A 57,671-nucleotide genomic window follows, 5' to 3' on the forward strand; every position below is an offset into this window, starting at 1 on the left:
TCTCTGCCAGTTGCACGGCGGCAGCGATCTGGCCACACAACTCGCCAGGGGCAAAGTTGCGGTCCAGTTCGCCGGACTGCACCAGTTCGAGCAACATCAACGGGTCGCGGACGCTCTGTTCAATGACGAAGTCGCTGGCCGCGGTGACGCGGGCGAATGCCGCCCAGCGCTCAAGTGACCATGTGGACAAACCATGATCGTCGTCCAGTGCGGCAACAGCAGTACGCAGCGACTGCTCGGCGCGATTGACCAATGGCAGAAGAATGGCCGGCAGTTCGGCCAGCGTTGGCAGGCTCATGGTCTATCCTTGATCGGCGTATGAGAGGCGGGGTGTAGTGAATGCACGAAACACGCTACACAAAGGACTGTCGAACAAAGGTTAGAAATAGCTGGAAAAACAATTTTCTTGGCAGTCAACATCAACCTTCTACCTTTTGCTGTTCGATAAAGACCAACAATAGCGATTATTCTCACCAACCAGAAGGCGCTTATTGGTCGCTATTCTGTAGTTTTACTACTGGTATATACATTCGAAAGGCTGAAATGGCCGACGATTTGTAGTAAAACTACACGCCGCCGGAACAACCTCTGGCAATCCAAGAATTTATATCGTCTGCCCACAAGGCCAGTCGCAAACTCAGGCAACCGATTCTGGAAGCCTTTCCGCCCTGGAGCAAGCCATGCAAGACCTCGATCCCGTCGAAACCCAGGAATGGCTGGACGCCCTGGAATCGGTTCTCGACAAAGAAGGCGAAGACCGTGCTCACTATCTGATGACCCGTATGGGCGAACTCGCGACCCGCAGCGGCTCGCAACTGCCCTACGCCATCACCACGCCGTACCGCAACACGATCCCTGTTACCCACGAAGCACGCATGCCTGGCGACCTGTTCATGGAACGCCGCATTCGCTCGTTGGTACGCTGGAACGCGATGGCCATGGTCATGCGCACGAATTTGAAAGATTCTGACCTGGGCGGTCACATCTCCAGCTTCGCCTCCAGCGCAACCCTGTATGACATCGGCTTCAACTACTTCTTCCAGGCCCCGACCGACGAACATGGCGGCGACCTGATCTACTTCCAGGGCCACACCTCGCCAGGCGTTTACGCCCGTGCGTTCATGGAAGGTCGCATCACCGAAGAGCAAATGAACAACTTCCGCCAGGAAGTCGATGGCAAGGGCTTGTCGTCCTACCCGCACCCTTGGCTGATGCCGGACTTCTGGCAGTTCCCGACCGTATCCATGGGTCTGGGTCCGATCCAGGCGATCTACCAGGCGCGCTTCATGAAGTACCTGGAAGCCCGTGGTTTCATCCCTGAAGGCAAGCAAAAAGTCTGGTGTTTCCTGGGCGACGGCGAGTGTGATGAGCCGGAATCCTTGGGCGCCATCTCGTTGGCTGGCCGCGAAAAGCTGGACAACCTGATCTTCGTTATCAACTGCAACCTGCAGCGCCTCGATGGCCCGGTTCGCGGCAACGGCAAGATCATCCAGGAACTCGAAGGCGTGTTCCGCGGTGCGCAGTGGAACGTGACAAAAGTCATCTGGGGCCGTTTCTGGGACCCACTGCTGGCCAAAGACGTCGACGGTATCCTGCAACGTCGCATGGACGAAGTCATCGACGGCGAGTACCAGAACTACAAAGCCAAAGACGGCGCGTTCGTGCGTGAACAGTTCTTCAACTCGCCAGAACTCAAGGCGATGGTTGCTGATCTGTCCGACGACGAGATCTGGAAGCTCAACCGTGGTGGCCACGACCCGTACAAGGTTTACGCGGCGTATCACGAAGCGGTCAACCACAAAGAACAACCGACCGTCATCCTGGCCAAGACCATCAAGGGTTATGGCACCGGTGCCGGCGAAGCGAAGAACACCGCGCACAACACCAAGAAGGTCGATGTCGAGAGCCTGAAGCTATTCCGCGATCGTTTCGACATTCCGGTCAAAGACAGCGAGCTGGAAAACCTACCGTTCTTCAAACCGGAAGAAGGCAGCGCCGAAGCCCGTTACCTGAGCGAGCGTCGCACCGCACTGGGCGGCTTCGTCCCTCAGCGTCGCGCCAAGAGCTTCAGCCTTCCGACCCCGCCACTGGAAACCCTCAAGGCTATCCTGGATGGTTCCGGCGACCGCGAAATCTCCACCACCATGGCCTTCGTGCGGATTATTTCGCAGCTGGTCAAGGACAAGGACATCGGTCCGCGCATCGTCCCGATCATCCCCGACGAAGCCCGTACCTTCGGTATGGAAGGCATGTTCCGTCAGTTGGGCATCTACTCGTCCGTTGGCCAGCTCTACGAGCCAGTCGATAAAGACCAGGTGATGTTCTACAAAGAAGACAAGAAGGGCCAGATCCTCGAAGAAGGCATCAACGAAGCAGGCGCCATGAGCTCCTTCATCGCTGCCGGTACTTCGTACTCCAGCCACAACCAGCCAATGCTGCCGTTCTACATCTTCTACTCGATGTTCGGCTTCCAGCGTATCGGCGACCTCGCCTGGGCCGCTGGCGACAGCCGCACCCGTGGTTTCCTGATCGGTGGCACCGCCGGCCGTACCACGCTCAACGGCGAAGGCCTGCAACACGAAGACGGTCACAGCCACATGCTGGCAGCGACCATCCCGAACTGCCGCACCTTTGATCCAACCTACGGCTACGAGCTGGCGGTGATCATTCAGGACGGCATGAAGAAGATGACCGAAGAGCAGCAGGACGTCTTCTACTACATCACTGTGATGAACGAGTCTTACCAGCAGCCAGCCATGCCGGCCGGTGTCGAGGAAGGCATCATCAAGGGCATGTACCTGCTCGAGGAAGACACCCGCGAAGCGGCACACCACGTACAACTGATGGGCTCCGGCACCATCCTGCGTGAAGTCCGTGAAGCGGCGAAGATTCTGCGTGAAGAGTTCAACGTCGGCGCTGACGTGTGGAGCGTTACCAGCTTCAACGAACTGCGTCGCGATGGCCTTGCCGTGGAGCGCAGCAACCGTCTGCACCCAGGTCAGAAGCCTAAGCTGAGCTACGTCGAAGAGTGCCTGAACGGCCGTCAAGGTCCGGTCATCGCCTCTACCGACTACATGAAGCTGTTCGCTGAACAAATTCGTCAGTGGGTCCCGTCCAAGGAATTCAAAGTCCTGGGCACCGACGGTTTCGGCCGCAGTGACAGCCGTAAGAAGCTGCGTCACTTCTTCGAAGTCGACCGTCATTTCGTGGTGTTGGCAGCCCTGGAAGCCTTGGCTGACCGTGGCGATATCGAACCTAAAGTCGTGGCTGAAGCCATCGCCAAGTTCGGTATCAACCCGGAAAAACGCAACCCACTGGACTGCTGAGGAGATTTTCTGTGAGCGAACTCATTCGCGTACCTGACATCGGCAGCGGTGAAGGTGAAGTAATTGAACTGATGGTCAAGGTCGGCGATCGCATCGAAGCCGACCAGAGCATCCTGACGCTTGAGTCGGACAAGGCAAGCATGGAGATCCCTGCGCCAAAGGCCGGGATCGTCAAAAGCCTGAAAGTGAAGCTCGGCGATCGCCTGAAAGAAGGCGACGAGTTGCTGGAACTGGAAGTCGAGGGTGCCGCCGCGGCACCTGAGGCTCCGGCCGCAGCTCCAGTGGCGGCTGAAAAGCCTGCCGCAGCTCCCGCTCCTGCTGCCGAGGCCGCCCAGGCTCCGGCCGCCGCGCCAGCCGCTGCCACCGTTCAGGACATCCATGTTCCGGACATCGGCTCGTCGGGCAAAGCCAAGATCATCGAAGTACTGGTCAAGGTCGGCGACACCGTCGAGGCTGATCAATCCTTGATCACCCTCGAATCCGACAAAGCCAGCATGGAAATCCCGTCGCCGGCCGCCGGTGTGGTGGAAAGCCTTGTGGTCAAGCTGGACGACGAAGTCGGCACTGGCGACCTGATCCTCAAGCTGAAAGTTGTGGGCGCAGCTCCGGCTGCCGCTCCAGCGCAAGCTGCTGCGCCGGCCAAGGCTGAAGCGGCTCCTGCAGTTGCCGCCGCTGCCCCGGCACCGGCTGCAAAAGCTGAAGCCGTGCAGGCTCCAGCCGCTGCGCCTGCGCCAAGCGGTGCCAAGGTTCACGCCGGCCCGGCTGTGCGCCAACTGGCCCGTGAGTTCGGCGTCGAGTTGAACGCAGTGAGCCCAAGTGGCCCACACGGTCGTGTGCTGAAAGAAGACGTACAGGTTTACGTCAAAGCCATGATGCTCAAAGCCAAGGAAGCACCAGCTGCCGGCGTAAGTGGCGGCGCGGGCATTCCTCCGGTTCCGGTGGTCGACTTCAGCCGTTTCGGCGAAATCGAAGAAGTGCCGATGACTCGCCTGATGCAAATCGGCGCGTCGAGCCTGCATCGCAGCTGGCTGAACATTCCACACGTGACTCAGTTCGACCAGGCCGATATCACCGATCTGGAAGCGTTCCGTATCGCTCAGAAAGCCGTCGCAGAAAAGGCCGGCGTCAAGCTGACCGTACTGCCGCTGCTGCTCAAATCCTGCGCGCATCTGCTCAAGGAACTGCCGGACTTCAACAGTTCGCTGGCGCCAAGCGGCAAAGCGATCATCCGCAAGAAATACGTCAACATCGGCTTCGCCGTCGACACTCCAGATGGCCTGCTGGTACCGGTTATCAAGGACGTCGACAAGAAGAGCTTGCTGCAACTGGCTGCCGAAGCCGCCGTACTGGCGGAAAAAGCCCGGACCAAGAAGCTCTCGGCTGACGACATGCAGGGCGCTTGCTTCACCATCTCCAGCCTCGGGCACATTGGCGGTACCGGCTTCACGCCGATCGTCAACGCGCCGGAAGTGGCGATCCTCGGTGTATCCAAAGCAACCATCCAGCCAGTCTGGGACGGCAAAGCCTTCCAGCCGAAACTGATGCTGCCACTGTCGCTGTCCTACGATCACCGTGTGATCAACGGCGCCGCTGCTGCACGCTTCACCAAGCGTCTGAGCGATCTGCTGGCGGACATCCGTACCATCCTGCTGTAAGACCGGCCGGCCCTCCTTCACGGGAGGGCCTACCGCGCTCCATGTTTTCCGAGCGCCACGCTCGTACCTCAACCCCGCCAATTTGGCGGGGCTTTTTTTGCCTGCGTTGCGGTAAACCACACCTCGTTGTAGCAGCTGACGAGTAATGCGAGGCTGCGTTCGGCGGCGAAGCAGTCGTAAAACCTGCAACCGCGCTTTAACAAGCAGATCGCAGTGCATGGATTACGGCCGCTTCGCCGCCGAACGCAGCCTCGCGGGCTCGGCAGCTGCTACAGGGACCTATTCAACTGTGAGACCATCCATCGCCCAAGTTGCAGAACTGCCCTCGCCGGCCGATACATTCTTATAGCACTTAGCCTTCATCCTCACTTGTCAGTCAGTGCCGCATGATGCAACCTTGCCGCAGACAACAGTAAAGAGGGCGCGAGCCCGGCGCGATCAGCATTTTCGAAGCGAGTTTCCCCCATGAAAAGCCAACCCGATGCCGTCAGCCGTATGGCGGCCGAGGTAGTGACGCAGTTGCCTGTGCCCTCGCGGCTCGGCATGCTGCGTTTCGAACGGCTGAATGAGGCGAGCTGGGCGCTGTTGTTTCTTGATCCCAATTGCGAGCGTCAATTTGGTATAGCTGCCGTCGAACTCTGCGCACTGGTGGACTCGCCCTATGCCAGCCTGATGGAGCCTGAAGCGCGCCATCAACTGCATGACGCGATTCAGCAACAGTTGACCACAAGCCCGCATTACCTGATCCGCTACACGCTGCACACCGTCCTGGGGACTTTGAGCCTGCTCGAACTGGGCGAAGCCTACAAACAACACAATCGGCATCTGCTACGCGGCTACCTGCTGGTGGTCGACGGCCTGTTCAACGACGATCCGCAGCAGCCAGCGCTGGATCTGGAGACCCAGAACAACCGCCTGCAGATCGCCCTGGAACTCAACCAGCGAGCGCAGCAGGAACAACTCCAGCACCTTGAGCGGGTTCGTGCCCAGCAGGACTTGATTCTGCTCCTGGCCCGTCAGCGCTACAGCACCAACAATTCCCTGCAAGAAGCCGCCGAACTGATCACCCGCAGCGCCTGCGACATCTATGAGATCGACTGCGCAAGCCTCTGGAATCTCGTAGACCAGCAGCTCGTGCCGATTTCCGAATACCACCGCAGCTCCCGGGAATACCGGATGCCCGACGTCATCGACGCGAGCGGTTTCCCCGACTATCTGGAAGCCCTGCACACCAGCCGGGCGATCGACGCCCACAACGCGATACACGATCCACGCACCCGGGAAATGGCCGAGAGCCTGAAATCGCGCGACGTCAACGCCATGCTCGACGCCAGTATCCGCGTCGACGGCCAGGTGGTCGGCGTGCTGTGTCTGGAGCAGATCGGTGCGACCCGCGCCTGGCAGTCGGATGAGATTGCCTTCGCCGGCGAGTTAGCCGATCAGTTCGCCCAAGTCATCAACAACCACAACCGACGCACCGCCACCAGCGCCCTGCACCTGTTCCAGCGCGCGGTCGAGCAAAGCGCCAACGCCTTTCTGCTGGTCAATTGCGAAGGCGTTGTGGAGTACGTCAACCCGAGTTTTACCGCGATCACCCAATACAGCACCGAAGAAGTCCACGGCCACAAGCTGTCGGAACTGCCGGCGCTGGAAAACCTCAGCGAATTGCTGTTCGACGCACCGTCGAGCCTGGCCAAGAGCAACAGCTGGCAGGGCGAGTTCAAGAGCCGACGTAAAAATCTCGAACCCTACTGGGGTCAGCTGTCGATCTCCAAAGTCTACGGCGACAATCGAGAGCTGACCCATTACATCGGCATCTACGAAGACATCACCCAGACCAAACTCGCCCAGCAGCGCATCGAGCGTCTGGCCTACACCGATAACCTGACCAACCTGGGTAACCGCCCGGCGTTCATCCGCAATCTCGACGAACGATTCGCCCGTGACAGCGACAGCCCAATCAGCCTGCTGCTGGTGGACATCGACAACTTCAAGCGGATCAATGACAGCCTCGGCCACCAGACCGGCGACAAACTGCTGATCAGCCTGGCCCGGCGCCTGCGTAACAGCCTGAGCCCGAGCGGCAGCCTGGCGCGTTTCGCCAGTAACGAATTCGCAGTACTGCTCGAAGACACCGACCTTGAGACCGGCCAGCAAATCGCCAGCCAGTTACTGATGACACTGGACAAGCCAATGTTCGTCGATAACCAGTTGATCAGCGTCACCGGCTCCGTGGGCCTGGCCTGCGCACCGCTGCATGGCCGCGACCCGCAAACCCTGATGCGCAATGCCGGGCTCGCGTTGCACAAGGCCAAAGCCAACGGCAAGCATCAGGTTCAAGTGTTCACCGAAGCGCTGAACGCCGAAGCCAGCTACAAACTGTTCGTCGAAAACAACCTGCGCCGCGCCCTGACCCAGAACGAGCTGGACGTGTTCTATCAGCCCAAGCTTTGCCTGCGCAGCGGTCGCCTGCTGGGGATGGAAGCCTTGCTGCGCTGGAACCATCCGGAAAAAGGCATGATCCGCCCGGACCAGTTCATCAGCGTCGCCGAAGAGACCGGGCTGATCATCCCCATCGGTAAATGGATCGCCCGGCAGGCCTGCCGCATGAGCAAGCAACTGAGCGCCGCCGGCCTGGGTAATCTGCAAGTGGCGATCAACCTGTCACCCAAACAGTTTTCCGACCCGGACCTGGTGGCGTCCATCGCCGGCATCCTCAAGGAAGAACAGTTGCCCTCCTCCTTGCTGGAGCTGGAACTGACCGAAGGTCTGCTGCTGGAAGCCACCGAAGACACTCACTTGCAGCTCGACCAACTGAAACGCCTGGGCCTGACCCTGGCCATGGACGACTTCGGCACTGGTTATTCGTCCCTGAGTTACCTGAAGAAATTCCCGATCGACATCATCAAGATCGATCGCAGCTTCATTCATGAAATCCCGGACAACCAGGACGACATGGAAATCACCTCTGCGGTGATCGCCATGGCCCACAACCTGAAACTCAAAGTGGTCGCCGAGGGCATCGAGACCGCCGAGCAGTTGGCGTTCCTGCGCCGCCACCGGTGCGACGTCGGCCAGGGCTACCTGTTCGACCGGCCGATCCCCGGTTCCGAGCTGATCGAAAAGCTCAAACGCTACCCGCGTGGCCCAATCGCCTGACAGCGCTGTAACACTCGGGCAAACTGTCAGTCTGACTCCTTACCGTTAACTCAATCTGACTGAGAGGACTGATCATGGTCTTGCGCTCGGAAATTCTGGTGAACAAAAACGTGCTTCCAACCAAAGAACAAGCTCTGCCTGGCCGCGAAACCCCGATGACCGTGCCGGAAAAACACTTCGTCCACGACGCCCCGCTGCTGGGCCCGTTCGTCACCGACGTGGATTTCGCGATCTTCGGCCTGGGCTGCTTCTGGGGCGCTGAGCGCAAGTTCTGGCAGCGCAAAGGCGTGGTCAGTACGGCGGTGGGTTACGCCGGCGGTTTTACGCCGAACCCGACGTATGAAGAAGTCTGCTCCGGCCTGACCGGCCACAGCGAAGTGGTACTGGTGGTCTACGAGCCGGCAAAAGTCAGCTACGAAGAGCTGCTGAAGATGTTCTGGGAACTGCACAACCCGACCCAGGGCATGCGCCAGGGCAACGACATCGGTACCCAGTACCGCTCGGTGATCTACGCCACCAACCCGACTCAGTTGGCCGCCGCCAAGCACAGCGAGCAAGTGTTCCAGGCCGAACTGACCAAGGCTGGCAAAGGCACCATCACCACCGAAATCGAAGAAGCGCCAACGTTCTTCTTCGCCGAGGCTTATCACCAGCAGTACCTGGCCAAGAACCCTGAAGGGTATTGCGGGATTGGCGGTACGGGCGTGACTTGCCCGATTTAAAGGCATAAAAAATCGCAGCCCCGGCGCGCCCCTGTAGGAGCTGCCGAAGGCTGCGATCTTTTGATCTTGCTTGTTGGCTCGCCCTATTCGGCGATCAACCAATCCATCTGCCACCCACCCTGGGTCTGCCCAAGCTTCTTGGACAACCACGGCAGCAGCTCACGCAATTCCTCCTCCAGGCCCCACGGCGGATTGGCAATCGCCAGCCCCGAACCATTCAGGCTATTGGGTGTATCCAGCGGATGCACCAACAACTCCACCCGCAACAGCTTCGGCGCGCCAGTGCCAGCCAGGTCCTGGTAGAAGCGCCGCAACATCCGTTGATCCTTCACCGGGTACCAGATCGCCGCCACCGTCTGACGCATCCGGCCAATCGCCTCTTTCAACGACGCCGCACAGCGCTGCATCTCATCGAGCTGCTCAAACGGCGGATCGATCAACATCAACGCCCGCTTCTCCGCCACCGGCAGCAATGCCCGCGGCACGTGCCAGCCTTCACCGAGGTGCACCGCGACGCGGCGATCACCCTTCATGTTGTCCTTGAGCAAACGCCCGTCTTCCGGGTGCTTCTCGTTGAGCAAGACCCGATCCTGAGAACGAGTCAACCGCCGCGCCAGCTCCGGCGAACCCGGGTAATAGCGCAACTCGCCATCCGGGTTCATCTCATGCAGCACCTGCATGTAATCAGCCGTCAGCAACGGCAGATCCGGCTCACCCCACAACCGGGCGATACCTTCCAGATACTCGCCGGTGCGACTGGCCTCATCACCCTTGAGGTCATACAGACCAATGCCGGCGTGAGTATCGAGATAGGCAAACGGCTGCTCCTTGCGCGACATCAAGGCGATGAGGCGGGTCAAGGTCAGGTGTTTGAAGACGTCGGCGTGGTTGCCGGCGTGGAAGGCGTGGCGATAGTTCATGGTTGCTCCTGCGCAGGAGGCGAAGTTTACCTTGTACGGCGCGGGACGTCAGGGGTTCACAGCCAAGCGGGCAGACGACACTTACCCCTAGCAGCTGGCGAAGCCTGCGTCCGACCGCGCAGCGGTCGTCATCCAGAGAACTCAATCTCAATCCGAGACCGAGTTGTCCGTATTTACGACTGCTCCGTCCGAACGCGGCCCGAGCCGAACGTAGCCTTCGGCAACTGCTACAAGAACGCATTCCAATCGAAGCTGACCCTATTGATCGCAAGCCTTGCGCGGTCACCGTAGGAGCTGGCGAAGCCTGCGATCTTTTGATCTTTGGATCTCCGCCCGCTTACGGCACCTGCTTCTGCAACCGTCGCCCGATCACATCCAGCAAATCACACCCATCACGCAACGGAATGGCTCACAGCCGCGCAAAGTCGTGCAGGATCACCGCATCAGTATAAATTTCCTCGCGCATGGCCAGGTTCTCCATCACCTGAGTGACCGCCCAACGATTAACGATGAGAGCAAAGCTCCGCCAGTTCACGCTAACCGCCACAACCTGCGGGAAATCTCCGACGACTTCGCCCAGAAATATCGTCGTCTGACAGAACGCCTTCGCGGGCAAGCCCGGCTCCCACAAGAGAGCGCAATCTAATGTAGGAGCGAGGCTGGCCCGCGATCGAGCGCGCAGCGCTCGTAAATGTGCTATCCCATTCTGTCTGACTCAATTTGAACAACTGGCATGCAAACGCTCTGAAAACGGACCAAGTCGCTACCAAGTAGAAGGGGCTTCTTGACTCGCCTTGTAAAGCTCTTCAACCCAATCCTCAGTCGCCAATATGCATATATCTTCAAAAAACGCCCTAGGATTTTTCATCTCATCCCAGCCTGGGGGAAGAGATGAATGCGACTCAGGGTCATGTGCCAATACATCTGAAAAGTCATATTCTTCATCCTCAAGAGCATTAACCAACACACTCAAGAGGACGAATTTGTGTCGATAGCTTAAATTTCTATACCGATGAATCACGTATCGGCATATCAGGACAGCCCTATCGCCCGGGCAGTTCGGGTCGTACTTACACAACTCCTCCCCGAGACTTTCCTCACGATCATATATATCAAACCCACCTAAAAAATGGCCTAACCCTGGCGTATAGGGGGCGTTCAGAAACGGATGTTTTAGCATCACAACTCACCTATTGGATATGCTGCTATCGGAACTAGGTACTCGTAGTCAAATTTAACTTCAACGCCCTTCATACCACCATTAAATACTGGATTCTGAAAACTCTCCTTATTCGGCATATAACCTCTACCTGCACCTGGCATCTCCATCCGCACAACCAAATTTCCTTTTTTATCTTCACCCGTAAAGCGAGGCATATTTCGAGATTCTCGGGTCGTGGCCTCATTCAATGCATGAAGCTGCGCCCTCCAACTTGAAAACTGAGAACTGCAGTTAACTGCCCATTTTTTACCTGTTGTCGGAAGAGCGCCATCTATTGCACGCTGCTTTAGTGCGGCATCAGCCACCTCTGGTCCATGCTTATCACTACTACGCATTCCGTACCTCTCCCTTTCCTACACCCTCATCAAGCACATAGCAGTCGTAAATCCGCCGTATCAATTCGTTAGTTACGCAAAATACCCTGCTGCTTATTGCTCTTGCAGTGCTTCGGACTGATAACGCTTCAGACATTCAAGCAACACCTGCATAAATTTACGCTGATCCTTAACATCTTCGTCGAAGTATGCAGTCATTCTTGTGAAGATATAGTCGAAACTATCACCTTTAGCTAAAAAGTGTTCCAGCGTACTGATATACCACTCGCGAGCATCATTTGAATAAGACAAAAAATCTGGCCTTATTAAAATATCAAACAACTCCGCCAACTCTTCTTCTTCATTTACATTTTTGGAAACAATGATTGCCTCCCTTTCTTCATTATCGGTATAATCAATGTCAAATACAAAAAGCAGGCCGCGCAAAATAGACAAGTCAGGTGCGAATTTCATTTTAAAATTCCGTATAAGACGTAATTGGTTCACCACTATTATTTAATATAACCACCGCCTTGGTTTGCTCGCCATACTCAAGCGTTCCTCTTTTATACCCCTCACCCACTTTTCTCCCCATCTCTATCGGCTTTTGCGATGCAGCTATATTGCTTTGCTTGAAAATTAACTTCGCACGGTATATTGCATTTAACTGATCCCTATGACTGATAAAGCGAGTTGCGGCACTAGGTATCACAGGTTCTCCTTTTCTTCGTCCTTTTTTATAGACTTCAATTTCTCCCGTAGATGGATTTTTACCTGTTTTCACCCGTTCAAGTTGAGATTGCAAGGTAGTCTGGGCTCCGTGCCTCTGTAAAAAATGGGCATCGTCAATCGAGTCTTCCATTTCATCCAAATGTCGGTAAGCATTCGCCTCCGCCAACTCATCTATCCTAGCCCGCCGCTGCTCAGCATTCATCTTCGGCAGCGGCGGCTCACCCTCATCAACCCGCGCTTTTCTCGCTGGGTCTTCCACCCCCATCGACGGCTTGCACCCATCCGCTCCAGGGCAGGTACTCAACCCCAACGGATCCACCCACCCCGTCGGATTCGGGGTGTACTGGTAGGCGTTCAGCCCACCGGCCAGCTTGACCGGATCGGGCGTCAGGTAGCGGCCGATGTCCGGATTGTAGTAGCGATGGCGGTTGTAGTGCAGGCCGGTTTCCGCGTCGCAGTATTGGCCCTGGAAGCGCAGCGGTTGCTCGAGTGGTTCTTCGGTGTCCTGGCTGAGGTGGGTGAGTTTGCCGTAGGCGGTATATTGGGCGGACCAGACGATTTCGCCGCTGTAGTCGGTGAGTTCCTGCGGGGTACCGAGGTGGTCGAGTTGGTAGTAGAACGGGCAGGCGTTGCGTGGGCCTTCGCCGTCGAGCAGGGCCAGGGGCCGGAAGCTGCCGGGTTCGTAAACGTAGCTGCGGTAGTGGTGGCGGCCGCGTTCGGCGATCAGCTGCTCGCCTTGCCAGAAAAACTCGGTGGTCTGGTCGTCGACGGTTTTGCCGATGCGCCGACCGAAGGCGTCGTACTTGTAAGCCGCCCGGCTGCCGTCCGGCAGGGTCACGCCGATGAGTCGGTGCAAGCAGTCGTAGCGGTAGTCGGTGATCAGACACTGGGCTTTGCCGCGGCGTTCGCGGATCAGGTTGCCGAAGGCGTCGTAGTCGTAATGGCGATCGCCTTGCATCAACAGGCGGTTGCCTTTGACCCGGGCCGGGCCGGGGCGGTCCTGGATCAGCAGGTTGCCGGCCGGGTCGTGGCTGAAGTGTTCCGGGCGTGCGTCGTGCGGATGGCGGACGCTGGTCAGTCGGTCCAGCGGATCGTAGTGATAGTTGCGTTGGCCGTGGCGGCTGTCACTGATGAGGGCCAGGTTGCCGTTGGCGCTGTAGGCGTAGTCGCGGCGGTAAAGCCGGCGTTCCTGCTGACTCACGGCGTGAGTCTGCAACCGGCCCTGTTCGTCGTACTGGTACTGGCTGAGCAGCCGGCCTTGCTCGCGCTGCTGTTCACGACCGGCGCTGAACTGGTGAGTGGTCAGCCGGGCGCCGTTGAGGTCGATGGCGCTGAGGCTGCCGCCGGGGCCGTGGTGGTAGTCGAGTTTATTGTTGTCCGGCAGGCGCAGGTGATTGAGCCGGCCGCAGGCGTCGTAGCGATAGCGCAGGGTGCCCCAGCCCTGATGCTCGGTGATCAGCCGGTCGTGCAGGTCGTATTCATATTCCAGCGGCCAGTGACCGTCGTCGACGCCGACCAGCCGACCGAGGCCGTCGTAGCGGTAATGAATCTGGCTGCCGTCGGCCAGGGTCTTGAGCAGCAAGCGGCCCGCCGAGTCGCGCTGGTAGGCGGTGAGCAGTTCACTGCCATCCTCGCCAAACTCGGTTTTCTCCAGCAGCTGGCCGTTGAGGTCATAGGCGTACGCGGTGCGCCGCCCATCGAACCCGGTCTCTTGCCGGATCAGCCCGTTGGGACCGTACTCGAGCTGGTAGCGCTCACCGGCTGCGTTTTCGATTTCGCTGAGCAACAGCCGCGCGTTGTCGTAGCGATAGCGCAGCTGGGTACCGTCGGGGTTGATCCGGCGACTGACCAGGTGCAGGTCGTCGGCGTATTCGTAGCGGGTGATGCGCCCCAGTTCATCGCGCTCGGCGGTGACTTTGCCGTAGGCGTTGTAGCTGAAGGCGCGGGTGGCGCCACCGGGCAAGGTGGTGTGCAGCAACCGCCCCACGGCATCCCAGTGGTACTGGGTGAGCGCGCCGTGTTCGTCCTGTCGGCTGATCTGCCGGCCCAGCACATTGTAGGCATAACGGCGCTGACCGCCGTCGGGTAACACCTCTTCGATCAGTTGGCCAAGCGCGTTCCAGCCCAACGTGTGGAGGCTATGGTCGGGGTAGCGGATGCCGGTTAACTGGCCTTGGCCGTCGTAACTGTAGTGGGTGACGTGGCCGCCAGGATCGGTCTGCCGGGTGATGGCACCCTGCGCATTACGCTGGTAGGTCCACTGCGCCTGGCCGCGCTGGCGCCGGTGGACGTAACCGTTGCGGTACTCGAACGCCGTCGGCTGGTCCTCGGTGGGCAATACCGCGCTGAGGCGCCCGGCCTCGTCATACACATACTCGGTGACGGCGCCGAGCGGGTCCTGTTCGGCCGTCAGCCGCCCTTGGCCGTCGTAGGCCTTAAGGTGCTCGGCCCCGTCCGGTTCGACCTTGCGCACCAGGCGCGCCTGCTCGTCGTGGGTGTAAGTCTCCTCAGTGCCGTCGGCATGCCGGACGCTGACGCGGCCCTGGTCGTCCCAGACGTAACGCGCGTCCATCTGCGAAAAGCTCGCCCAGTGCCGGATGCAGCGCGCGGCTTTGCCCACGCGTTCCCACGCCCAGAAAAAACTCGCGCCACCGGCCAGTTGCCGCTGCAGGATGACCTGCTGATCGTCGTAGTCGTAACGCTCGCATTCACCGGCGGCGTTGCTCGCCTCGACCAGCCGCTGACGTTCGTCATAGCGGTAGCGGACCAGCGTCTGCTCGGTGTGCCAGGCCGCTTCGAGGGTGTCCGCCGGGTGCAAGCTCTGGTAGTCGACGGCGATGATGTGCGCGCGGTCATAGCGCAGGCGCAGGGCGCGGCCGGCGCCGTTGTCGAGACGAAGGATGCGTTCCTGGCGGTCGCGGGTAATGCGCAGCCGGTTGCCATAGGCATCGCTGATGGCGCTCAGCCGGCCCTCGCGAAAATGGTAGAACCGCGCCTCGTCACCGGCCTGGGCGAGGATCAGTTCCTCCGGATCGTCGCCCAGATAAATCGCCGCCCGCGACAGGCTGTTGTGGATCGCCGGGCGCTCGACACTGGGCAGCGGAAAGGGGGTGCGGCGGTTCTCATGATCGGTCCAGATCACCGAGTCGTCGCTGATCGCCAGCCGCTGCGCCAGCGCATGACTCCAGCCAAACCCGAGGCCGCAGTCGAGCTCCACGGCACTGCTGCGGTACAACCGGGTCCAGCTAAACGGCAACACCCCGTCCAGCTCACCGTCGCTGAGGGTTAGCAGTTCTTCGCCGGTGACCATGGATACCGGACAGCCGTGGGTGGCGGTGTTGCGGGCGGTGTCGGCACTGTCGCCGTTGGGGTTTTTCGCCTGGCTGGGGGCGTCGTCGTGGTGTTCCTGTTTCTTCAGTGTGGCGTTGCGGCGCGCGCCCCAGCGCATCTCCAATACGCCCTGTTTCTGGCCGCCGGTCAGCCCCCGGGCGGCGACCTTTTTGTAGCGGTCGACATAGCCGATAAAGCTGTCGATGATCTTGAATAGGGACTCGACGAAGCGCAGGCCGGCCTTGAGGATCTGCGTGCCATGGTCCGCCAGCCGCAGCGTCAGATAGGCGACGCCGATGCCGGCACTGGCAACACTCAGCACGAGGCCAATCAGCAGGTCGATCAGGATCTGCACCACGACCGTGGCAATCACCTCGGCCGTCTTTCCGGCGCTCAAGCTTGGCGGCAAGGAGTCCAGCCAGAGGCTCGCGGTGCGCAACAACAGGCACAGCGCCGCCTCGTCGCTGGCCAGCAGCATGGCTTTTTCCATCAAGTCCGGCGCGCGTTGCGCCAGGTCGGCCAGCTGCTGCGCGCTGCCGCCCAGACGTTCGAGGTGAGCCCCCGGGTTCTTGAGCATCTCACTGAGCAGGCTGATGCTGTCCCACACGCCCTCGATAGCCGCCCAACTGCCGGCCAGCATGCCGTTGCCCGCCGCCTGAGCCGACTGCTGCGACCACTGCGGTTTAAAGCCCTGCCACTCGCCGCGCAGCCAGCCTTCCAGATCCCGCGTCAGCCCGTCGTAGGCAGCGAACAGCTCATCGACTTGCGCCGGGGTCACTGCACTGTGAACCCGGACCCGATAGAACTTGCCGGCCTCGCCCTTGAACTGCGCCTTGCCCTGTTCATCCAGAGTGATAGGCAAAGCGGGGCCACCACCTGCCGGTATGACGTCGACCTGAATATTGCCAAGCGGAATGTCGTAAACCGACTCGAACTTGCTCTCGATTTCAAGAATCCCGCTGGCCGGGCATTGGGCGACGCTGGAGATGAAATCGTCGTCGCTCATGCTGACCGAGGTGCTGGTGGTCCCGAGCTTGATCACCCGTTCCATGCCCAACAGCGACGGCAGATCGGCGGCGCGACTGCCCTTGTCCAGCGTCCTGCCGAGCCAGCTGCTGACTTGTTTGCGATAGAGACCGAGGGTGTCTTTGAAGGTGTCGAGTTGCGCTTCGATATGAGCAATGTGATCCATCAACCTTGCTCCGAGATCAGGTAGTCAGCGAGTGCTTCTTTTGGCGTGCGAGGCAGGTCTGAACGGGCAACGAAGTCCGCCACCTTGTGTCTCAAAATGCTTTCTGAATAAGCACCGTAAAGCTCTGGGCGGGCCTCGCTCAGCCACGTCAGCAAGTTGTTGGTTTGGGTGATGGCGTCCTTCGCTGCGAGACGATCAAGCAGTGGCAGAGGAACTTCCCACCAAGGGCAGGCCTTGGCTGTGTTCACGGCACTGGCGCTGATCTCGAGGCTCTGACCATTGATCAGGCAACGCTTGAACAGAGGCAGCAGCTCGCTCGCATCAACCTCAGGACCCTGAAGAGTCGGCAGCAAATGGCGCCCGTCCCAGAAGCGGAAAAACACCTGTTTGCCATTGGGCAGCAGCACTTTGGTCAGGCTGCGCAGGTGCTCAACCAACGCTTCCTGGCCTGCCGAAGAAACCGTTAGCCAACCCCAATCCTTGGCCTTGGTGTTGGCAATCCAGTCGAGGAATTCACTGTCTGGGGCGACGACGCCGACATAGGGCATCACCACTTCCCATTCGGCATAGGCGGTGTCGGCCCAGATCGGGCTAAGAGCCTGTATCGCGACCAACTGTTGGTAGGCCTTGAGCGGCTGGGCATCGCTGGCGTTGCCGAGGATCACGAACAGCCGCTCTGAGGGCTGCAATGGCTGGCGCTCAAGCCAGGCCTGTGGCGAAAGGTTCTCAGGCGGCACAGACACCCTCCTTGCAGCGCTCGCATTCTTCGCAGAATGGCGCGTCGCTTTTCAGGCTGAGAATCTGTGCGGCGCTCAGCAGTGCTGGCGGGACCAACCTCGGTGCCGCCGTCAACTGCGGGGCGCCGCCGACCTGTATCGGCACACTGCTGAAAATCCCGCCAGCGTTAATGTTGATCCAATGCCCGCCGGCCTGAATGGTTACGTTGGCGCCGCCGTCGATGACCACTTGCCCCAGGGCAAGGACGTGAAACTGCTCACTGGCATTGAGCAGTTGATTGCGCACCCGGATGCTGGAGGTGCCTTTGACGACGATGCTGTGATCGTTATCCACTTGCACCCGCTGGTCATGCAGTACGTGCTGATTCCAGTCGCGCTGGGCGCGCAGATAGATTTCCTCGGCGCCTTTGCGGTCTTCGATGCGCAGTTCGTTGTAGCCACCGCCACCCGGACTGCTGTGGCTGCGAAAAATGCTTTGGGTCTTGTCCGCCGGCAGATTGAGCGGTACCGGGTTGGCAGCATTTGGCAGGCAGCCCATCACCAACGGCTTGTCGGCATCGGCGTCGACGAAGCCCACCAGTACCTCCATGCCAACCCGCGGAATCAACACGCTGCCGTAACGGTCATGAGCCCAGCCGGTCGCCACCCGCAGCCAGCAACTGGAATGTTCGTTGAGTTTTGCGTCGCGATCCCACCGGAATTGAACCTTGACCCTCCCGTACTTATCGCAATGAATTTCGCTGTCCCCCTGACCAGTGACCACTGCGTGTTGATAGCCCGGCATGCTTGGTTTGGGCTCACCTAATGGTGGGCGAAACAGCACATCCCACGGTGTGGCCAGGAAGGTGTTGCGATAACCCTGGGAAAAGCCGTCCGAAGAGTCGCTGCTCACCGACTCTTCCAGCACCTGGGGCTGCTTGCCCTGATGCTCGATTTCCGTCAGCAACCACAGGTCATTCCACTCCGAACGCGGATGCTCGGCGACTGTCAGAAAATGCCCACTGATCAGCGCCGATTGATCACTGCAACCCTCGGCCTGGCGGTAGTCCGCGCGGTGGCGTTCCAGGGCTCGCTGAGCCAGGTGTTTGCCTTCGGTGCGGTCGGTGAATTGACCGGGGTAATCGTAGTCTTCCAGCGCTGGCCGTTGCTCACCCGTCACCGCACTTTCCAGTAGCAGATGCGGTTTGTTGAAATCGTAATCGCGGCGGGTCACGCCCGTGGTGCGGGTTTCCAGTCGCACACTGAAGCGTTTGATCGCTGGTTCTTCGGCGACCATCCCGCTACCTGGCAGGTAAACGGTTGGTCGTAGCAGTTTGGGGAACACCGTTTGATCATCACCGAAGATCAGACGATGACCCTCGGGGCGGTGCTGGAAGTGGTAGTGAATGCCGATCTCGGCGCAGAGCCGCTGAATGAACGCCAGATCGCTTTCGGCGTACTGCACACAATATTCGCGCTTGGCGTATTGGCTGCCGAGCTGGAACTCGAAGGCATCGCGCTGGATGCCGTGTTCCTTGAGTACTTGGGTGATGATCTCCTGCACCGTCTTGTGCTGAAAAATTCGTTGGTTGATGCGCTGAGCGAGATACGCCAGTTGCGGTACCAGGCTGATTTGATACCGAGTCAGGCGTTTGCCGGAATCGCCTTGAGCCACACGATAAATCTGCCCGTGAATGCCATTGTTGCGCGCATCGAAACTGAGGAATGCCTGCCGGTGCAGGAGGCTTTCGAGGTCAAGGTCCGGGCGTTCGCTGACCAGCTCCAGGTCAAAACGGTACGGCTGGCTGATAGCTTCCTTGCCGGTGAACTCAAGCACCTTGAGCTCACTCTGGACGCCGTCGAGGCTCAAGGTGAAATGCAATTGATTGGCAGAAGCGAACATCCGATGTCTCTCTGCAGAGTGAAGGCCGGAGATTCTGCATGAGCACAAACGGACGTTGACGGAGGGACATGGAAATCAGATTGCCCCTACATTTACCTGAAATTGTTCCGTCATAGATGAGGGCATTACGGCTACATAACTCTCCAAAAAATGGCCCCCCCGAAAAGATCGTCCGAACGCAGCCCGAACCTTCGGCAGCTCCTACAGGGAAGATGCGCATCCGAAATTCTACGGGTGTACCTGGTCGGCGTAGGAGCTGGCGCAGCCTGCGATCTTTTCTGCGAACAACAGGTTCCGGAGTATCCGAAGATCAAAAGATCAAAAGATCAAAAGATCAAAAGATCAAAAGATCGCAGCCTTCGGCAGCTCCTACGGAATGTGCGTACACCTCTCGATTAATCGACAGACATAAAAAAACGGCCCGCCTCCAGAAGGAGGCGGGCCGTTTTCAGGTCACACGATGATCAGAGCATCCGCTCATCTCACTCAGCTGTTGAGCTGGAAGTCTTTCTCGGCAGCTGCGAAACGCTTGAGCATGCCAGCAGTCGGAGCGCCCATCTTGCTGACGACCAGGATCGCGAGGCTGGCGAAGATGAAGCCAGGGATGATTTCGTACAGACCCAACAAGCTGAAGTGCTTCCAGACGATCACAGTGATCGCGCCGACCAGGATGCCGGCCAGTGCGCCGTTACGGGTCATGCCTTTCCAGAGTACCGAGATCAGTACAACCGGACCGAATGCAGCACCGAAACCGGCCCAGGCGTAGCTGACCAGACCCAGCACGCGGTTTTCAGGGTTGGCAGCCAGACCGATGGCGATCAATGCAACCAACAGCACCATGGCGCGACCGACCCAGACCAGCTCGACTTGGGAAGCATTTTTACGCAGGAAGGTCTTGTAGAAGTCTTCGGTCAGGGCACTGGAGCACACCAGTAACTGGCAGCTCAAGGTGCTCATTACGGCAGCCAGAATGGCCGACAACAAGACACCGGCAATCCACGGATTGAAGAGGATTTTTGCCAGTTCGATAAACACCCGCTCGTGGTTTTCACTCACTGGAACAGCCACTGCCGGGTGCGCCGAGAAGTAGGCGATACCGAAGAAGCCGACGGCCACAGTGCCGCCCAGGCAAAGAATCATCCAGGTCATGGAGATGCGACGTGCTTTGGCGATCGACTTGACCGAATCCGCCGCCATGAAGCGCGCGAGGATGTGCGGCTGGCCGAAGTAGCCCAGACCCCAGCCCATCAGCGAGATGATGCCGATAAAGGAGGTGTTTTTCAGCATGTCGAAGTTGCCTGGATCTTGTGCTTCGATGGCCAGGAAGGTGGTATCGATGCCACCGGTCGCCAGCAGCACGATGATCGGCGTCAGCAGCAGGGCAAAGATCATCAGCGTGGCTTGTACGGTGTCAGTCCAGCTCACCGCCAGGAAACCACCCACGAAGGTGTAGGCAATAGTCGCCGCGGCACCGGCCCACAGCGCAGTTTCGTAGGACATGCCAAAGGTGCTTTCAAACAGTCGGGCACCGGCTACGATGCCGGAAGCGCAGTAGATGGTGAAGAACACCAGAATCACGATTGCAGAGATGATCCGCAACAGACCGCTTTTGTCTTCAAAACGGCTGGAGAAGTAATCCGGCAGGGTCAGAGCGTCGCCGTTGTGCTCGGTCTGCACACGCAAACGACCGGCCACGAACAGCCAGTTCAGGTAGGCACCGATGATCAGGCCGATGGCGATCCAGCTTTCCGACAGACCGGACATGTAGATTGCACCGGGCAAGCCCATCAACAACCAGCCGCTCATGTCCGAAGCACCGGCGGAAAGCGCAGTCACAACGCTGCCCAGGCTACGGCCGCCCAGAATATAGTCAGAAAGGTTGTTGGTGGAGCGATAGGCCATGAAGCCGATCAGCACCATTGCCGCGATGTAGATCACGAACGTGATCAAGGTTGGATTACTTACACTCATTAAATTGCGCCCTGGCTTTGTTTTTATTTAGCAGCGATCTGTCGGACCGTCGGCATACACCTAGGTGGATAGACGATTCCGGTTGCCGCGCATTTATGACTGACGTTTCCCCAGGAAAGCCATCAGCCGATGAACCATCGTGTTGGAGGTTGCACCTTGGTGCGCGAATGCTATTCAACAAAGCAAATAAGGTGCAACCAGTTTCGTTCGAATAAGTTGCACCTAGTCGGGTTTTTAGCTGAAACAGCTGTTTTTGCTCCTTTTCGGAGCAAGAACCTGATTTCCCAGTAGCATAAAGCACCCAGCAGGCACGGCTTTTCGCTGCCGGAATTTAATTCCTGACGAACAGCCTATTTTTCCGACAAAAAAGGGTTGCACCCGGTTGCACCTCGATCTGCGCGCGGCTAATCTTGCCGCCAGCTGATGTCACGCAGTCGTGGCAAACATGAGGATAAAAATATGGCTACCACCACCCTTGGGGTCAAACTCGACGACCCGACCCGCGAACGCCTCAAGGCCGCCGCGACCTCGATTGATCGCACGCCGCACTGGCTGATCAAGCAGGCAATTTTCAATTACCTGGAAAAACTCGAGGGTGGTGCAACCCTGACCGAGCTGAGCGGTTTGACCGGCAAAGACGCTGACGACGCCGCAGACGTGCACGCTGACCACGCACACCAGTGCTTCCTGGAGTTCGCTGAAAGCATCCTGCCGCAATCGGTCCTGCGTGCCTCGATCACCGCCGCCTACCGTCGCCCGGAGCCGGAAGTGGTGCCGATGCTGATGGAGCAGGCCCGCCTACCCGCTGCGATGGCCGAAGCCACTAATAAGCTGGCGGCCTCGATTGCCGAGAAACTGCGCAGTCAGAAAAGCGCTGGCGGCCGTGCCGGTATCGTTCAAGGCCTGCTGCAAGAGTTCTCCCTGTCATCCCAGGAAGGCGTGGCACTGATGTGCCTGGCCGAAGCGCTGCTGCGCATTCCGGACAAAGGCACCCGTGACGCGCTGATCCGCGACAAGATCAGCACCGGCAACTGGCAGCCGCACTTGGGCAACAGTCCATCGCTGTTCGTCAACGCCGCCACCTGGGGTCTGTTGCTGACCGGGAAACTGGTCGCCACCCACAACGAATCAGGCCTGACCTCGTCCCTGAGCCGCATCATCGGCAAGAGCGGCGAGCCGATGATCCGCAAGGGCGTCGACATGGCCATGCGCCTGATGGGCGAGCAGTTCGTCACCGGCGAAACCATCGCCGAAGCCCTGGCCAACGCCAGCCGCTTCGAAGCCAAAGGCTTCCGTTATTCCTACGACATGCTCGGTGAAGCGGCACTGACCGAACATGACGCACAGAAATACCTCGCGTCCTACGAGCAAGCCATCCATTCCATCGGCAAGGCTTCCCACGGTCGTGGCATTTATGAAGGCCCGGGCATCTCGATCAAGCTCTCGGCGCTGCACCCTCGCTACAGCCGCGCCCAATACGAGCGTGTGATGGACGAGCTGTACCCGCGCCTGCTGTCGCTGACCCTGCTGGCCAAGCAATACGACATCGGCCTGAATATCGATGCCGAAGAAGCCGACCGCCTTGAGCTCTCGCTGGATCTGCTGGAGCGTCTGTGCTTCGAGCCGCAGCTGACCGGCTGGAACGGCATCGGTTTCGTCATCCAGGCTTACCAGAAGCGTTGCCCGTATGTGATCGACTACGTGATCGACCTGGCTCGCCGCAGCCGTCATCGCCTGATGATCCGTCTGGTGAAAGGCGCGTACTGGGACAGCGAAATCAAACGTGCCCAGGTCGAAGGTCTGGAAGGCTATCCGGTCTACACCCGTAAGGTGTACACCGACGTTTCCTACATCGCCTGCGCACGCAAACTGCTGTCGGTGCCGGAAGTCATTTACCCGCAGTTCGCCACGCACAATGCCCACACCCTGTCGGCCATCTACCATATCGCCGGCCAGAACTATTACCCGGGTCAGTACGAGTTCCAATGCCTGCACGGCATGGGCGAACCACTGTACGAGCAGGTTGTAGGTAAAGTCGCCGATGGCAAGCTGAACCGTCCATGCCGCGTGTACGCCCCGGTCGGCACTCACGAAACACTGCTGGCCTACCTGGTCCGTCGCCTGCTGGAAAACGGCGCGAACACTTCGTTCGTCAACCGCATCGCCGACCAATCCATCTCGATTCAGGAGCTGGTGGCCGATCCGGTGGCGAGCATCGAGCAGATGGCGACACTGGAAGGCGGCTTCGGCCTGCCGCACCCACGCATCCCGCTGCCGCGTGATCTGTACGGTTCTGAACGCGCCAACTCCAGCGGCATCGACCTGGCCAACGAGCATCGTCTGGCATCGTTGTCCTGCGCCCTCTTGGCCACCGCTCATAACCACTGGAAAGCCGCGCCGATGCTCGGCTGCGCGTCGAGCAACGAAGTGGCTGCACCAGTATTGAACCCGTCCGATCTGCGAGACGTGGTCGGCCATGTGCAAGAAGCCAACGTCGAAGATGTCGACAACGCCATCCAGTGCGCACTGAACGCCGCACCGATCTGGCAGGCCACCCCGCCAGCCGAACGCGCCGCGATTCTCGAACGCGCTGCCGACCTGATGGAAGGCGAGATCCAGCCGCTGATGGGCCTGCTGGCTCGCGAAGCCGGCAAGACCTTCGCCAACGCCATCGCCGAAGTGCGCGAAGCTGTGGATTTCCTGCGTTACTACGCCGTTCAAGCCCGCAACGATTTCACCAACGATGCCCACCGCCCACTGGGTCCTGTGGTGTGTATCAGCCCGTGGAACTTCCCGCTAGCGATCTTCAGTGGTCAAGTCGCTGCAGCACTGGCTGCCGGTAACCCGGTATTGGCCAAACCTGCCGAACAAACCCCGCTGGTCGCAGCCCAAGCCGTGCGCCTGATGCTTGAGGCCGGGATTCCGGAAGGCGTGCTGCAACTGCTGCCGGGCCGCGGCGAAACCGTCGGCGCCCGTCTGGTCGGCGACGATCGGGTCAAAGGTGTGATGTTCACCGGCTCCACCGAAGTAGCTCGTTTGCTGCAACGCAATGTCGCTGGCCGTCTGGATGCTCAAGGCCGTCCGATCCCGCTGATCGCTGAAACCGGCGGCCAGAACGCAATGATCGTCGACTCTTCGGCGCTGACCGAGCAAGTGGTCATCGACGTCGTATCGTCGGCCTTCGACAGCGCCGGCCAACGTTGCTCGGCACTGCGCGTACTGTGCTTGCAGGAAGATTCCGCCGACCGCGTAATCGAAATGCTCAAAGGCGCCATGGCTGAATGCCGTCTCGGCAACCCGGAACGTCTGTCCGTGGACATCGGCCCGGTGATCGACGCTGAAGCCAAGGCTGGCATCGAGAAACACATCCAGGCCATGCGCGACAAAGGTCGCAACGTGTACCAGGTGGCTATCGCCGACATTGAAGAATGCAAGCGCGGCACCTTCGTTATGCCGACCCTGATCGAGCTGGAAAGCTTCGACGAGCTGCAACGGGAGATCTTCGGTCCGGTGCTGCACGTGGTGCGCTACAAGCGTAAAGAGATCGATCAACTGATCGCTCAGATCAACGCTTCCGGCTACGGCCTGACGCTGGGCGTACACACCCGGATCGACGAGACCATCGCCAAGGTGATCGACAACGTCAACGCCGGTAACGTCTACGTCAACCGCAACATCGTCGGTGCTGTGGTCGGCGTGCAACCGTTCGGCGGCGAAGGCCTGTCGGGTACCGGCCCTAAAGCCGGTGGTCCGCTGTACTTGTACCGCCTGTTGTCGACTCGTCCTACCGACGCAATCGAACAGTCCTTCGTTCGTAGTGATGCACTGAGCGCTCCGGATGTTCGTTTGCGCGACGCCATGAGCAAACCGCTAACAGCGCTGCAAACCTGGGCCGACAGCAACAAGCTGACCGATCTGAGCGCACTCTGCGTGCAGTTCGCCGCCCAATCGCAAAGCGGTATTACCCGCCAACTGAACGGTCCGACCGGCGAGCGCAACAGCTACGCCATCCTGCCGCGCGAGCACGCATTGTGCCTGGCGGAAGTCGAGGCCGACCTGCTGACCCAACTGGCGGCGGTATTGGCTGTGGGCAGCTCGGCGGTGTGGCCGGAGGCCGAACTGAGCAAAGCGCTCTACGCTCGTCTGCCTAAAGACGTGCAAGCGCGCATTCAGTTGGTTGCCGACTGGAACAAGGACGACGTGGTCTTCGATGCCGTCCTGCATCACGGCGACTCCGACCAACTGCGAGCGGTCTGCCAGCAAGTGGCTAAACGTGCCGGCGCTATCGTCGGGGTTCAAGGCCTGTCCCAGGGCGAAACCAACATTGCGCTGGAGCGTCTGGTGATCGAGCGTGCACTGAGCGTCAACACTGCTGCTGCGGGCGGTAACGCCAGCCTGATGACCATCGGTTAAACCGTCGTGAGTAGCTGAAATCACGGTCAACGAAAAAGGAGAGCTTGCTCTCCTTTTTCGTGTGCACCTGAAGCTTATTTTATGGTTCGGATAATCAATGGACTACTTGGCGCTTTCCAAATTTCCACAAACTCCAACCTTTCACTACCTCGGAGCCTACAATCAAAGCCACCATTAAAACCGGGCTATAATCCGGAAACAATTGAACGCCAATCAGCAATATTGAAACTGAAGGCACAAGAAAAAACAGCCGCAAGGGTAACTGCAAGTAACCTAGCCATTTAGCCTCATCTCGCCGAGCAAGAAACAGGATGCAACTGGTAAATATTGATAGCTGCAATACCCAACTTACAGCCACCATTACAACTTGAAAAGCACCTTGATCCTTTAGCAACTCTAGCGTGCTTAGTGCATCCGTTAGATAGGGAGCCTTACCCTTACGAAGACTACTGATCATGTACCAAGTGAGATATAGAGCATCAAGTCCACCCCAAATCCACCACACCACCCTCTTTGCCGTCATTGCTCGCCTACTCTCCGTTCATAAACGGTATCAGCCGTAATGGGAGTCCAATGCCATGACTTACCTGTTACTTGCCATTCATCCTCGGACTCCTGAAAGCGTTGTTTTATATAACGTAGCGCCCTATAAGAATGTGCTGCCTAACCTGCTTCAAAAGAATTTTCATCATCGCCAAGTGGAAGCCACTCTTGGACTAGAGTTCGAGTGGTATTTGCAAAATCCTTCCCATCAGAAAAATCACACGCCCCTCATCGGTTAATGATCCTGCTCTATTTACCAGAATAGAGAGGGTGTTTTTTACACCGTCGTAGTCAATATTTTTGATAACCCATTTCCCAGGTCCGGAATCAGATCTGGATTTCCTCTGAGGAAGCTCCAACACTTTAGGCAACGTCAACGGTTCCCTTTCTAGCACCGGTTCACGTGCAGGTTCTATCTGCCTAAGAGAAGAACCGCCACATAAAAAGACTTTACCCGTCAAGTGCGAGTATGTTCCGAAGGTGTCCTGACTGAGTGGGCTAAACGGATCGTCGGAAACCAGCAGCCAGTCGCCACGTTCTACTTTTTGAAGAATTGTCGCCTTGTCACGCTCGTACAGACAGTTGCTAATCGAAGAGCAGCACTCACTGATCAGGTCTGTCAGTCCCTCTATTTTCAGTGGATGTAAAAGCGAGCGATTGATATAAATCGCTGCAAAGAAGGGGCTTTCGATTCGAGTAAGGCTGTGTTTGCTCATCTCGCGGCGGGGAACTAGTCGCTTCATTTCATCACCAAGTTGGAGTAGGCAGTCTTGCGGTGCAATCGCGCCTAGGCTTGATACAGCTCTGCTTAGATTCTGGATGCCCCCCCTTTCCCCTTATTGCGTATGAAACTTCGCATTTGCCACTAAATACACAGGGCGCACCGATTCCGCTGATCGCTGAAACCGGGGGGCGGTAACGCCAGCTTGATGACCATCGGTTAAACCAAAAAAACCGGGCGCCTGCAATGGGCGCCTGGTTTGCAAACCCCCTGTGGGAGCGAGCTTGCTCGCGATAGCGGTCTGTCAGTCATATCAGTTTTGGATGTGCCGCCGCCATCGCGAGCAAGCTCGCTCCCACATTGTTTTGCAGCGGGCACAAGGGCAATTAAGACAGTTGCTCCCAGATTTGATCAGCGGTGCACGCGCTCCGCCATCACGCTCATCAATCATCCTGTTCAGCACGCCCTTCCCGCGCCTAGACTCGGCCCATTCCCCAAAAAAGGTAGGCCGCCATGTCCGAGACGTTGCTCAGTTCCCGCAATCTGGCTTTCGAGCTGTACGAAGTCCTCGATGCCGAGGGCCTGACTCAGCGTGAGCGGTTCGCCGAGCACAATCGCGAGACCTTCGATGCCGCCATCGGCACAGCACGGAGCATTGCCGAAAAGTTCTTTGCCCCGCACAACCGCAAGGGCGACGAGAACGAACCGCGCTACGAAGACGGTAAAGCGATCCTGATTCCTGAAGTGAAGCCAGCGGTCGATGCCTTCCTCGAAGCGGGCTTCCTCAACGCCGCGCGCAGTTTCGAAGCGGGCGGCATGCAACTGCCGACTCTGCTCTCGCAAGCCTGCTTTGCGCATTTCCAATCGGCCAACGCGGCGTCGACCTCGTACCCGTTTCTGACCATGGGCGCGGCGAACCTGATCGAAAGTTTCGGCACCGATGAGCAGAAGCAGCGCTTCCTGCAACCGATGATCGACGGCCGTTTCTTTGGCACCATGGCCCTGACCGAGCCCCATGCCGGCTCGTCGCTGTCGGACATCCGCACCCGCGCCGAACCCGCCTCCGACGGCACTTACCGGCTCAAGGGCAACAAGATTTTCATTTCCGGCGGCGATCACTCATTGTCGGAAAACATCGTGCATATGGTATTGGCCAAGCTGCCGGATGCACCTGCGGGGGTTAAGGGCATTTCGCTGTTTATCGTGCCCAAGTTCCTGGTCAACGATGACGGCAGTCTCGGCAAGCGCAACGACGTATTGCTCGCTGGGCTGTTCCATAAGATGGGCTGGAAGGGCACCACGTCCACCGCGCTGAACTTCGGCGATAACAGCGAGTGTGTTGGCTATCTGGTGGGCAAACCGCACCACGGCCTGAGCTACATGTTCCAGATGATGAACGAGGCGCGGATCGGCGTCGGCATGGGCGCGGTGATGCTCGGTTATGCCGGTTATCTCTATTCGCTGGAATACGCTCGCGAGCGTCCGCAAGGTCGACTGCCGGACAGCAAGGACCCGAATACCGCACCGGTCTCGATCATTCAGCACGCCGACGTAAAGCGCATGTTGCTGACCCAGAAAGCCTACGTGGAAGGCGCTTTCGACCTCGGCCTGTATGCGGCGCGCTTGTTCGATGACACCACGACCCTTGAGACCGAAGCCGAACGCAAACAAGCCCACGAATTGCTGGACCTGCTGACGCCGATCGTCAAATCCTGGCCGTCGGAGTTTTGCCTGAAAGCCAACGAACTGGCGATCCAGATCCTCGGCGGTCACGGCTACACCCGCGAATACCCGGTGGAGCAGTATTACCGCGACAACCGCCTGAACCCGATCCACGAAGGCACTCACGGCATTCAGTCACTGGATCTGCTGGGGCGTAAACTGGCGCAGAACGGTGGCGCCGGGCTCAAGCAATTGATCCGCCTGATCGCTGACACTGCCGAACGCGCCCAGACTTATGAGTCCCTGAACGCGCTGCGTCAGCCACTCGAGAAACTGGTTGCCCGGTTGCAGAGCGTGACCATCGGCCTGCTGACTGATTTGGGCCAAGGCAAGGTCAACAGCAGCCTGGCCAACTCGGCGCTGTACCTCAAAGCCTTCGGCCACACGGTGATCGGCTGGCGCTGGCTGGAGCAGGCGATCCGCGCCGTGGAAGGGTTGGCTAAGGGTCATGCGGCGGATGTCAGCTTCTATAAAGGCAAACTGCAAGCCGCGCGGTATTTCCTGACCTGGGAAGTGCCGGGCTGCCATCATGAACTGGCAATTCTTGAGGCGCGAGATGATGTATGCCTGACGATGCGAGATGAGTGGTTCTGATCGGGGCTTTGTGGCGAAGCTGATATCCAATCGCGAGCAGGCTCGCTCCCACATTTGAACGCGCTGCCTGATTAAACGCGAACCATTGTGGGAGCGAGCCTGCTCGCGATGGCGTCGGTACGACCAAGGCGATTTTCAGCTCAGCCGAAACCCACCCATCTGCCGCGCCAAATCATCGGCCAACCGCTGCAATGTCTGACAGTCTTCACGGCAAGCTCTGACTTCCCCCGCCGTGGCCCGCGCCAGATCAGAAATTCCCTGCACATTGCGGTTGATCTCTTCAGTCACCGCTGACTGCTCTTCTGTAGCGGTCGCCACCTGATGATTCATGTCGCTGATACGCTCGACCTGTCCGGTAATCGCCGTCAGCGAAGCCCCGGTGCGCTGGCTGGACTCGACCCCAGTACCGGTTGCCGCCTGCCCGGAGTGCATCGACGACACGGCGTTTTCAGCGCCCTGCTTGAGGCTTTGAATCATCTGCTGGATTTCATCGGTAGACGACTGGGTTCTACGCGCCAACGTCCGCACCTCATCGGCAACCACCGCAAAGCCGCGGCCCATGTCCCCTGCCCGCGCCGCCTCAATCGCCGCGTTCAATGCCAGCAAATTGGTCTGCTCGGAGATCCCGCGAATCACCGCCAATACCTGATCGATGGAGGCTACCTGAGTCGCGAGTTCACCGACTGCAACGGCGGCGACACCAATTTCATCAGACATGCTTTCGATATGCCGAATCGACCCGCCGACCACCTCCCGCGCCTGCAAAGCTTCATCGCGAGCGGTTTGCGAGGCGACAGCGGCGTTGCCCGCGTTTTGCGCGATTTCCTGCACGGTCAGGCCCATCTCATGTACGGCCGTGGCGACCATGTCGGTCATTTCTTGCTGCCGACCGGAGCGTTCGGCGGTGTTATCCACCACCAATGCGACTTGCCCGACCGCTGTGCGCAGCCGCTCACTGGTGGCCAGGACTTCGCCGATCATGTCGCGCTGACTGTCGAGGAAACGATTGAAGCCGCGCGCCAGATCACCCAGCTCATCGGCTCGAGAAGAATCTAACCTGTGAGTCAAATCACCACCACCGCTACCAATCGCCACCAATGCCGCTGTTACCTGACGGATCGGCCGCACCAGGCCGCGAGCCAGCAACACCACCAATAACAGGCAAACCAGAGCCACACCCAACCCAATGGCGCTGGTCATCCACATCGCTCGCCGGGCCTCGGCGTAGATCTGCGACTGCGGCACTTCAGCCACCAGGGTCCAACCCAGATCACGCAGCGGTAAGCTCAGGGCCAGGAAATCTTCGCCATCACGGACGAAACTGCTGCTGATCAGCCCTTGATGTCCCATCACAGCCTGCGCCGCCGGGCCGCCGATCTGCTCGGCCAATTGACGTTTGCCGCTGAATTGCGCTTCTGGGTGTACCTGAATCAAACCGTCGGAACGCACCAGATAGACCTTGCCGCGCTCACCGAAGCTGAAGTTTTGAATCAACTCTGACAGCTCGCGCATGCTTAGGCCCAGCCCGGCAACGCCCACGATTTTGCCGGCCTGTTCGACCTTGAGGTCGATAAACAGCGCAAGCTCTCCGGTGCGGGTGTCTTTGTCGATGTTCAGGGTGCGCGGCTGGCCGCTGTCGAGGAAGGCATAGAACCAGGCGTCGCTTGGACTGGATCGGTTCAGGGTCCGATCAAGACCTTTTTCGGTGTAGTAGTGGCTCGACTCGGCGCCCGCAATCAGCGCGGTAAAGGCTTTGTGCTCGGCGCGGATACCTTCCAGATAGCTGACAAAGCTATTGGTCTGGGCACTGCTTTCGCCCCCGGCCAACCATTCGCGCACCATGCTGTTGCTGGCGATGTCTTTGGCGGCGGTCAGCGGCTGGACCAGAATCCGTTCGATGTCATTGCGCATCGCTTCGATGCTGGAGGGCAGTGCCTTCTCCACCAGATAGCTCTGGGCCAGGCGGTTGACCACCAGGGTATAAATGCCAACCACGATCAGAATACTGACCAGCAAGGCGGTACCCATACTCAGGATCAACTGCCATTGAATACTGCGTCGCCAGAACTGCATGGAGCACCCCCAAAGAATAAGAGGCTGGAACACTGCAACAGCCATGCCGATTGTATACAAACTATAAAACAGTTTGTCCGGCGGTCTATTCCTTGGTTGTGCTCAATTCGATCAGGCCTGGCCGATCGTCCGCGAAATCACCTCAACCGTGGCGTTGACTTGCTCTTGGTAACGGTCGAGTTCCTGTTTGTGCCGTTTCTGCATGTCGATCTGCTGCGAGCACAGATTCATTGCCGCCAGCACCAACAGCTTGTCTCCAATCAGGGTCGGATATCTCTTCTTGGTAGCAGCCAGAGCGGTCTTCAGCATTAAAGCGGCGTCCAGCAGGGTCTGCTCTTCCCCGGCCGGAGCCTTGATCGAATAGTCCTCCCCGAGAATCGAGACGACTTTTATCCCGTCGGCGCCGTTTCTCATGCGCTGACAGGGCCCGTGCTGACGCGCTCAACCAGGGCTTGAATGCGTGCCACGGTGGCGCCCTGCTTTTCTTCCTGCTCCATCAGGCTCAGTTGCAGGCTCTCGTTTTCATCCTTGGCCTGGGCCAATTCCGCACTCAGGGTTTCGTTCGTACCGAGCAGCTCCTGGTTCTGTTGCACCAGGTCGCTGACCAGTTGTTCCAATTGGCTTAGGGATGCTTCCAACATTTTGATTTCTCAGGCATTTTCAAAGGGCGCGTACGATAAAGAAAAGTCACCACGGATGCCAGGGTTATCCGGGCCGGACGCCTTGATTTTCCTGGCGACAACCTTGCTTGCGAGTGTTAAAGACTGCGATTCATCCATCTGGTTCCTGGCGCTTCGTCGCACCGCCCCGCATGCGACAAAAGCGCGCAGGGGCTCAAGACTTTAGTCTTATGACCGATAGGCCACACATACCCTGTCTTGGCACCTCGCGCGCATGCGCTTTTTTCGGTAAACAGCATGTCCCTTCGTAATATGAATATCGCGCCGCGGGCGTTCCTCGGTTTTGCCTTGATAGGCGGCCTGATGTTGATTCTGGGTGTATTTGCCTTGAACCAGATGAGCAAGATCCGCGGTGCAGCCGAGGACATCACCCTGAGCAGCGTGCCAAGCATCAAGAGCCTTGATGAGTTCATACAGCTCACCCTGCGCCTGCGGGTGCTGTCCTATCGCCTGCTGGTCAACCGCGAGCCGGACGTACAGCAAAAGACCATGGAGCTGTTCGACACTCGCAACCAGCAGATCCGCGCCGCCCAATCCGTCTACGAAAAGCTGGTCACTAGCCCCCAGGAGCGCGCGGCGTACGACCAGTACGCGCAATTGCTGGGTCAGTACCGCCAAATTGAAGACCGGATGAAGACGCTGTCGCGTAATAACCAGGTCGACGAACTGCGCACGCTGGTCAATACCGAATTGCTGGCCAACTCCGAAGCGGTTAACACCGTGCTGAACCGCCTGTTGGAGATCAACTCCCAAGCGACCATCGACACCAACCAACAGGCCGCCGATCAGTATTCCTCGGCGTTCGATCTGGTGGTCGCTCTGTTGGTCATCGCCACCGGCCTGACGTTGCTGTTTGCCTGGTTGCTGACCAACAGCATCACCCAACCGATCGCAAACGCCTTGAGCGCTGCCCAAGCAATCGCCGAAGGTAACCTGACCCGCCCCATCAAGGTCGATGGCAGCGACGAAGCAGGTCGCCTGTTGCTGGCCATGTCGAAGATGCAGGAAAAACTGCGGGACACTCTGCAGCGGATTTCCGGTTCGGCCACGCAGTTGGCGTCCGCCGCTGAAGAGTTGAACAGTGTCACGGACGAAAGCGCCCGTGGCCTGACCCAACAGAACAACGAAATCGAACAGGCCGCCACCGCCGTCAATGAAATGACCAGCGCCGTAGAGGAAGTCGCGCGTAATGCGGTGAGCACCTCCGAAGCCTCGAAAAACGCCACCATGTCTGCCGGAGATGGCCGCGATCTGGTGCAGGAAACTGTCAGCGCCATCGAACGCATGAGCGGCGACGTGCAGAGCACCGCAACTTTGATCGGCAACCTGGCGGAAGAGTCGCGGGACATCGGCAAGGTGCTGGACGTGATTCGTGGCCTGGCCGACCAGACCAACTTGCTGGCGCTGAACGCAGCGATTGAAGCCGCACGCGCCGGTGAAGCCGGTCGTGGTTTTGCCGTAGTGGCGGATGAAGTTCGTGCCCTGGCGCATCGCACCCAGCAGTCCACCAGCGAAATCGAACGCATGATCGGCAGCATCCAGAGCGGCACCGAACACGCCGTGAGCTCGATGCGCAACAGCACCGAACGCGCCGAATCGACGCTGAACATCGCCAGGGGCGCCGGCCTGTCGCTGGACACCATCAACAGCGCCATCGTCGAAATCAATGAGCGCAATCTGGTCATCGCCAGCGCCGCCGAAGAGCAGGCGCAGGTCGCCCGTGAAGTCGACCGCAACCTGGTGAACATTCGCGACCTGTCAGTGCAATCGGCCACCGGAGCCAACCAGACCAGCGCGGCCAGTAACGAGTTGTCGCGTCTGGCGCTGGACCTGAACAACATGGTTGGGCGCTTTAGCCTCTAACGACACGAAGCAGCGTCGGCAGGACTGACGCTTTCGCGAGCAGGCTCGCTCCCACAGTTGACCGCGTTGTTCACATCGTTTGTGTACAACACAGATCTATTGTGGGAGCGAGCCTGCTCGCGAAGGTCCGAAGAACCAAAAGCTTTTTGACAGCATCACATTTCAACAGGTTAGAATCGATGGCACGCAGACTGCATGGTCAGTTTGTGCCCGTCTTTCTGGTTCTGGAGTGCTGCCATTGAATGCGACGACCATCAACAGCCTGTTCTTGATCGGCGCGTTGCTGGTGGGTGCGAGCATTCTGGTGAGCTCACTTTCGTCCCGCCTCGGGATCCCGATTCTGGTGATCATCCTGGCCGTGGGCATGGCCGCTGGCGTCGACGGCGGCGGCATCATCTTCGATAACTACCCCACCGCTTATCTGGTCGGCAACCTCGCCCTTGCGGTGATCCTGCTCGACGGCGGGTTGCGCACCCGGGTCGCGAGTTTCCGCGTGGCGTTATGGCCGGCACTGTCGCTGGCCACAGTCGGCGTGCTGATCACCACCGGGCTGACCGGCATGGCCGCCGCCTGGCTGTTCAACCTGAACCTGATCCAGGGCCTGCTGATTGGCGCCATCGTCGGTTCCACCGACGCCGCGGCAGTGTTCTCGCTACTGGGCGGCAAAGGTCTGAACGAACGGGTTACCGCCAGTCTCGAGATCGAGTCCGGCAGCAACGATCCGATGGCGGTGTTCCTCACCGTGACCCTGATCGACATGCTTGCCAGTGGCGAGACCGGTCTGCACTGGAGCCTGCTCGGGCACCTGATCCGCGAGTTCGGCATCGGCGGCATCATTGGCCTAAGCGGCGGCTGGTTGATGCTGCAAATGGTCAACCGGATCAAGCTGGCCTCCGGTCTCTACCCGATCCTGGTGATCAGCGGCGGACTCGTCGTCTTCGCCCTGACCAACGCCCTGCACGGCAGCGGTTTCCTCGCGGTGTACCTGTGCGGGCTGGTGATCGGCAACCGCCCGGTGCGCAGCCGCCACGGCATTCTGCATATGCTCGACGGTATGGCCTGGCTGGCGCAGATCGGCATGTTCCTGGTGCTCGGGCTGCTGGTGACACCTCACGATCTGCTGCCCATTGCCCTGCCCGCCCTCAGCCTGGCACTGTGGATGATTCTGTTTGCGCGGCCACTGTCGGTGATGGTCGGCCTGCTGCCGTTCAAGGCCTTCCATGGACGCGAGAAAGCCTTTATCTCGTGGGTAGGGCTGCGTGGTGCAGTACCGATCATTCTTGCCGTGTTCCCCTTGATGGCCGGTCTGCCGAACGCCCAGCTGTACTTCAATCTCGCATTCTTCATCGTGCTGGTGTCGCTGCTGGTGCAGGGCACCAGCCTGCCGTGGGTCGCCAAACTGCTGAAGGTAACGGTCCCGCCGGAGCCGGCGCCGATCTCCCGGGCTGCCCTCGAAGTGCACGTCACCAGTGAGTGGGAGCTATTCGTTTATCGTCTTGGCGCGGAAAAATGGTGCATCGGCGCGGCCCTTCGCGAGCTGAAAATGCCCGAAGGCACGCGCATCGCGGCACTGTTTCGCGGTCAGCAACTGCTCCATCCGTCGGGCAGTACCGTGCTCGAAGTCGGCGATTTGCTGTGTGTTATCGGCCATGAACACAACCTGCCAGCGCTGGGAAAACTCTTCAGCCAGGCACCGCAGCGGGGCCTCGATTTGCGCTTCTTCGGCGACTTCGTTCTGGAAGGCGACGCCCAGCTGGGCGCGGTTTCAGCGCTGTACGGGCTGCAACTCGAAGGGGTCGATCCGGACATACCGCTGGGTCGTTTCATTACCCAGAAAGTGGGGGGGGCTCCGGTGGTCGGCGACCAGGTGGAATGGAACAACACCATTTGGACGGTTGCCGTCATGGACGGGAACAAGATTGCCAAAGTGGGCGTCAGATTCCCCGAAGGAAGTCGCCCAGGCCCCGGGTTGTTCCTCTAAACTCCCTTTTCCGTTACGTTTTCGATCGGTCTCTATGCCAACTCTGCGCTCATTATTTGCTATTGCCCTGCTCGGGCTAAGTCTCTCCGTTGGCACCCTGCAAGCGGCCGAACCTCCGTCCGCCGAGACCGTCCAGAAGAGCCTGGACAAGATTGCCGAGCGCAAGCTGCCCGAGGCCGATCAAAAAGCCCTGCAAATGGTGCTGCAACAGACGCTGACTCAACTGTCCAACCGGAACGATTATGAAAAGCGCCTGAACGACCTCAAACAACAGTTGAGCACCGCCCCCAAGCAGAGCATCGAAAACCAGCGTGAGCTGGAGCGCCTCAAGGCCAGCAAAGCCGTACCGGTCGAACAACGCTACGCCAACCTGGCGGTGCCACAACTCGAGCAGATGCTCACTGAACGCAGTACCCAGCAAAGTGATCTGCAAAAAGCCCTGGCCGATGCCAACAGCCTGATCATCACCGCCCAGACCCGCCCCGAGCGCGCCCAGGCCGAAATCAGCGCCAGCCAGACCCGCATCCTGCAAATCAACAGCATCCTCAAGTTGGGTAAAGACAACGGCAAAACCCTTACGGCCGAACAACGCGATGCACTCAACGCTGAACTGGCCGCACTGAACGCGCTGATCCCGTTGCGCCGTCAGGAACTGGCGGGCAACAGTCAGCTGCAGGACCTGGGCAGCAGCCAACACGACTTGCTGCAGGAAAAAACCGCGCGCATGGAGCGCGAGATCCAGGACCTGCAAACTCTGATCAACCAGAAGCGTCTGGCCCAGTCTCAACAGACGGTGACCCAGCAATCGATCGAAGCGCAAAAGTCTGGCGGCAGCAATTTGCTGGCCACGGAAAGCGCTGCCAACCTCAAGCTCTCTGACTACCTGCTCAAAAGCACCGACCGTCTCAACGAGCTGACCCAGCAGAACCTGCAAACCAAGCAGCAACTCGACAGCGTGACTCAGAGTGACGCCGCACTCGATGAGCAAATCAGCGTACTCAGGGGTAGCTTGCTGTTATCGAAAATCCTCTACAAGCAAAAGCAGTCCCTGCCGCGCCTTAAGCTCGACGGCGATCTGGCCGACCAGATCGCCGACATTCGCTTGTACCAATTTGAGGTCAGCCAACAACGAGAGTTGCTTAGCAGCCCGAGCAGCTACGTCGAAACCCTGCTGGCGACCCAGCCGCCAGAACAAGTCACACCACAGTTGCGCAAGAACCTGCTCGAACTGGCGATCACCCGCGCCGATCTGCTGGAACGGCTAAACCGCGAGCTGAGCGCCGTGCTCAACGAGTCCATCACTCTGCAACTGAATCAGAAACAGCTGCTCAGCACCGCGCAAAGCCTGCGTGCGACCCTCGACGAACAGATGTTCTGGATCCCCAGCAACAAGCCGCTGGACTTCGAGTGGATGCGCGGTGTGCCGGACCGCCTGGAGAAACAGGTCACCACCCTGCCGTGGGCTTCGAGCCTGAGTGAGCTGGGCGATGGCCTGACCCAGCGGCCGCTGTTGTTTCTGCCGCTGGTGCTGCTGATCGGCTTCCTGATATGGCGCCGCAAATACCTCTATGCGCGGTTGAACAAGGTTCACCAGGACATCGGTCACTTCAAACGCGACAGCCAGTGGCACACACCGCAGGCGATTCTGATCAACGTGCTGCTGGCGATGCCGGTATCGCTGGCCCTGGCCCTGTGCGGCTTCGCACTGCAGATCGACGCCCGCGGGCAAAACGCCAACCTCGGTGCCGCCCTGCTGCAGATCGCCCAGGCGTGGCTGGTGTTCTACACCGCATACCGGATCCTTGCACCGGGCGGCGTGGCGGAACTGCATTTTCGCTGGGAAAGACCTCAGGTGGAATTCCTGCGCGGCTGGATCCGCCGTCTTGGTCTGGTCGTACTGGCGCTGGTGGCCGTGGTGGCGGTTGCCGAATTACAACCGGCATCCCTGGCGGATGACGTTATCGGCATCGCCGTGGTGCTGACCTGCTATGCCTTGATGGCCTGGTTGCTCAGCCGCCTGCTGCTCAACAGCCCGACGCATAACAGCGCCTCACTGTTTCGCAAAGCCGTCGGCATACTGTTTACCGTGCTGCCGATCGCCTTGTTCATTGCCGTGTGTTTTGGCTACTTCTACACCGCACTGAAACTCAGCGACCGGTTGATCAACACCCTGTACCTACTGATGTTCTGGCTGGTGATCGAGGCCACCTTCGTGCGCGGCCTGGCCGTCGCGGCGCGGCGTCTGGCCTACCAGCGGGCCCTGACCAAACGCCAGGCTGCCAAGGAAGCCGGCGACGGCGAAGCGATCGTCGAAGAACCAACGCTGGACATCGAGAAAGTCAACGAACAGTCCCTGCGACTGATCCGTCTGGCCTTGCTCGGCGGGTTCATCGCTGCGCTGTACTGGGTCTGGAAAGACCTGATCACGGTATTCTCGTACCTGGACAACATCACCCTGTACGAATACACCAGCGGCACCGGCGCCAACATGAGCATGGTGCCGATCAGCATCGGCGACATGCTTGGCGCATTGATCATTATCGGCATCACTCTGGCCCTGGCGCGAAACCTGCCAGGCTTGCTGGAAGTACTGGTGCTGTCCAAGCTCGACCTGGCCCAGGGCAGCGCTTACGCCACGACCACTCTGCTGACCTATGTGATTGCCGGCGTGGGTTTTGTCTCCACCCTGTCGACCCTCGGCGTGAGCTGGGACAAACTGCAATGGCTGGTGGCCGCGCTCTCGGTCGGTCTGGGTTTCGGCATGCAGGAGATCTTCGCCAACTTCATCTCCGGGATCATGATCCTGTTTGAGCGCCCGGTCCGGATCGGCGACACGATCACCATCGGCAACCTGTCGGGCACGGTGAGCAAAATCCGCATCCGCGCCACCACCATCACCGACTTCGACCGCAAGGACATCATTGTCCCGAACAAGACCTTCATCACCGGGCAACTGATCAACTGGTCACTGACTGACACCGTGACCCGGGTGACCCTCAAGCTGGGCGTTGGCTACGATTCGGACCTGGAGCTGGTGCGCACCCTGCTGCTCAGAGCCGCCATGGAAAACCCGCGCGTGTTGAAGGACCCTTCGCCCTCGGTGTTCTTCCTGAACTTCGGTGAAAGCACCCTGGATCACGAACTGCGTATTCATGTCCGTGACCTCGGCGACCGTAACCCGGCACTCGATGAAATCAACCGGTTCATCAACAGCGAGTTCAAAAAGCACAAGATCAACATCGCTTTCCGTCAGGTGGATGTGCACCTGAAAAACCTGACAGGCCAGGAACAGATATTGCTGGCCAGCGATGCTGTCAACCCCGCCACGCCTCCCGATAAAGGCAAGACCCCACCCGAGCCACCATCGGCGCATCTCGACTGACTGGACGCCACGCGCCAATCCCCAGCAGAATACTCAGACATTCTGCTGGAGATGGCCGTTGAAAGCCCTCGACGAACTGACCTTCGACAATCGCTTTGCCCTTCTGGGTGACGCGTTCTCAACCCATGTGCTGCCTGAACCCATCGGCGAGCCACGGCTGGTGGTTGCCAGCCCTGCGGCCATGGCGCTGCTGGACCTCGACCCCGCCGTCGCCGAGACACCGGTGTTCGCCGAACTGTTCAGTGGCCACAAACTCTGGGCCGAAGCCGAGCCACGAGCGATGGTCTATTCCGGGCATCAGTTCGGCTCCTACAACCCACAACTGGGAGACGGTCGCGGGCTGTTGCTGGGCGAGGTCTACAACGAAGCTGGTGAGCATTGGGACCTGCACCTCAAGGGCGCCGGACAAACGCCGTATTCGCGCATGGGCGATGGTCGGGCGGTACTGCGCTCATCGATCCGCGAGTTCCTGGCCTCTGAAGCGCTGCATGCGCTGGGCATTCCCACTACCCGCGCGCTGTGTGTGATTGGCTCGAGTACGCCCGTCTGGCGCGAGAAGCAGGAACGGGGGGCGATGGTGCTGCGCCTGGCGCCGAGCCATGTGCGTTTTGGGCATTTCGAATATTTCTATTACACGAAAAAACCCGAGCAGCAAAAGCAGCTCGGCGAGCATGTGCTGGCGATGCATTTTCCAGAATGTCTGGAGCAACCCGAGCCGTATCTGGCGATGTTCCGCGAGATCGTCGAGCGCAATGCCGAGCTGATCGCCAAATGGCAGGCTTATGGCTTCTGCCACGGCGTGATGAACACCGACAACATGTCGATCCTCGGCATCACTTTCGACTTCGGCCCGTTTGCCTTTCTCGATGACTTCGACGCCAATTTCATCTGCAATCATTCCGATGATCAAGGCCGCTACTCCTTCAGTAACCAGGTGCCCATCGGCCAATGGAACCTCAGCGCGCTGGCTCAGGCCCTGACGCCGTTCATCAGCGTCGACGCCCTGCGCGAAACCCTTGGCCTGTACTTTCCGCTGTACCAGGCTCACTACCTTGACTTGATGCGCCGCCGCCTCGGGCTGACCAGCGCCGAAGACGACGACCAGAAACTCGTCGAAGGTTTACTGCAACTGATGCAAAACAGCAGCGTCGACTACAGCCTGTTCTTCCGTCGCTTGGGCAATGAGTCCGCCGAACTGGCCGTCGCTCATCTGCGTGACGACTTCATTGACCTCAAAGGTTTCGACGCCTGGGCCGAACGCTACACAGCTCGCGTCGCCCGTGAAGGCAATGACGATCAAGACCAGCGCCGCACCCGCATGCACGCAGTCAACCCGCTCTACATCCTGCGCAACTACCTGGCGCAAAAAGCCATCGACGCGGCTGAAAGCGGTAATTACGAAGAGGTTCGCCGCTTACACACCGTACTGAGCAAACCGTTTGAAGAGCAACCGGAAATGGAAAGCTACGCAGAACGCCCACCTGAATGGGGTAAGCACCTGGAGATCAGTTGTTCGTCATGAAGACAACAAGGCTCGAAAGACTGCGTTGATGATCCAGCGACTTCGGTGCAGCACGATCAACAAACCAGCACTCACATGATGCGCAACTTTTCGCACAGTAGCCTGTGCATAACTCTGTTGATATCTCCTCATAAGCCACACACCACAAGCCTCTCAGCCTACTGCGCAAGAACTGGCGCAGTAGTGCGCAAATTCTTGCGCAACTTTCTTCGCTAATCGCTGAAAAAGCTCAAAAACCGTCTCGGATAATATTTATCTGATTGATTTATATAGATTATTTTTTAGTGGCATGGACCTTGATAACTGTCAGGTACCCACCGGGCGTTTTCGCCTCCCGGGCACCTCAACTACTAAAGCAAGGAGAGCATCCATGGCCACACCCGCGTATATGTCCATCACCGGCACCAAACAAGGTTTGATCACCGCTGGCGCGTTTACCGCCGACTCCGTTGGCAACACCTATCAGGAAGGCCACGAAGACCAGGTTATGGTTCAGGGCTTCAGCCACGAAGTGATCATCCCGCGTGACCCACAGTCCGGCCAACCCACCGGTCAGCGCGTTCACAAACCCGTGTGCATCACTAAAGTCTTCGACAAAGCCTCGCCGCTGATTCAAGCGGCACTGACCTCAGGCGAGCATCTGAGCGAGATCACTATCCAGTGGTACCGCACTTCGTCTGCGGGCACCCAAGAGCACTACTACACCACCAAACTGGAAGACGCGATCATCGTTTACGCCAAAGATTACATGCTCAACTGCCAAGATCCGGACAACGCGCACTTCACCCACCTGGAAGACGTTCATTTCACCTACCGCAAAATCACCTGGACCCACGAAGTCTCCGGTACTTCCGGTTCCGATGACTGGCGTACCCCGGTCGCTAGCTAACCGTTGCACCGCATCGGCCAGCTCTGCTGGTCGATGTTGTGGCTAGATTCTGAAGAATCAGAACTTGTACGTGCGCTTCACGAGCCCCCCACGCCTTGATAATCACCGCCTGCGACTCCAAATAAGCTTCATCGCCTTTTTTCCCGGAGCCCGCTCATGTCCGACTCACTGCTGATCCCCTGCCCCCACTGTAACGGCCTCAACCGCATCCCCTCCGAACGCCTGAACGACAAGCCCAAGTGCGGCCGGTGCAAAGCCGAGGTGTTGCTCCACAAGCCGTTCGAGTTGAAACAGGGCGATTACGCCAGTCAGATCAAGGGTGATTTGCCGTTACTGGTGGATGTGTGGGCGGATTGGTGCGGGCCGTGCAAGTCGTTTGCGCCGGTGTTTGAGCAGGCGGCTGGGCAGTTGGCGGGCAAGTGCCGCCTGGCCAAGCTGGACAGCGAAGCCAATCAGCAGTTGTCGGCGCAGTTGGGGATTCGCTCGATTCCCAGCCTGATTCTGTTCAAGAACGGCCGGGAAGTGGCACGCCAGAGCGGCGCCTTCCCGTTGCCGCAGTTACTGAGCTGGTTGCACAGTCAGGGCATCTAAGCACTGGGAGCCCCCAAAAGATCGTCCGAACGCGGCCCGAACCTGCGGCAGCTCCTACGCCGACGCCTACACCCGCAAATTATCAGGTGTATGCAATACCTGTAGGAGCTGCCGAAGGCTGCGATCCTGGCGATCTCGCAGACGTCACAGGTCAGGCGTTTTCCAGCAGGTTGTGCAGTTCGACGAATTGCTGGGTCAGTTTGTGCCGCGGGTCGAGGTGGATCAGCGGCATGTTGGCCTGATGGGATTCGCGCATGCGCACTGAGCTGCCCAGGTACACCGGCAGCACCGGCAGGCCTTCGCTGATCAGTTCGTCGAGCATCTGCTGCGGCAGGCTCGCGCGGGCCTGGAACTGGTTGACCACAATGCCTTCGACTTGCAGGTCTTCGTTGTGGTCTTCCTTGAGCTCTTCGATTTCTGCCAGCAGGCCGTACAGCGCCTGGCGCGAGAAGCTATCGCAATCGAAGGGAATCAACACGCGATCGGCGGCGATCAGCGCGGACACTGCGTAGAAATTCAACGCTGGCGGGGTATCGAGGTAGATCCGGTCGTAGTCCTCTGCCAACTCATCCAGCAGTTTGCGCAGCTTGTTGATCTTGTGTTTCGCCTCAAGCTTTGGCTGCAGGTCAGCCAGCTCGGCGGTGGCGGTGACCAAGTGCAGGTTGTCGAACGGGGTTTCGTATATATCCACCTGGTTTTTCTTTGAGAACGGCCCGGAGGACAGGGTCTGTTTGAAGAAATCGGCGATGCCCATCGGGATGTCGTTGCCGGTAAGCCCCGTGAGGTACTGAGTGGAGTTGGCTTGGGCATCAAGATCCACCAGCAGTGTCCGATAGCCTTCATGAGCACTCACCGCCGCCAGATTGCAGGCAATGCTGGATTTGCCTACGCCACCTTTCTGATTGAACACCACGCGCCGCATGTCAAAACCTCCATGTATCAAAGAATGACCGAGTGTAGTTGCCCACGCCTCTGCTTAGCTACCTCGCCGGTGGGAGATGTCGGAGCAGCCGGTCGACGCTCGATTGCTCGCAATGGACTCAAGGGCGACGCGTTTGTTCAGAAAACACGCGTTATCGTTAACGTCCATCGCGAGCTCGCTCCTACAGATGCGGCTGCGAAAATCCGGACAATCACCAAACGGCACTTTTTCCTGGAAAATGTGTCAATTACATTGAGCAAAATGTAACCAGTGTTTGCTACAAGTCAGCTGTGCCGGGATAATGCGCATCACTCGGCGATAGCGCCATGTAGCGCCGGTCGCCCAAGGCGATCCATCGCGTCAAGGAAGCCCGCAGGGGCGGAATGAATGTCTGAGATCAAATTCAACATCGCCCAATGGCGCGCCTGGGCTCCTGGGCTCGAAAGCGTGGGCGATTGGCAGAGCTGGAGCCGACAACCGGTCGTGCTCGACAGCAGCGATGCCGCCCCCGACGTCTCATTTCTCCCGGCGATGCAACGCCGACGTCTCAGTCGCCTGGCGCGGATGGCCTTCAGTGTTGGCTGGCCACTGGCCGAGGGCCGTGAACAGCTACCACTGGTTTTTATTTCCCGTCACGGCGAAACCCCGCGCAGCTTTGACATTCTCCTCGAGCTGGCCGCCAACCAGCCGTTGTCGCCGACCCAGTTCAGCCTGTCGGTGCATAACGCGGTGATCGGCCTGTGGTCGATCATGCGCGGCGAAACCAGTGAAATGACCGCCCTCGCCGCTGCTGGCGACGGGCTGGAGCACGGCATGCTAGAAGCCGCCGCGCTGCTCAACGAAGGCGCGCCGGCGGTGTTGCTGGTGGTCACTGAAGAGCAGCCGCCCGAGGCCTACGCCACCTGGGTTGACGATGTGCCCTTCCCGTATGCCGTCGGCCTGTTACTGACCCCGGGCAACGACTGGCAGCTGTCGCTGAGCAGCGCCACTGGCCAGGCACCCAAAGCCGACTGGCCCCACGCCCTGAATCTATTGCGTATTCTGCTCAATGAGCAGACCACCTGCCAACATGCCTGGAAGAGCCGTGTATGGAACTGGCAACGCAATCAATAAACGGTAAAAAACGTGACGCCTATTACTGGCGCCTGCTGGCTACTGCCGCAAGCTTTGCGCTGTTCGGCGTGGTCGGGTTATGTCTGCGACTGGTGGTTTTTCCGCTGCTCAACCGCCTGCCGGGCAATGCTCAGGTGCATCGACAACGGGCACGGCGCACTATCGGTCGGTTGTTCTGGTTTTTTATCCGCTTCATGGCCCGCACCGGAGTACTGACCTATGAGGTCGAAGGCGCGGAAAAACTCGGCCGCCCGGGACAGATAATCATCGCCAACCACCCGTCGCTGATCGATGTAGTGTTTCTTATCGGTCTGGTGCGCAACGCCAACTGCGTAGTCAAGCAAAGTCTCTGGCAAAACCCCTTCACTCGTGGCCCGCTGCGTTCCACCGAATACATCAGCAATGACGGCAGCATGGAAATGCTCGATGCCGCCGCAGATGCTTTGCGAGGCGGGCAGACACTGATTATCTTCCCCGAGGGCACCCGCACCCGGCCAGGCCAACCGCCGGCCTTTCATCGGGGCGCCGCAGCAATCGCCCTGCGTGGTGCGAGAATTGTGACCCCTGTGATCATCAAGGTCTGCCCGACCACTCTGACCAAAGCCGAACCCTGGTATCGCATCCCGCCGCGCCGCGTGCACTTCAGTTTCCGTGTCGGCGCCGATATAGATCCACAGACCTTTGCAACGCAAGGTCCTGCACCGCAGGCCTCGCGCAAGCTCAACGATTATCTGCACCACTACTTTATTAAGGAGCTCGCCGAAGATGAGTGATCTACAGCATGACCTTCAGCATGAAATCAAACTGTTGATTATCGACGCCCTGGGCCTCGAAGACATCAGCGCACAAGATATCGGCAACGAGCAGATTCTTTTCGGTGAAGGCCTGGGCCTGGATTCGGTAGACGCCCTCGAACTCGGTCTGGCGATTCAGAAAAAGTACGGTATCAAGATCGATGCCGACGCCAATGACACCCGCAATCACTTCACCAGTGTGGCCAGCCTTGCGGCTTTCGTCACTGCAAAACAGGCAGCTTGAGACCGGACCATGCAAACTCGTGACGACATTTTCAACACCCTGCGCGATGCCCTGGTCGAACTCTTCGAGCTGGACCCCGAACGAATCACCCTCGAGTCCAATCTGTATCAGGATCTGGAAATCGACAGCATTGATGCCGTTGACCTGATTGACCATATCAAGCGCCAGACCGGCAAGAAAATTGCCGCCGAAGAGTTCAAGTTGGTGCGCACTGTCAGTGACGTGGTCGAGGCAGTCTATCGCCTGGTTCAACCGGCCGCATGAGCCGCTTGATCGGCCTTGGCCTGCTGCTGGCGGGCCTGTTGTACCCCTTTTCGGTGTATTACGGCATGGAGCATTTTGCGCCGTGGCAGTTCGGTCTGTTGCTCGGCGGCCTGTGGCTGGCCCGCGCGCTGACCGGCGTGCGGCGTCTCGGCAGCCTGTGGATGGCGGTCGCGGCGATTGCTTTTTGTCTGTTGCTGGCGCTGTTCGATAGCCCGCTGTTGCTGCGTTGGTACCCGGTGCTGATCAGCAGTTTCATGCTGGCGCTGTTTGGCCTGAGCTTGAAATACGGACCGCCGATGGTCGAGCGTCTGGCGCGCTTGAGCGAGCCAGAGCTGCCGGACAAAGCGATTCGCTACACCCGTCAGGTGACGATTGCCTGGAGTGTGTTTTTTCTCTGTAACGGATTGCTCGCCGCCGCCCTGACCCTCTGGGCGCCGCTGAGTTGGTGGGCGTTGTACACCGGCCTGATCTCCTACGGGTTGATGGGTTTGCTATTTGCCGTTGAATGGCTATTACGACAACGCGTACGAGGCCGTGCATGAATTGGATAAAACTTGAGCATCTGTTGCTCAAGGCTCAGTCGGGGCGCGCCGTCACGGCGGGCCCCGCATTGAATCACACTGAACTATGCGAGCAGTCGCTAAGCTTCGCTGCCGGCCTGCAAGCACACGGCGTGCAGCGCATTGCCGTGTATCTGGAAGATGCCGGTGAACTGGCGATTGCCTTACTCGGCGCCTGGCGCGCCGGAGTCAGCGTACTGTTGCCTGCAGACCTGCAAGCCAAGACCCGTCAACGCTGGTCAAGCGAGGTCGATCTGTGGCTGACGGATCAGGCAAACGACGCGGCTCTCAGCGATCTGTTTCAAACCCCGCTGCCCGCCGCCGAGCTGGATCTGGACCAATGCCGCCTGAGTCTGTGCACGTCCGGCTCCAGCGGCGAGCCCAAGCGCATCGAAAAAAACCTGCGGCAACTGGCCAACGAAGTCCAAGCCCTTGAGCAACTGTGGGGCGCCGATTTGGGCGAGGCCTGCATCATCGGTAGCGTCGCCACACAGCATATTTATGGTCTGCTGTTCCGCGTGCTCTGGCCACTGTGTGCCGGGCGCCAGTTCGTGCGTAACCAACTGCCGTTCCCCGAAGACTTGCAGCGCGCCAGTCGCGAGCACCCGGCCTTCGCCTGGGTCGCCAGCCCGGCGTTGCTAAAGCGCATGGGCGACAACCTCGACTGGCCAGCCTTGAGCGATGTGCGACGAGTGTTTTCTTCCGGCGGCGCGTTGCCCGCTGAAGCCGCGCAGAGCTTGAAGCAACGCTTGCAGCAATGGCCGACTGAAATTCTCGGCAGCTCGGAAACCGGCGGCATCGCTTGGCGTCAAGGCGACAGCCTGTGGCGGCCGTTCGCCGATGTACAACTGAGCCAGGACAGTGACGGCGCGCTGCGCATTGCTTCGCCGTACTTGCCCGCAGGTCATGTCGAACAGACCTTTGACGCCGCACGAATCGCCTCTGACGGGCGCTTCGAACTACTTGGGCGATTGGACCGTATCGTCAAACTGGAAGAAAAACGTATCTCACTGCCGATGCTTGAACAGGCGCTGGTCAATCACGATTGGGTCGCTGAAGCGCGCCTCGGTGTGGTTCAGGAAAACCGTGCGTCCCTTGGTGCCTTGGTGGCACTGAGCGAACAAGGCCTGCATGCACTGCGCAATCAGGGTCGACGCGCCCTGACTCAGGAACTTCGCCGACACCTCAGCCAGCATTGCGAGTCCCTGGCCTTGCCGCGGCGTTGGCGTTTACTGCGGCAGCTGCCGTTGAACGCCCAAGGTAAACTGCCGCAAGCCGAGGTCGAAGCCCTGCTACTGGCCCCGCGCCCGAAAGCGCCGGAAGTACTGGAGCAAGTCGAGGCCTATGGCGAGTGGAGCCTGCAACTGGCGGTCCCACCGGACCTGGCCTACTTCAGCGGGCACTTCCTGCAAGCGCCAGTGTTGCCTGGCGTGGTGCAAATCGATTGGGCATTGAGCCTCGGTCAGCAGTTGCTGCCGCTGCCGGAGAAGTTTGCGGGGATGGAAGTGTTGAAGTTTCAGCAATTGGTCCGCCCCGGCGACCAGGTTCAGCTGCATCTACGGTTCGACAGTGAGCGTGGCAAACTGTATTTCGCCTATCGCAACGACACTACGACGTGTTCCAGTGGACGGATTTTGTTGGAGGCGGCGCATGCATAACCCCTGCGCAATCATCCCGGTCTACAACCACGAAACCACCGTCCCTGCTGTGGTCAAGGCTCTGCTCGCCAACGGTCTGCCCTGCATACTGGTGGACGACGGCAGTAACCCTGCCTGCGCAGCCGTGCTTGAGCAGCTTGCCGAAGGTGAGCACATTTACTTGGTGAAATTTGCGGCCAACCAAGGCAAGGGCAGTGCGGTCATGGCCGGTTTTCGCGAAGCTTCGCGTCTGGGCTTCAGCCATGCCCTGCAAGTGGATGCTGATGGTCAACACGACCTGCGCGACATCGAGACCTTCATCGACGCGTCACGCACGCATCCGCAAGCGCTGATTTGTGGGTACCCGCAATACGACGCCAGCGTGCCGAAGAGCCGTTTATACGCACGTTACCTGACTCACTTCTGGGTCTGGGTCAACACCCTGTCGTTTCAGATTATCGATTCCATGTGCGGCTTTCGCATCTATCCATTGCCGCCGACCCTGGCCCTCATCAACTCGGTGAAGATCGGCAAACACATGGACTTCGACACCGACATCATCGTGCGGCTGGCCTGGCGTAATCAGCCGATGCGTTGGCTGCATACCAAGGTCCATTACCCGCAGGACGGTATCTCGCATTTCCGTCTGTTCCGCGACAACGTGTTGATTACGAGCATGCACACCCGGTTGTTCTTCGGCATGCTATTGCGCGCGCCGATGATCCTTTGGCGACGGTGGCAGGCATGAGCATCAACGCAGACAAAGAGCACTGGGCCGATCACAAGGAGCGCGGCAGTTTCTGGCTGATGAAGCTCATTGCGTTCGGCGTCAAAGTGCTCGGTCGTCGGGTGCTGACTCCGGTGCTGCACGGTATCGTTTTGTACTTTTTCCTGTTCGGTCGCGGCGCCCGGCAAAGCGCCTGGCAATACCAGCAACGCCTCGCCGACTGGAGTGGACGCAGTGAATTGCGCCCAACCCACTGGCGGGTGTTTGGCCAGTTCATGGCCTTCGCCGACTCCATGCTCGACAAGCTCGACGTGTGGAACGGCAAGCTTCGCATCGAGCAAATCGAAATCGTCGACCCGGCGCTGCTGCGCAAACGGTTTCGCGGCGAGCGCGGGCAAATGTTGGTGGGTGCCCACCTGGGTAACCTTGAGGTCTGTCGCGCCCTCGCCGAACTGGGCGAAAAAGTGACGATGAACGTGCTGGTGCACACCAAGCACGCTGAACGCTTCAACCGCTTGCTCGGCGAAGCCGGCGCGACCCATTTACGGCTGATTCAGGTCAGCGAGCTGGACCCAGTGATCATGCTGCAACTCAACCAGCGGCTGGATCGCGGCGAGTGGCTGGCGATTGCCGGCGACCGCGTGCCGCTGCATGGCGGGCGTATCGTGCAAGTCGACTTCCTCGGTCATCCGGCAGCGTTTCCGCAAGGGCCCTGGCTGCTGGCCGGACTGCTGAAATGCCCGGTCAATCTGCTGATGTGCCTGAAGAGCAACGGCCGCTATCGAGTGATTCTCGAACCCTTTACCGAGGCTGTGGTCTGGAAGCGTAGCGACCGTGAACACGTGATCGCCGAATGGACCGCCCGCTACGCCGAACGCCTGGGGCAGTACTGTCTCGAAGCGCCCCAACAATGGTTCAACTTTTACCCTTACTGGAAGACCGATGACGACGCATCCGCTTGAGCCGGTAACCTTCGGCGAACTCCCTTTGCGCATCGAAGACGTGCTGGCCCTGGCCAACCGTCAGGTGCCGACGCAGTTGCAAGGCGACCCTGAGTTCCGTCAGCGCATCGCCAAGGGCGCGCAGTTCCTCGACTCCTTGCTGGACAAGGAAGGCGTGATCTACGGCGTCACCACCGGCTATGGCGATTCCTGTGTGGTCGCGGTGCCCTTGCATCACGTCGAGGCGCTGCCCCGTCATCTGTACACTTTCCACGGCTGCGGGCTGGGCAAAATGCTCGATGCTCAGGCCACTCGTGCGGTACTGGCGGCGCGTTTGCAGTCGCTTTGCCAAGGCGTGTCCGGGGTTCGGGTGGAGCTGCTGGAGCGTCTGCAAGCCTTCATCGATCAGGACATTCTGCCGCTGATTCCCGAAGAGGGTTCGGTGGGCGCCAGCGGTGATCTGACACCGCTGTCTTACGTGGCGGCGACCTTGTCCGGTGAGCGTGAAGTCATGTTCCGTGGTGAGCGCAGGCAAGCGGCCGACGTGCACAGCGAACTCGGCTGGGCTCCGCTGGTGCTGCGCCCCAAAGAAGCCCTGGCGCTGATGAACGGCACCGCGGTGATGACCGGTCTTGCCTGTCTGGCTTACGCCCGTGCCGACTACCTGCTGCAACTGGCCACACGCATTACCGCGCTGAACGTGGTGGCGCTGCAAGGCAATCCAGAGCATTTCGACGAGCGTTTGTTCGCTACCAAACCGCACCCGGGGCAAATGCAGGTCGCCGCGTGGTTGCGTAAAGACCTGGCGATCGACGCGCCGACCGCGCCGCTGCATCGCCTGCAAGATCGCTATTCACTGCGTTGCGCGCCCCACGTGCTCGGGGTGTTGGCCGACAGCCTGAACTGGCTGCGCTCGTTCATTGAAATCGAACTCAACAGCGCCAACGACAACCCGATCATCGACGCCGAAGCCGAGCGCGTGCTGCACGGCGGGCACTTCTACGGCGGGCATATCGCCTTCGCCATGGATAGCCTGAAAACCCTCGTAGCCAATGTCGCCGACCTGCTGGACCGACAGCTCGCGCTGCTGGTGGACGTGCGTTACAACCACGGTTTGCCGAGCAATCTGTCTGGCGCCAGCGCTGAACGGGCGATGCTCAACCACGGCTTCAAAGCGGTGCAGATCGGTACCAGCGCCTGGACCGCCGAAGCCCTGAAAAACACCATGCCGGCCAGCGTGTTCTCGCGCTCCACCGAGTGCCATAACCAGGACAAAGTCAGCATGGGCACTATCGCCGCCCGCGATGCGATCCGCGTACTGGAGCTGACTGAACAAGTCGCCGCCGCCACCCTGCTGGCGGCCAATCAAGGCGTTTGGCTGCGCAGCCAGGCTGAAGACGCGCGGCCATTGCCGCCGGCCTTGGCCGAGATGCACGAAGAATTGGCCAAGGACTTCCCGCCGGTCATTGAAGACCGTGCGCTGGAAGCCGAATTGCGCCTGTGCCTGCAACGTATCGCCGAACAACACTGGAGGCTGCATGCGTAGCAAGGGAGTGATTCACGCTGATACGGAAATCCTCGTGCCGTTCTTCGACATCGACACGATGGACGTGGTCTGGCACGGCCATTACGTCAAATACCTGGAAATCGCCCGCTGCGCCCTGCTAGACAAGATCGGCCACAACTACACGCACATGAAAGAGTCCGGCTACGCGTGGCCGGTGATCGACCTGCAACTGCGCTACGTACGCGGCGCCACGTTCGGCCAGAAACTCAACGTGCGCGCCAGCTTGGTAGAGTGGGAAAACCGCCTGAAGATCAGCTACCTGATCAGCGACCTCGACAGTGCCGAACGCCTGACCCGCGCCAGTTCGGTGCAGGTTGCGGTGGACCTCGCCAGCCGCGAAATGCAGCTGGCATCGCCGAAAGTGTTTATCGACGCCGTTGAGAAGGTGCTGCCATGAGCCTGTTCGGATCCACGCCCCCCTGTAGCAACTGCCGCCAGGCTGTGGCCGGCCGCGAAGCGGTCGTAAAACCTGAATCCCGGATTCTGAATCGAAATAGGGGAACCCAAATTGCGACCGCTTCGCGGCCGGACGCAGGCTTCGCCAGCGGCTACAAGGTGTGGTTGAGCCTGCTGCTGTTGCTCGGCTTTTCGTCGTTGGCGCAAGCCTTCGACCTGCAACAACTCAGCGATCAACTGGCTAAACCAGAAGTGATCCACGGCAACTTCATCCAGGAAAAGCACCTGCGCGCCCTACCCCAGCCGCTGACCAGCAAAGGCACTTTCGTGCTGGCGAAAGATCACGGTTTGCTCTGGCTGCTCAAGACTCCGCTGCAACAGGACTACCGCATCAGCGCCAAGGGCATCGCACGACGTGACGGCAACGGTTGGCAAATGCTGCCGAACAAGAGCGCCGGCGCCGAGCAGAACCGCTTGTTCCTTGCGGTGCTGCAGGGTGACAGCAGTGGCCTGCAACGGGACTTCGACCTGCAACTGCAAGGCGACGCCCAACAATGGAAATTGGCGCTGACCCCGCGTTCTTTGCTGCTCAAGCAGGTTTTCACCCAGATCAACATCGATGGCGGTGCATTGGTGCAACGCATCGAGCTACTGGAAACCCAAGGTGACAGCACCGTATTGCGCATGCTGGACACCACCCGCTTCAAACCTCTGAGCGATTCGGAGCAACATGACTTTGCCGAGTGAACGCTGGTTGCCGCGACTGTTTCTGATCCTGCTGGTGGCCGTATTGGCCCTGGCCGGCTGGCAATGGCGCGGCGCTGCACCGCTGTCCGCCAACCTGATGGAACTGGTACCGGGCACCGCGCCGGATGCACTGGAGCTGCGCGCCGAACAGCGCATGCAAGAACCACTTAACCGCGAAATACTGGTATTGGTTGGGCACGCCGATCGCCAACAAGCCATCGCCATGGCTCAGCAACTGGGCGAGCACTGGCAGGCCAGTGGCTTGTTCGAGAAGGTCCAGTGGAACCTGCAAGCGGACCTGCCTGCGTTGCGCACGCAGTTGCTGCAAGGGCGAGTGGCGATGCTCTCCGCGGCAGATCGACAACAGCTGATCGAGCAACCGCAGGCATTTATCCAGCAGCGCGTACAAGCGCTGTTCGACCCCTTCACAGGGTTCAGTCTGGTGCCAAGCCAGGACGACTGGCTGGGTTTGACCGGACGCATCCAGAACAGCCAGCCGCAGCACGGCGCGGTGCAGCTGGACATTGGTAGCGGCGCGTTGATCGCTGACGCCGACGGCAAGAGTTGGGTGCTGCTGCGGGCTCGCACTCAGGGCAACGCTTTCGACATGCACTTGCCACTGCAAGTGGCCGAGCTACTGAAACACAGCCGCGAACAAGCGGCACAGGCCAATGTGCAATTGCTCGCTGCCAGCGGGCTGCTGTACGCGGCCAATGGTCAGCAACAGGCAACCCGCGAGATCACCTGGGTCGGCGGCGGCGCCACTGCCGGCATTCTGTTGCTACTGCTGTTAGCCTTCCGCCGCTTTCGCGTGCTGCTGGCCTTCGTTCCAGTGCTGGTGGGCATGCTGTTTGGCGCGGTGGCTTGCGTGGCGCTGTTCGGCCATATGCACGTGATAACGCTAGTGTTGGGGTCGAGCCTGATCGGCGTGGCGGTGGACTACCCGCTGCATTACCTGTCCAAGAGCTGGAGTCTGAAACCCTGGCACAGCTGGCCGGCGTTGCGCCTGACCCTGCCGGGGCTGACCTTGAGCCTGGCCACCAGTTGCATCGGCTACCTGGCGCTGGCCTGGACACCGTTTCCGGCATTGACCCAAATCGCGGTGTTCTCCGCCGCCGGTTTGCTCGGCGCTTATTTGTCTGCCGTGTGCTTGCTGCCGGCAATGCTCAAGGGCACCGATCTGCGACCGGCACAGTGGCCGCTGCACGTCGCACAGTTTTTGGTGAACACGCGCGAAGCCTTGCTGCGTCGGGTTCGCAGCCCGATTCTGCTGGGGTTGCTGGTGCTGTTTTGTGCCGGCGGCCTGTGGCAACTCACCACCAAGAACGACATCCGCCAATGGATCAGCGCACCGCCACAATTGATGAACGAAGCTCAGGCGATTGCGCGGATCACCGGTTATCAGCCTACCAGCCAGTTCTTCCTGGTGCGGGCGGCCGATCAGCAACAACTGCTCGAACGTCAGAAGGCACTCGACCAACGCCTGCATCAGCTGGTCAGTCTGGACAAGCTGCAAGGCTATCTGTCGTTGAATCAACTGGTCAGCCAACCCAGCGAACAACAACAGGTTCGCGAGGCACTGAACAAACTGCCGCAGTTCTGGCAACCGCTGCTCGACCTCGGCATACCGGCCAGCGCGCTGCAAGCCGAGCTGACGCAGTTGCAGGCGCTACCCATCCAAGACATCGACGCCGCCCTGACCGGACCGCTGGCCGAGCCGTGGCGCCCACTATGGCTGGGTGCCTCCAGCGATGGCGTGGCCGGGTTGGTCAGCCTGCAAGGGTTGAATAACCCGGAATTGTTGCGGGTTCAGGCGCTGGATTTGCCCGGAGTGCAATTAGTCGATCGATTGGGGGATCTGAACAAAGTCTTCGCCGCGACCCAAATCAGCGCCGCTGAATTGAAGCTGATGTCTTGCATCCTGATCGTGTTGCTGCTGATCCTGCCGTTTGGCTTCGGTGGAGCGCTGCGGATCGTCGCACTGCCGTTACTGGCGGCACTGTGCAGCCTGGCCAGCCTCGGCTGGCTCGGACAACCACTGACGCTATTCAGCCTGTTCGGCCTGCTGCTGGTGACGGCCATCAGCGTCGACTATGCAATCCTCATGCGTGAGCAAATTGGCGGCGCGGCGGTGAGCCTGCTCGGCACCCTGCTGGCGGCAGCGACCACCTGGCTGTCATTCGGCCTGCTGGCGATTTCCAGCACACCGGCGGTGAGCAACTTCGGTTTGTCGGTGAGCCTGGGGCTGGCCTTCAGCTTCATTCTCGCGCCATGGGCCAAGCGTCAGGCCCACACCGCACCCGTCACAGAGCCGGCAGCATGATGATCGCGTTGTTCTGGCTGCTGGCCTTGGCGCTGTTCGCCGTGGCGACCCGTGTGGGTCGTCACTTCGGGCTAATCCCGATTGTCAGCCAGTTGCTGCTGGCGACTTTCGGCCTGCCGCTGTTGATGCTGTTGTGGATCGAACCGCACTGGCAGTTGAGCGGTGCCGAATTGGTGTCGCCGGGGTGGCTGAAAAACCTCTACAGCCTGAGCTTCGCGCTGCTGCTGGGGCATATTCTGAGCGACGTGATCGACCTGCGGCTGGATCGCCAGAGCCTGAAAATCGCGCTGCCGAGCTTCTGCATTCCGTTCGCCGTCGGGCTGGTCACTGCCTTCTGGCTGTTGCCGAGCCAGCCGTGGCTGAGTTCGCTGGCGGTGGGTTTGCTGTTCGCGATTACTGCGATTCCGGTGCTCTATCTGTACCTGCGACACATCGACTATCCACCTGCGGCAACTCGCCGACTGGTGCAGACCGCCATCCTCATCGACCTGACCTGCTGGAGTCTGTTCGCCATTGCCCAGGGCAGCCTGCACCTGAGTAGCCTGTTGTTGCCGCTGGCCGGCGCCTGCCTGCCGTTGCTGCTGCGCGTACTTGGCCTGCGCCAGCCGCTGCTCCACAGCCTGGGCTTCTTCGGCTTGCTGGTGGTCGCCGAACACTACAAGCTCAATGCGCTGATTTTCGGTATCGGCTATTTGCTCTGCATGGCCGCCCTCAAGCTGCCGCTGGTGCTGCCGTTAAAGGCAGCCTGGATGAATCGTTTACAGACCCATATCGCGATTCCACTGATCCTGACCTTCGGCATTGTGCAGATCAACGTACACAGCGCCATGGACAGCCTCAGCTGGGTTCAGCTTGGCGCGTTGCTGGTCTTGCCAATCCTCAGCAAACTGCTGGGCAACTGGCTCGGTTTGGGCTGGGCCGGTGCATCCTTTGTCGGTGCCAGCCGCTGGCGGGAAAGTCTGCTGCTGAACATTCGTGGATTGAGCGAGATTGTCTTTCTCAACCTGCTGCTGCAACAACAGCTGATCAGCCCGGCGCTGTACTTCGCGCTGATGCTGATGGGTTTGATCGCAACGTTGCTGCCGGCACTCGCCGGTATCCGTCGTATTCCTTTACAGGCCGCCGTCCCGGCAAGGAGCACCAGTGCCAACAGTTGAAATGGAACGTCGCCGGGTTGTAGTGATTGGTGCCGGCCCTTCCGGTGCGATCGCCGCCGCGCTGCTCAAGCGCAAAGGCCATGATGTACTGATTATCGAGCGCCAGCACTTTCCACGGTTTTCCATCGGCGAAAGCCTGCTGTCTCACTGCCTGGATTTCGTCGAAGAAGCCGGCATGCTCGACGCCGTAAAGGCCGCCGGCTTTCAGATGAAAAACGGTGCGGCCTTCGCTTGGGGCGAGCGCTACAGTGCCTTCGATTTCGGCGACACCTTCAGCAACGGCAAGCCAACCACCTTCCAGGTTCAGCGCGCCGATTTCGACAAACTGCTGGCCGATCAGGCCGAGTTGCAGGGCGTGGAGATCCGTTACGGCGAAGAGATTATCAGCGTCGATTTCAACCTGCCGAAACCTCAACTGAGCGCTCGTCGCGAAGATGGCAGTGAATACCGAATCGAGGCGGACTTCGTGCTGGATGCCAGCGGTTATGGCCGCGTATTGCCGCGCTTGCTGGACCTGGAAGCGCCGTCGAATTTCCCGGTGCGTCAGGCGGTGTTCACCCATGTTGAAGACCACATCAACAGCCTGGGTTTCGAGCGGGAGAAAATTCTCATCACCACCCACCCGATCCATCGCGATATCTGGTTCTGGACTATCCCGTTCAGCAACGGTCGCTGCTCGGTGGGTGTGGTCGCCGCAAAAGAGCACTTTGCAGATCGCAGCAGCAATCTGGATGAGTGCCTGCGCGGTTTTATCGCTGAAACCCCAAGCTTGCAAGGCGTGCTGCAAAACGCCGTATGGGACACCCCAGCGCGAACCATTGGCGGCTATTCGGCCAACGTCAAAACCCTGCACGGGCCGGGCTTCGCCTTGCTCGGCAACGCGACAGAATTCCTCGACCCGGTGTTCTCCTCCGGGGTGACCATCGCCATGCGTTCGGCGAGCATGGCCGCCGGCGTGCTGCATCGCCAACTGCAGGGTGAAAGTGTCGACTGGCAAAGCGAGTTCGCTATCCCCCTGAAACGCGGCGTAGATACTTTCCGCTGCTACGTCGAGGGCTGGTATACCGGGACATTCCAGGATGTAATTTTCCATTCGGGTGGTACGCCGGAAATTCGCCGCATGATCAGTTCGATCCTCGCCGGCTACGCCTGGGATGAGCGCAACCCGTTTGTCAGCGAACCCAAGCGCCGTCTGCGGATGCTCTCGGAGATCTGCGCGAGTGATGCGCAATGACCAGCCAATATTTGAGCAGCAGTTACGTCGAAGAAACCCGTTTCGGCTTCTGGTTCCTGCGCAGCCACACCTGGCAGCACCATGTGCTGCGGGTGGCGATCAACGATCTGCGCAAACTGTTCTGCGATGAGTTGCCGAGTCATCCGGTGCTGCTGGATGCCGGTTGCGGTCAGGGTAAGTCGTTCCAGTACCTGCGCCAGGTGTTTGCGCCGCAACGCCTGATCGGTCTGGATGCCGACCCTCACAGCCTGACCTTGAGTGACGAAGAAGCTCATCGCCAGGACATGAACGTCGAGCTGATCTGCAGCGACTGCGCGACCCTGGATATGCCGGACGCCAGCGTCGATCTGCTGTTTTGCCACCAGACCTTTCATCACTTGGTGGAACAGGAACAAGCGCTCGCCCAGTTTTATCGGGTGCTCAAGCCTGGCGGCTATCTGCTGTTCGCCGAGTCCACCGAAGCCTATATCGACACCTGGGTGATCCGCTGGCTGTTCCGCCATCCGATGCATGTACAGAAGAGCGCTGAGCAATACCTGCAGATGATCCGCGATCAAGGATTTGAATTCGGCCCGCAAAACGTGTCTTACCCTTATCTGTGGTGGAGCCGTTCGAAGGATTTCGGCCTGCTGGAACGCTTCGGCCTACACCGTGCAAAACCCTTCGGCCAACGGGAAGAGACGCTGATCAACGTGGTCGCACGCAAACCCCTTGAAGGTAACGTCTGATGATCCGTGCCCTACTCTTGAGCTCTGTCCTGCTGCTGAGCGCCTGCGCCAGCCAGGCGCCGCTGCCCGAGAGAAGCCCGAACCTGCCGTTGCCGCTGCAATTGCACATCGAACGTCAGCAGGCCAAGCAACGTCAGGACTGGCTGCTGGTGATCCAGCGTGAAGGGCAAAGCATCCGCTG

The 57,671-nt window shown here is 59.3% G+C and carries 41 protein-coding genes and 3 pseudogenes (2 of these 44 running past the window's edge); 29 read left to right on the forward strand and 15 right to left on the reverse strand.

From position 1 onward, the window contains the following. On the reverse strand, window positions 1-298 hold the start of the coding sequence (gene glnE, locus ACZYSM_RS01020) for a bifunctional [glutamate--ammonia ligase]-adenylyl-L-tyrosine phosphorylase/[glutamate--ammonia-ligase] adenylyltransferase (RefSeq protein WP_489067985.1). 2,642 nt of this gene lie to the left of the window's left edge; only the first 298 of its 2,940 coding nucleotides appear in the window; its start codon is at window positions 296-298; the stop codon falls past the left edge of the window. Between the two features lie 382 nt (window positions 299-680). Here glnE and aceE point away from each other — a divergent pair, with 382 nt between their 5' ends. From aceE to msrA, 4 genes are all read left to right on the forward strand, one after another. Beyond that, window positions 681-3,326 carry a pyruvate dehydrogenase (acetyl-transferring), homodimeric type gene (gene aceE, locus ACZYSM_RS01025; protein WP_489067987.1) on the forward strand — a complete coding sequence of 882 codons (2,646 nt, stop codon included), beginning with the start codon at window positions 681-683 and terminating at the stop codon, window positions 3,324-3,326. Window positions 3,327-3,337: 11 nt separating this feature from the next. Beyond that, a complete protein-coding gene (aceF, locus tag ACZYSM_RS01030) occupies window positions 3,338-4,981 on the forward strand; it encodes a dihydrolipoyllysine-residue acetyltransferase (RefSeq protein WP_489067989.1) in 1,644 nt (547 codons plus the stop codon). A 465-nt stretch (window positions 4,982-5,446) separates the two neighbouring features. Beyond that, window positions 5,447-8,140 carry a sensor domain-containing phosphodiesterase gene (locus ACZYSM_RS01035; RefSeq protein ID WP_489067991.1) on the forward strand — a complete coding sequence of 898 codons (2,694 nt, stop codon included), beginning with the start codon at window positions 5,447-5,449 and terminating at the stop codon, window positions 8,138-8,140. Between the two features lie 74 nt (window positions 8,141-8,214). Then, on the forward strand, window positions 8,215-8,862 hold the full coding sequence (gene msrA, locus ACZYSM_RS01040; protein ID WP_489067993.1) for a peptide-methionine (S)-S-oxide reductase MsrA: 648 nt from the start codon (window positions 8,215-8,217) through the stop codon (window positions 8,860-8,862). Window positions 8,863-8,945: 83 nt separating this feature from the next. On the opposite strand, the gene ACZYSM_RS01045 is transcribed toward msrA, so the two are convergent. The 8 genes from ACZYSM_RS01045 to putP all read right to left on the reverse strand — a co-directional run bounded on the left by ACZYSM_RS01045 (window position 8,946) and on the right by putP (window position 21,162). Next, window positions 8,946-9,782: a 23S rRNA (adenine(2030)-N(6))-methyltransferase RlmJ gene (locus tag ACZYSM_RS01045; protein WP_419117104.1), complete on the reverse strand. Its 837-nt coding sequence runs from the start codon at window positions 9,780-9,782 to the stop codon at window positions 8,946-8,948. A 409-nt stretch (window positions 9,783-10,191) separates the two neighbouring features. Then, window positions 10,192-10,398 carry a hypothetical protein gene (locus ACZYSM_RS01050; RefSeq protein WP_489068293.1) on the reverse strand — a complete coding sequence of 69 codons (207 nt, stop codon included), beginning with the start codon at window positions 10,396-10,398 and terminating at the stop codon, window positions 10,192-10,194. A gap of 563 nt (window positions 10,399-10,961) precedes the next feature. Continuing rightward, window positions 10,962-11,339, reverse strand: coding sequence for a hypothetical protein (locus ACZYSM_RS01055; protein WP_489067995.1), 378 nt, complete (start codon window positions 11,337-11,339; stop codon window positions 10,962-10,964). A 93-nt stretch (window positions 11,340-11,432) separates the two neighbouring features. Beyond that, window positions 11,433-11,792, reverse strand: coding sequence for a hypothetical protein (locus ACZYSM_RS01060; protein WP_489067996.1), 360 nt, complete (start codon window positions 11,790-11,792; stop codon window positions 11,433-11,435). A 1-nt stretch (window position 11,793) separates the two neighbouring features. Further along, on the reverse strand, window positions 11,794-16,572 hold the full coding sequence (locus ACZYSM_RS01065) for an RHS repeat-associated core domain-containing protein (protein WP_489067997.1): 4,779 nt from the start codon (window positions 16,570-16,572) through the stop codon (window positions 11,794-11,796). Further along, window positions 16,572-17,309, reverse strand: a complete 738-nt coding sequence (locus tag ACZYSM_RS01070) for a DUF4123 domain-containing protein (protein WP_489067999.1) — start codon at window positions 17,307-17,309, stop codon at window positions 16,572-16,574. Before ACZYSM_RS01070 ends, ACZYSM_RS01065 begins: the two co-directional genes overlap by 1 nt. After that, window positions 17,299-19,191, reverse strand: a complete 1,893-nt coding sequence (locus ACZYSM_RS01075; RefSeq protein WP_489068001.1) for a type VI secretion system Vgr family protein — start codon at window positions 19,189-19,191, stop codon at window positions 17,299-17,301. The genes ACZYSM_RS01070 and ACZYSM_RS01075 overlap by 11 nt, the downstream gene beginning before the upstream one ends. Window positions 19,192-19,677: 486 nt before the next feature. Next, entirely contained in the window at window positions 19,678-21,162 is a 1,485-nt protein-coding gene (putP, locus tag ACZYSM_RS01080; protein ID WP_489068003.1) for a sodium/proline symporter PutP, read from the reverse strand. Between the two features lie 459 nt (window positions 21,163-21,621). Here putP and putA point away from each other — a divergent pair, with 459 nt between their 5' ends. Beyond that, complete coding sequence (putA, locus tag ACZYSM_RS01085) at window positions 21,622-25,575, forward strand: trifunctional transcriptional regulator/proline dehydrogenase/L-glutamate gamma-semialdehyde dehydrogenase (protein ID WP_489068005.1); 3,954 nt, start codon at window positions 21,622-21,624, stop codon at window positions 25,573-25,575. A 716-nt stretch (window positions 25,576-26,291) separates the two neighbouring features. On the opposite strand, the gene ACZYSM_RS01090 is transcribed toward putA, so the two are convergent. Beyond that, the gene (locus tag ACZYSM_RS01090; RefSeq protein WP_489068007.1) at window positions 26,292-26,861 is read right to left on the reverse strand and encodes a hypothetical protein; all 570 of its coding nucleotides are present in this window, start codon (window positions 26,859-26,861) and stop codon (window positions 26,292-26,294) included. A 491-nt stretch (window positions 26,862-27,352) separates the two neighbouring features. Between ACZYSM_RS01090 and ACZYSM_RS01095 the strand changes: the two genes are divergently transcribed. Continuing rightward, window positions 27,353-29,155, forward strand: coding sequence for an acyl-CoA dehydrogenase (locus ACZYSM_RS01095; protein WP_489068009.1), 1,803 nt, complete (start codon window positions 27,353-27,355; stop codon window positions 29,153-29,155). A gap of 135 nt (window positions 29,156-29,290) precedes the next feature. On the opposite strand, the gene ACZYSM_RS01100 is transcribed toward ACZYSM_RS01095, so the two are convergent. The 4 genes and pseudogenes from ACZYSM_RS01100 to ACZYSM_RS01115 all read right to left on the reverse strand — a co-directional run bounded on the left by ACZYSM_RS01100 (window position 29,291) and on the right by ACZYSM_RS01115 (window position 31,869). Beyond that, window positions 29,291-30,136, reverse strand: a complete 846-nt coding sequence (locus ACZYSM_RS01100; RefSeq protein ID WP_489068275.1) for a methyl-accepting chemotaxis protein — start codon at window positions 30,134-30,136, stop codon at window positions 29,291-29,293. Between the two features lie 18 nt (window positions 30,137-30,154). Continuing rightward, window positions 30,155-31,273, reverse strand: a pseudogene (locus tag ACZYSM_RS01105) (HAMP domain-containing protein); the annotation flags it as partial. Window positions 31,274-31,339: 66 nt separating this feature from the next. Beyond that, complete coding sequence (locus ACZYSM_RS01110) at window positions 31,340-31,642, reverse strand: cell division protein ZapA (RefSeq protein ID WP_489068011.1); 303 nt, start codon at window positions 31,640-31,642, stop codon at window positions 31,340-31,342. Continuing rightward, window positions 31,639-31,869 (reverse strand): hypothetical protein, encoded by a 231-nt coding sequence (locus ACZYSM_RS01115; protein ID WP_489068012.1) that lies wholly within the window; start codon window positions 31,867-31,869, stop codon window positions 31,639-31,641. Before ACZYSM_RS01115 ends, ACZYSM_RS01110 begins: the two co-directional genes overlap by 4 nt. Window positions 31,870-32,211: 342 nt before the next feature. On the opposite strand from ACZYSM_RS01115, the pseudogene ACZYSM_RS01120 reads away from it, so the two are divergent. The 7 genes and pseudogenes from ACZYSM_RS01120 to trxC form a co-directional block, all read left to right on the forward strand. Next, a pseudogene (locus tag ACZYSM_RS01120) lies at window positions 32,212-32,868 on the forward strand (MCP four helix bundle domain-containing protein); the annotation flags it as partial. 303 nt (window positions 32,869-33,171) lie between these two features. Continuing rightward, a pseudogene (locus tag ACZYSM_RS01125) lies at window positions 33,172-33,771 on the forward strand (methyl-accepting chemotaxis protein); the annotation flags it as partial. 238 nt (window positions 33,772-34,009) lie between these two features. Next, on the forward strand, window positions 34,010-35,752 hold the full coding sequence (locus tag ACZYSM_RS01130; protein ID WP_489068014.1) for a potassium/proton antiporter: 1,743 nt from the start codon (window positions 34,010-34,012) through the stop codon (window positions 35,750-35,752). A 34-nt stretch (window positions 35,753-35,786) separates the two neighbouring features. After that, entirely contained in the window at window positions 35,787-39,134 is a 3,348-nt protein-coding gene (mscK, locus tag ACZYSM_RS01135) for a mechanosensitive channel MscK (RefSeq protein ID WP_489068016.1), read from the forward strand. A gap of 58 nt (window positions 39,135-39,192) precedes the next feature. After that, window positions 39,193-40,656, forward strand: coding sequence for a protein adenylyltransferase SelO (selO, locus tag ACZYSM_RS01140; RefSeq protein WP_489068018.1), 1,464 nt, complete (start codon window positions 39,193-39,195; stop codon window positions 40,654-40,656). A gap of 370 nt (window positions 40,657-41,026) precedes the next feature. Next, complete coding sequence (locus tag ACZYSM_RS01145) at window positions 41,027-41,545, forward strand: Hcp family type VI secretion system effector (protein WP_489068020.1); 519 nt, start codon at window positions 41,027-41,029, stop codon at window positions 41,543-41,545. 156 nt (window positions 41,546-41,701) lie between these two features. Continuing rightward, a complete protein-coding gene (gene trxC, locus ACZYSM_RS01150; protein ID WP_489068022.1) occupies window positions 41,702-42,136 on the forward strand; it encodes a thioredoxin TrxC in 435 nt (144 codons plus the stop codon). Window positions 42,137-42,287: 151 nt separating this feature from the next. Here trxC and ACZYSM_RS01155 read toward each other — a convergent pair whose 3' ends face one another. Continuing rightward, window positions 42,288-43,058 carry a ParA family protein gene (locus tag ACZYSM_RS01155; RefSeq protein ID WP_489068024.1) on the reverse strand — a complete coding sequence of 257 codons (771 nt, stop codon included), beginning with the start codon at window positions 43,056-43,058 and terminating at the stop codon, window positions 42,288-42,290. A gap of 387 nt (window positions 43,059-43,445) precedes the next feature. Here ACZYSM_RS01155 and ACZYSM_RS01160 point away from each other — a divergent pair, with 387 nt between their 5' ends. The 16 genes in view from ACZYSM_RS01160 to ACZYSM_RS01235 are tightly spaced (at most 9 nt apart) and all read left to right on the forward strand, a layout consistent with a single transcriptional unit that may run on beyond the window. Next, window positions 43,446-44,171 carry a beta-ketoacyl synthase chain length factor gene (locus ACZYSM_RS01160; RefSeq protein WP_489068026.1) on the forward strand — a complete coding sequence of 242 codons (726 nt, stop codon included), beginning with the start codon at window positions 43,446-43,448 and terminating at the stop codon, window positions 44,169-44,171. Further along, a complete protein-coding gene (locus ACZYSM_RS01165) occupies window positions 44,147-44,944 on the forward strand; it encodes a lysophospholipid acyltransferase family protein (RefSeq protein WP_489068028.1) in 798 nt (265 codons plus the stop codon). The genes ACZYSM_RS01160 and ACZYSM_RS01165 overlap by 25 nt, the downstream gene beginning before the upstream one ends. Further along, complete coding sequence (locus tag ACZYSM_RS01170; protein ID WP_489068030.1) at window positions 44,937-45,209, forward strand: phosphopantetheine-binding protein; 273 nt, start codon at window positions 44,937-44,939, stop codon at window positions 45,207-45,209. Before ACZYSM_RS01165 ends, ACZYSM_RS01170 begins: the two co-directional genes overlap by 8 nt. A 9-nt stretch (window positions 45,210-45,218) precedes the next feature. Further along, window positions 45,219-45,473: an acyl carrier protein gene (locus ACZYSM_RS01175; protein ID WP_489068032.1), complete on the forward strand. Its 255-nt coding sequence runs from the start codon at window positions 45,219-45,221 to the stop codon at window positions 45,471-45,473. After that, window positions 45,470-46,015 (forward strand): COG4648 family protein, encoded by a 546-nt coding sequence (locus ACZYSM_RS01180; RefSeq protein ID WP_489068034.1) that lies wholly within the window; start codon window positions 45,470-45,472, stop codon window positions 46,013-46,015. The genes ACZYSM_RS01175 and ACZYSM_RS01180 overlap by 4 nt, the downstream gene beginning before the upstream one ends. Continuing rightward, complete coding sequence (locus tag ACZYSM_RS01185) at window positions 46,012-47,691, forward strand: ApeI family dehydratase (protein WP_489068036.1); 1,680 nt, start codon at window positions 46,012-46,014, stop codon at window positions 47,689-47,691. Before ACZYSM_RS01180 ends, ACZYSM_RS01185 begins: the two co-directional genes overlap by 4 nt. Next, window positions 47,684-48,418: a glycosyltransferase family 2 protein gene (locus tag ACZYSM_RS01190; RefSeq protein ID WP_489068038.1), complete on the forward strand. Its 735-nt coding sequence runs from the start codon at window positions 47,684-47,686 to the stop codon at window positions 48,416-48,418. The genes ACZYSM_RS01185 and ACZYSM_RS01190 overlap by 8 nt, the downstream gene beginning before the upstream one ends. Then, window positions 48,415-49,359, forward strand: a complete 945-nt coding sequence (locus ACZYSM_RS01195; protein ID WP_489068040.1) for a lysophospholipid acyltransferase family protein — start codon at window positions 48,415-48,417, stop codon at window positions 49,357-49,359. Before ACZYSM_RS01190 ends, ACZYSM_RS01195 begins: the two co-directional genes overlap by 4 nt. Further along, window positions 49,340-50,884: an HAL/PAL/TAL family ammonia-lyase gene (locus ACZYSM_RS01200; protein WP_489068042.1), complete on the forward strand. Its 1,545-nt coding sequence runs from the start codon at window positions 49,340-49,342 to the stop codon at window positions 50,882-50,884. The genes ACZYSM_RS01195 and ACZYSM_RS01200 overlap by 20 nt, the downstream gene beginning before the upstream one ends. Continuing rightward, the gene (locus tag ACZYSM_RS01205; RefSeq protein WP_489068044.1) at window positions 50,877-51,302 is read left to right on the forward strand and encodes an acyl-CoA thioesterase; all 426 of its coding nucleotides are present in this window, start codon (window positions 50,877-50,879) and stop codon (window positions 51,300-51,302) included. The genes ACZYSM_RS01200 and ACZYSM_RS01205 overlap by 8 nt, the downstream gene beginning before the upstream one ends. Further along, window positions 51,299-52,048: an outer membrane lipoprotein carrier protein LolA gene (locus tag ACZYSM_RS01210; RefSeq protein ID WP_489068046.1), complete on the forward strand. Its 750-nt coding sequence runs from the start codon at window positions 51,299-51,301 to the stop codon at window positions 52,046-52,048. Before ACZYSM_RS01205 ends, ACZYSM_RS01210 begins: the two co-directional genes overlap by 4 nt. Continuing rightward, entirely contained in the window at window positions 52,032-54,371 is a 2,340-nt protein-coding gene (locus ACZYSM_RS01215) for an MMPL family transporter (protein ID WP_489068048.1), read from the forward strand. The genes ACZYSM_RS01210 and ACZYSM_RS01215 overlap by 17 nt, the downstream gene beginning before the upstream one ends. Beyond that, window positions 54,368-55,528 (forward strand): sodium:proton antiporter, encoded by a 1,161-nt coding sequence (locus ACZYSM_RS01220; protein WP_489068050.1) that lies wholly within the window; start codon window positions 54,368-54,370, stop codon window positions 55,526-55,528. The genes ACZYSM_RS01215 and ACZYSM_RS01220 overlap by 4 nt, the downstream gene beginning before the upstream one ends. After that, window positions 55,515-56,762 (forward strand): NAD(P)/FAD-dependent oxidoreductase, encoded by a 1,248-nt coding sequence (locus ACZYSM_RS01225; protein WP_489068052.1) that lies wholly within the window; start codon window positions 55,515-55,517, stop codon window positions 56,760-56,762. Before ACZYSM_RS01220 ends, ACZYSM_RS01225 begins: the two co-directional genes overlap by 14 nt. Beyond that, window positions 56,759-57,490, forward strand: coding sequence for a class I SAM-dependent methyltransferase (locus tag ACZYSM_RS01230; protein ID WP_489068054.1), 732 nt, complete (start codon window positions 56,759-56,761; stop codon window positions 57,488-57,490). The genes ACZYSM_RS01225 and ACZYSM_RS01230 overlap by 4 nt, the downstream gene beginning before the upstream one ends. After that, a protein-coding gene (locus tag ACZYSM_RS01235; protein ID WP_489068056.1) for a hypothetical protein crosses the window boundary here: on the forward strand, window positions 57,490-57,671 show its 5' end (the start). The gene runs 304 nt beyond the window's last position; 182 of the gene's 486 nt are visible here — the first part of the coding sequence; the start codon lies at window positions 57,490-57,492; the stop codon falls past the right edge of the window. Before ACZYSM_RS01230 ends, ACZYSM_RS01235 begins: the two co-directional genes overlap by 1 nt.

The organism is Pseudomonas sp. F220, assembly GCF_057813935.1.

What these genes read in the sequence shown, in the direction of transcription:
- aceE (WP_489067987.1), top strand. Translation starts at nt 681, where the DNA reads ATGCAAGACCTCGATCCCGTCGAAACCCAGGAATGGCTGGACGCCCTG.
- ACZYSM_RS01035 (WP_489067991.1), top strand. Translation starts at nt 5,447, where the DNA reads ATGAAAAGCCAACCCGATGCCGTCAGCCGTATGGCGGCCGAGGTAGTG.
- msrA (WP_489067993.1), top strand. Translation starts at nt 8,215, where the DNA reads ATGGTCTTGCGCTCGGAAATTCTGGTGAACAAAAACGTGCTTCCAACC.
- ACZYSM_RS01045 (WP_419117104.1), bottom strand. Translation starts at nt 9,782, where the DNA reads ATGAACTATCGCCACGCCTTCCACGCCGGCAACCACGCCGACGTCTTC.
- ACZYSM_RS01055 (WP_489067995.1), bottom strand. Translation starts at nt 11,339, where the DNA reads ATGCGTAGTAGTGATAAGCATGGACCAGAGGTGGCTGATGCCGCACTA.
- ACZYSM_RS01060 (WP_489067996.1), bottom strand. Translation starts at nt 11,792, where the DNA reads ATGAAATTCGCACCTGACTTGTCTATTTTGCGCGGCCTGCTTTTTGTA.
- ACZYSM_RS01065 (WP_489067997.1), bottom strand. Translation starts at nt 16,572, where the DNA reads ATGGATCACATTGCTCATATCGAAGCGCAACTCGACACCTTCAAAGAC.
- ACZYSM_RS01075 (WP_489068001.1), bottom strand. Translation starts at nt 19,191, where the DNA reads ATGTTCGCTTCTGCCAATCAATTGCATTTCACCTTGAGCCTCGACGGC.
- putP (WP_489068003.1), bottom strand. Translation starts at nt 21,162, where the DNA reads ATGAGTGTAAGTAATCCAACCTTGATCACGTTCGTGATCTACATCGCG.
- putA (WP_489068005.1), top strand. Translation starts at nt 21,622, where the DNA reads ATGGCTACCACCACCCTTGGGGTCAAACTCGACGACCCGACCCGCGAA.
- ACZYSM_RS01090 (WP_489068007.1), bottom strand. Translation starts at nt 26,861, where the DNA reads ATGAAGCGACTAGTTCCCCGCCGCGAGATGAGCAAACACAGCCTTACT.
- ACZYSM_RS01095 (WP_489068009.1), top strand. Translation starts at nt 27,353, where the DNA reads ATGTCCGAGACGTTGCTCAGTTCCCGCAATCTGGCTTTCGAGCTGTAC.
- ACZYSM_RS01100 (WP_489068275.1), bottom strand. Translation starts at nt 30,136, where the DNA reads ATGATCGGCGAAGTCCTGGCCACCAGTGAGCGGCTGCGCACAGCGGTC.
- ACZYSM_RS01110 (WP_489068011.1), bottom strand. Translation starts at nt 31,642, where the DNA reads ATGAGAAACGGCGCCGACGGGATAAAAGTCGTCTCGATTCTCGGGGAG.
- ACZYSM_RS01115 (WP_489068012.1), bottom strand. Translation starts at nt 31,869, where the DNA reads ATGTTGGAAGCATCCCTAAGCCAATTGGAACAACTGGTCAGCGACCTG.
- mscK (WP_489068016.1), top strand. Translation starts at nt 35,787, where the DNA reads ATGCCAACTCTGCGCTCATTATTTGCTATTGCCCTGCTCGGGCTAAGT.
- ACZYSM_RS01145 (WP_489068020.1), top strand. Translation starts at nt 41,027, where the DNA reads ATGGCCACACCCGCGTATATGTCCATCACCGGCACCAAACAAGGTTTG.
- trxC (WP_489068022.1), top strand. Translation starts at nt 41,702, where the DNA reads ATGTCCGACTCACTGCTGATCCCCTGCCCCCACTGTAACGGCCTCAAC.
- ACZYSM_RS01155 (WP_489068024.1), bottom strand. Translation starts at nt 43,058, where the DNA reads ATGCGGCGCGTGGTGTTCAATCAGAAAGGTGGCGTAGGCAAATCCAGC.
- ACZYSM_RS01160 (WP_489068026.1), top strand. Translation starts at nt 43,446, where the DNA reads ATGTCTGAGATCAAATTCAACATCGCCCAATGGCGCGCCTGGGCTCCT.
- ACZYSM_RS01165 (WP_489068028.1), top strand. Translation starts at nt 44,147, where the DNA reads ATGGAACTGGCAACGCAATCAATAAACGGTAAAAAACGTGACGCCTAT.
- ACZYSM_RS01170 (WP_489068030.1), top strand. Translation starts at nt 44,937, where the DNA reads ATGAGTGATCTACAGCATGACCTTCAGCATGAAATCAAACTGTTGATT.
- ACZYSM_RS01175 (WP_489068032.1), top strand. Translation starts at nt 45,219, where the DNA reads ATGCAAACTCGTGACGACATTTTCAACACCCTGCGCGATGCCCTGGTC.
- ACZYSM_RS01180 (WP_489068034.1), top strand. Translation starts at nt 45,470, where the DNA reads ATGAGCCGCTTGATCGGCCTTGGCCTGCTGCTGGCGGGCCTGTTGTAC.
- ACZYSM_RS01185 (WP_489068036.1), top strand. Translation starts at nt 46,012, where the DNA reads ATGAATTGGATAAAACTTGAGCATCTGTTGCTCAAGGCTCAGTCGGGG.
- ACZYSM_RS01190 (WP_489068038.1), top strand. Translation starts at nt 47,684, where the DNA reads ATGCATAACCCCTGCGCAATCATCCCGGTCTACAACCACGAAACCACC.
- ACZYSM_RS01195 (WP_489068040.1), top strand. Translation starts at nt 48,415, where the DNA reads ATGAGCATCAACGCAGACAAAGAGCACTGGGCCGATCACAAGGAGCGC.
- ACZYSM_RS01200 (WP_489068042.1), top strand. Translation starts at nt 49,340, where the DNA reads ATGACGACGCATCCGCTTGAGCCGGTAACCTTCGGCGAACTCCCTTTG.
- ACZYSM_RS01205 (WP_489068044.1), top strand. Translation starts at nt 50,877, where the DNA reads ATGCGTAGCAAGGGAGTGATTCACGCTGATACGGAAATCCTCGTGCCG.
- ACZYSM_RS01210 (WP_489068046.1), top strand. Translation starts at nt 51,299, where the DNA reads ATGAGCCTGTTCGGATCCACGCCCCCCTGTAGCAACTGCCGCCAGGCT.
- ACZYSM_RS01215 (WP_489068048.1), top strand. Translation starts at nt 52,032, where the DNA reads ATGACTTTGCCGAGTGAACGCTGGTTGCCGCGACTGTTTCTGATCCTG.
- ACZYSM_RS01220 (WP_489068050.1), top strand. Translation starts at nt 54,368, where the DNA reads ATGATGATCGCGTTGTTCTGGCTGCTGGCCTTGGCGCTGTTCGCCGTG.
- ACZYSM_RS01230 (WP_489068054.1), top strand. Translation starts at nt 56,759, where the DNA reads ATGACCAGCCAATATTTGAGCAGCAGTTACGTCGAAGAAACCCGTTTC.